Source organism: Clostridium sp. CTA-5, from assembly GCF_054768135.1.
In genome coordinates, this window is sequence record NZ_BAAAAT010000008.1 from 57,672 (window position 1) to 115,342 (window position 57,671).

General features: G+C 27.8%; 50 protein-coding genes, 1 pseudogene, 1 riboswitch and 2 other annotated features (2 of these 54 cut by a window edge). Of the genes and pseudogenes, 41 read left to right on the forward strand and 10 right to left on the reverse strand.

What is annotated here, in order from left to right:
• The 6 genes and pseudogenes from murI to ACYUET_RS14250 all read left to right on the forward strand — a co-directional run.
• On the forward strand, positions 1 to 281 hold the end of the coding sequence (gene murI, locus ACYUET_RS14225) for a glutamate racemase (protein WP_460280676.1). It extends 493 nt beyond the left edge of the window; the window shows 281 of its 774 coding nt (coding positions 494–774); the start codon falls outside the window, past its left edge; the stop codon is at positions 279 to 281.
• A gap of 188 nt (positions 282 to 469) precedes the next feature.
• On the forward strand, positions 470 to 991 hold the full coding sequence (locus ACYUET_RS14230; protein WP_460280677.1) for a peptidylprolyl isomerase: 522 nt from the start codon (positions 470 to 472) through the stop codon (positions 989 to 991).
• Between the two features lie 33 nt (positions 992 to 1,024).
• Positions 1,025 to 1,393 carry a DUF3783 domain-containing protein gene (locus tag ACYUET_RS14235; RefSeq protein ID WP_460280679.1) on the forward strand — a complete coding sequence of 123 codons (369 nt, stop codon included), beginning with the start codon at positions 1,025 to 1,027 and terminating at the stop codon, positions 1,391 to 1,393.
• A gap of 1 nt (position 1,394) precedes the next feature.
• Positions 1,395 to 2,063, forward strand: coding sequence for a helix-turn-helix domain-containing protein (locus tag ACYUET_RS14240; protein WP_460280681.1), 669 nt, complete (start codon positions 1,395 to 1,397; stop codon positions 2,061 to 2,063).
• A 143-nt stretch (positions 2,064 to 2,206) separates the two neighbouring features.
• Positions 2,207 to 3,922 (forward strand): annotated as a pseudogene (locus ACYUET_RS14245) (S8 family peptidase); the annotation flags it as partial.
• 202 nt (positions 3,923 to 4,124) lie between these two features.
• Positions 4,125 to 5,456 (forward strand): peptidoglycan-binding domain-containing protein, encoded by a 1,332-nt coding sequence (locus ACYUET_RS14250; protein ID WP_460280683.1) that lies wholly within the window; start codon positions 4,125 to 4,127, stop codon positions 5,454 to 5,456.
• Positions 5,457 to 5,559: 103 nt separating this feature from the next.
• Here ACYUET_RS14250 and ACYUET_RS14255 read toward each other — a convergent pair whose 3' ends face one another.
• Both ACYUET_RS14255 and ACYUET_RS14260 read right to left on the reverse strand, forming a co-directional pair.
• Positions 5,560 to 6,474 (reverse strand): radical SAM protein, encoded by a 915-nt coding sequence (locus ACYUET_RS14255; protein ID WP_460280685.1) that lies wholly within the window; start codon positions 6,472 to 6,474, stop codon positions 5,560 to 5,562.
• Between the two features lie 226 nt (positions 6,475 to 6,700).
• Positions 6,701 to 7,774 carry a YkvI family membrane protein gene (locus tag ACYUET_RS14260; protein WP_460280687.1) on the reverse strand — a complete coding sequence of 358 codons (1,074 nt, stop codon included), beginning with the start codon at positions 7,772 to 7,774 and terminating at the stop codon, positions 6,701 to 6,703.
• Between the two features lie 135 nt (positions 7,775 to 7,909).
• Here ACYUET_RS14260 and ACYUET_RS14265 point away from each other — a divergent pair, with 135 nt between their 5' ends.
• From ACYUET_RS14265 to ACYUET_RS14285, 5 genes are all read left to right on the forward strand, one after another.
• Positions 7,910 to 8,995 carry a hypothetical protein gene (locus ACYUET_RS14265; RefSeq protein ID WP_460280689.1) on the forward strand — a complete coding sequence of 362 codons (1,086 nt, stop codon included), beginning with the start codon at positions 7,910 to 7,912 and terminating at the stop codon, positions 8,993 to 8,995.
• A 200-nt stretch (positions 8,996 to 9,195) separates the two neighbouring features.
• On the forward strand, positions 9,196 to 10,122 hold the full coding sequence (mnmL, locus tag ACYUET_RS14270; RefSeq protein WP_460280691.1) for a tRNA modification radical SAM protein MnmL/YtqA: 927 nt from the start codon (positions 9,196 to 9,198) through the stop codon (positions 10,120 to 10,122).
• Between the two features lie 62 nt (positions 10,123 to 10,184).
• The gene (locus ACYUET_RS14275; protein ID WP_460280693.1) at positions 10,185 to 10,904 is read left to right on the forward strand and encodes a 2-phosphosulfolactate phosphatase family protein; all 720 of its coding nucleotides are present in this window, start codon (positions 10,185 to 10,187) and stop codon (positions 10,902 to 10,904) included.
• Between the two features lie 133 nt (positions 10,905 to 11,037).
• The gene (locus tag ACYUET_RS14280; protein ID WP_460280695.1) at positions 11,038 to 11,859 is read left to right on the forward strand and encodes a DUF4037 domain-containing protein; all 822 of its coding nucleotides are present in this window, start codon (positions 11,038 to 11,040) and stop codon (positions 11,857 to 11,859) included.
• An 8-nt stretch (positions 11,860 to 11,867) separates the two neighbouring features.
• Positions 11,868 to 12,647 carry a TrmB family transcriptional regulator gene (locus tag ACYUET_RS14285; protein WP_460280697.1) on the forward strand — a complete coding sequence of 260 codons (780 nt, stop codon included), beginning with the start codon at positions 11,868 to 11,870 and terminating at the stop codon, positions 12,645 to 12,647.
• 98 nt (positions 12,648 to 12,745) lie between these two features.
• Here the strand turns inward: ACYUET_RS14285 and ACYUET_RS14290 are convergent, their stop codons facing one another.
• Positions 12,746 to 13,921, reverse strand: coding sequence for a class I SAM-dependent rRNA methyltransferase (locus tag ACYUET_RS14290; RefSeq protein WP_460280699.1), 1,176 nt, complete (start codon positions 13,919 to 13,921; stop codon positions 12,746 to 12,748).
• A gap of 465 nt (positions 13,922 to 14,386) precedes the next feature.
• Positions 14,387 to 14,599 (reverse strand): (2Fe-2S)-binding protein, encoded by a 213-nt coding sequence (locus ACYUET_RS14295; RefSeq protein WP_460280701.1) that lies wholly within the window; start codon positions 14,597 to 14,599, stop codon positions 14,387 to 14,389.
• Between the two features lie 370 nt (positions 14,600 to 14,969).
• Between ACYUET_RS14295 and ACYUET_RS14300 the strand changes: the two genes are divergently transcribed.
• From ACYUET_RS14300 to ACYUET_RS14320, 5 genes are all read left to right on the forward strand, one after another.
• Positions 14,970 to 17,030, forward strand: a complete 2,061-nt coding sequence (locus ACYUET_RS14300) for a 5'-nucleotidase C-terminal domain-containing protein (protein WP_460280702.1) — start codon at positions 14,970 to 14,972, stop codon at positions 17,028 to 17,030.
• Positions 17,031 to 17,410: 380 nt separating this feature from the next.
• Positions 17,411 to 18,580 carry a YibE/F family protein gene (locus tag ACYUET_RS14305; protein ID WP_460280703.1) on the forward strand — a complete coding sequence of 390 codons (1,170 nt, stop codon included), beginning with the start codon at positions 17,411 to 17,413 and terminating at the stop codon, positions 18,578 to 18,580.
• A 52-nt stretch (positions 18,581 to 18,632) separates the two neighbouring features.
• Positions 18,633 to 18,875 (forward strand) — a binding site (T-box leader).
• 48 nt (positions 18,876 to 18,923) lie between these two features.
• A complete protein-coding gene (gene ileS / locus ACYUET_RS14310) occupies positions 18,924 to 22,037 on the forward strand; it encodes an isoleucine--tRNA ligase (protein ID WP_460280705.1) in 3,114 nt (1,037 codons plus the stop codon).
• A gap of 153 nt (positions 22,038 to 22,190) precedes the next feature.
• Positions 22,191 to 23,189: a LacI family DNA-binding transcriptional regulator gene (locus ACYUET_RS14315; RefSeq protein ID WP_460280706.1), complete on the forward strand. Its 999-nt coding sequence runs from the start codon at positions 22,191 to 22,193 to the stop codon at positions 23,187 to 23,189.
• A 368-nt stretch (positions 23,190 to 23,557) separates the two neighbouring features.
• Entirely contained in the window at positions 23,558 to 24,931 is a 1,374-nt protein-coding gene (locus ACYUET_RS14320) for an MATE family efflux transporter (protein WP_460280708.1), read from the forward strand.
• A gap of 42 nt (positions 24,932 to 24,973) precedes the next feature.
• Here the strand turns inward: ACYUET_RS14320 and ACYUET_RS14325 are convergent, their stop codons facing one another.
• The gene (locus tag ACYUET_RS14325; protein ID WP_460280710.1) at positions 24,974 to 25,159 is read right to left on the reverse strand and encodes a hypothetical protein; all 186 of its coding nucleotides are present in this window, start codon (positions 25,157 to 25,159) and stop codon (positions 24,974 to 24,976) included.
• Between the two features lie 110 nt (positions 25,160 to 25,269).
• On the opposite strand from ACYUET_RS14325, the gene ACYUET_RS14330 reads away from it, so the two are divergent.
• The 5 genes from ACYUET_RS14330 to ACYUET_RS14350 all read left to right on the forward strand — a co-directional run bounded on the left by ACYUET_RS14330 (position 25,270) and on the right by ACYUET_RS14350 (position 30,559).
• Positions 25,270 to 25,845: a nucleoside recognition domain-containing protein gene (locus ACYUET_RS14330; RefSeq protein ID WP_460280711.1), complete on the forward strand. Its 576-nt coding sequence runs from the start codon at positions 25,270 to 25,272 to the stop codon at positions 25,843 to 25,845.
• A gap of 14 nt (positions 25,846 to 25,859) precedes the next feature.
• Positions 25,860 to 26,387 carry a nucleoside recognition domain-containing protein gene (locus tag ACYUET_RS14335; protein ID WP_460280713.1) on the forward strand — a complete coding sequence of 176 codons (528 nt, stop codon included), beginning with the start codon at positions 25,860 to 25,862 and terminating at the stop codon, positions 26,385 to 26,387.
• Between the two features lie 194 nt (positions 26,388 to 26,581).
• Positions 26,582 to 26,914: a phasin family protein gene (locus ACYUET_RS14340; RefSeq protein WP_460280715.1), complete on the forward strand. Its 333-nt coding sequence runs from the start codon at positions 26,582 to 26,584 to the stop codon at positions 26,912 to 26,914.
• 101 nt (positions 26,915 to 27,015) lie between these two features.
• Positions 27,016 to 28,626, forward strand: a complete 1,611-nt coding sequence (locus tag ACYUET_RS14345) for an ABC1 kinase family protein (RefSeq protein WP_460280717.1) — start codon at positions 27,016 to 27,018, stop codon at positions 28,624 to 28,626.
• A gap of 166 nt (positions 28,627 to 28,792) precedes the next feature.
• Positions 28,793 to 30,559 (forward strand): aminopeptidase P family protein, encoded by a 1,767-nt coding sequence (locus tag ACYUET_RS14350; protein WP_460280718.1) that lies wholly within the window; start codon positions 28,793 to 28,795, stop codon positions 30,557 to 30,559.
• A gap of 100 nt (positions 30,560 to 30,659) precedes the next feature.
• Here the strand turns inward: ACYUET_RS14350 and ACYUET_RS14355 are convergent, their stop codons facing one another.
• On the reverse strand, positions 30,660 to 31,154 hold the full coding sequence (locus ACYUET_RS14355; protein WP_460280719.1) for an FUSC family protein: 495 nt from the start codon (positions 31,152 to 31,154) through the stop codon (positions 30,660 to 30,662).
• 97 nt (positions 31,155 to 31,251) lie between these two features.
• Here ACYUET_RS14355 and ACYUET_RS14360 point away from each other — a divergent pair, with 97 nt between their 5' ends.
• The 17 genes from ACYUET_RS14360 to ACYUET_RS14440 all read left to right on the forward strand — a co-directional run bounded on the left by ACYUET_RS14360 (position 31,252) and on the right by ACYUET_RS14440 (position 49,642).
• Positions 31,252 to 33,105, forward strand: a complete 1,854-nt coding sequence (locus ACYUET_RS14360; RefSeq protein ID WP_460280721.1) for a sigma-54 interaction domain-containing protein — start codon at positions 31,252 to 31,254, stop codon at positions 33,103 to 33,105.
• A gap of 373 nt (positions 33,106 to 33,478) precedes the next feature.
• Positions 33,479 to 34,183 (forward strand): MIP/aquaporin family protein, encoded by a 705-nt coding sequence (locus ACYUET_RS14365; RefSeq protein ID WP_460280723.1) that lies wholly within the window; start codon positions 33,479 to 33,481, stop codon positions 34,181 to 34,183.
• 96 nt (positions 34,184 to 34,279) lie between these two features.
• Positions 34,280 to 35,275 carry a dihydroxyacetone kinase subunit DhaK gene (gene dhaK, locus ACYUET_RS14370; RefSeq protein ID WP_460280725.1) on the forward strand — a complete coding sequence of 332 codons (996 nt, stop codon included), beginning with the start codon at positions 34,280 to 34,282 and terminating at the stop codon, positions 35,273 to 35,275.
• A gap of 27 nt (positions 35,276 to 35,302) precedes the next feature.
• Positions 35,303 to 35,941 carry a dihydroxyacetone kinase subunit DhaL gene (gene dhaL, locus ACYUET_RS14375; protein WP_460280727.1) on the forward strand — a complete coding sequence of 213 codons (639 nt, stop codon included), beginning with the start codon at positions 35,303 to 35,305 and terminating at the stop codon, positions 35,939 to 35,941.
• A 2-nt stretch (positions 35,942 to 35,943) separates the two neighbouring features.
• Entirely contained in the window at positions 35,944 to 36,333 is a 390-nt protein-coding gene (dhaM, locus tag ACYUET_RS14380) for a dihydroxyacetone kinase phosphoryl donor subunit DhaM (RefSeq protein WP_460280729.1), read from the forward strand.
• Between the two features lie 91 nt (positions 36,334 to 36,424).
• Positions 36,425 to 36,661 (forward strand) — a binding site (T-box leader).
• Between the two features lie 138 nt (positions 36,662 to 36,799).
• Positions 36,800 to 38,737 carry a methionine--tRNA ligase gene (gene metG / locus ACYUET_RS14385; RefSeq protein ID WP_460280731.1) on the forward strand — a complete coding sequence of 646 codons (1,938 nt, stop codon included), beginning with the start codon at positions 36,800 to 36,802 and terminating at the stop codon, positions 38,735 to 38,737.
• Between the two features lie 73 nt (positions 38,738 to 38,810).
• Positions 38,811 to 40,454 (forward strand): methionine--tRNA ligase, encoded by a 1,644-nt coding sequence (gene metG / locus ACYUET_RS14390; RefSeq protein ID WP_460280733.1) that lies wholly within the window; start codon positions 38,811 to 38,813, stop codon positions 40,452 to 40,454.
• Positions 40,455 to 40,687: 233 nt separating this feature from the next.
• Complete coding sequence (locus tag ACYUET_RS14395; protein ID WP_460280734.1) at positions 40,688 to 41,473, forward strand: TatD family hydrolase; 786 nt, start codon at positions 40,688 to 40,690, stop codon at positions 41,471 to 41,473.
• Positions 41,474 to 41,735: 262 nt separating this feature from the next.
• Entirely contained in the window at positions 41,736 to 42,782 is a 1,047-nt protein-coding gene (locus tag ACYUET_RS14400) for a 3D domain-containing protein (RefSeq protein ID WP_460280736.1), read from the forward strand.
• A 120-nt stretch (positions 42,783 to 42,902) separates the two neighbouring features.
• A complete protein-coding gene (gene rnmV / locus ACYUET_RS14405) occupies positions 42,903 to 43,460 on the forward strand; it encodes a ribonuclease M5 (RefSeq protein ID WP_460280738.1) in 558 nt (185 codons plus the stop codon).
• Positions 43,461 to 44,303, forward strand: coding sequence for a 16S rRNA (adenine(1518)-N(6)/adenine(1519)-N(6))-dimethyltransferase RsmA (gene rsmA / locus ACYUET_RS14410; protein WP_460280739.1), 843 nt, complete (start codon positions 43,461 to 43,463; stop codon positions 44,301 to 44,303).
• A gap of 519 nt (positions 44,304 to 44,822) precedes the next feature.
• On the forward strand, positions 44,823 to 46,193 hold the full coding sequence (locus ACYUET_RS14415; protein WP_460280741.1) for a DUF7922 domain-containing protein: 1,371 nt from the start codon (positions 44,823 to 44,825) through the stop codon (positions 46,191 to 46,193).
• 13 nt (positions 46,194 to 46,206) lie between these two features.
• On the forward strand, positions 46,207 to 46,773 hold the full coding sequence (locus ACYUET_RS14420) for a hypothetical protein (protein WP_460280743.1): 567 nt from the start codon (positions 46,207 to 46,209) through the stop codon (positions 46,771 to 46,773).
• Positions 46,774 to 46,866: 93 nt separating this feature from the next.
• Positions 46,867 to 47,634: a prolipoprotein diacylglyceryl transferase gene (locus ACYUET_RS14425; protein ID WP_460280745.1), complete on the forward strand. Its 768-nt coding sequence runs from the start codon at positions 46,867 to 46,869 to the stop codon at positions 47,632 to 47,634.
• Positions 47,627 to 48,460 carry a hypothetical protein gene (locus ACYUET_RS14430; protein ID WP_460280747.1) on the forward strand — a complete coding sequence of 278 codons (834 nt, stop codon included), beginning with the start codon at positions 47,627 to 47,629 and terminating at the stop codon, positions 48,458 to 48,460. The genes ACYUET_RS14425 and ACYUET_RS14430 overlap by 8 nt, the downstream gene beginning before the upstream one ends.
• Positions 48,461 to 48,475: 15 nt before the next feature.
• Entirely contained in the window at positions 48,476 to 49,318 is an 843-nt protein-coding gene (locus ACYUET_RS14435; RefSeq protein WP_460280749.1) for an Mrp/NBP35 family ATP-binding protein, read from the forward strand.
• Positions 49,319 to 49,453: 135 nt separating this feature from the next.
• The gene (locus ACYUET_RS14440; protein WP_460280751.1) at positions 49,454 to 49,642 is read left to right on the forward strand and encodes a ferredoxin; all 189 of its coding nucleotides are present in this window, start codon (positions 49,454 to 49,456) and stop codon (positions 49,640 to 49,642) included.
• A gap of 55 nt (positions 49,643 to 49,697) precedes the next feature.
• On the opposite strand, the gene thiT is transcribed toward ACYUET_RS14440, so the two are convergent.
• The 4 genes from thiT to ACYUET_RS14460 all read right to left on the reverse strand — a co-directional run bounded on the left by thiT (position 49,698) and on the right by ACYUET_RS14460 (position 52,279).
• The gene (gene thiT / locus ACYUET_RS14445) at positions 49,698 to 50,372 is read right to left on the reverse strand and encodes an energy-coupled thiamine transporter ThiT (RefSeq protein WP_460280752.1); all 675 of its coding nucleotides are present in this window, start codon (positions 50,370 to 50,372) and stop codon (positions 49,698 to 49,700) included.
• Between the two features lie 114 nt (positions 50,373 to 50,486).
• Positions 50,487 to 50,586: riboswitch (TPP riboswitch) on the reverse strand.
• 21 nt (positions 50,587 to 50,607) lie between these two features.
• Positions 50,608 to 50,814 carry a hypothetical protein gene (locus ACYUET_RS14450; RefSeq protein ID WP_460280754.1) on the reverse strand — a complete coding sequence of 69 codons (207 nt, stop codon included), beginning with the start codon at positions 50,812 to 50,814 and terminating at the stop codon, positions 50,608 to 50,610.
• Positions 50,815 to 50,976: 162 nt separating this feature from the next.
• Positions 50,977 to 51,429, reverse strand: coding sequence for a PadR family transcriptional regulator (locus ACYUET_RS14455; RefSeq protein ID WP_460280756.1), 453 nt, complete (start codon positions 51,427 to 51,429; stop codon positions 50,977 to 50,979).
• A 1-nt stretch (position 51,430) separates the two neighbouring features.
• Positions 51,431 to 52,279 (reverse strand): DegV family protein, encoded by an 849-nt coding sequence (locus ACYUET_RS14460; protein ID WP_460280757.1) that lies wholly within the window; start codon positions 52,277 to 52,279, stop codon positions 51,431 to 51,433.
• Between the two features lie 328 nt (positions 52,280 to 52,607).
• Between ACYUET_RS14460 and ACYUET_RS14465 the strand changes: the two genes are divergently transcribed.
• The 3 genes from ACYUET_RS14465 to ACYUET_RS14475 all read left to right on the forward strand — a co-directional run.
• Positions 52,608 to 54,716 (forward strand): anaerobic ribonucleoside triphosphate reductase, encoded by a 2,109-nt coding sequence (locus tag ACYUET_RS14465; protein ID WP_460280759.1) that lies wholly within the window; start codon positions 52,608 to 52,610, stop codon positions 54,714 to 54,716.
• A gap of 354 nt (positions 54,717 to 55,070) precedes the next feature.
• Positions 55,071 to 56,225, forward strand: a complete 1,155-nt coding sequence (gene nifV / locus ACYUET_RS14470) for a homocitrate synthase (RefSeq protein ID WP_460280761.1) — start codon at positions 55,071 to 55,073, stop codon at positions 56,223 to 56,225.
• A gap of 75 nt (positions 56,226 to 56,300) precedes the next feature.
• A protein-coding gene (locus ACYUET_RS14475) for an aconitate hydratase (protein ID WP_460280762.1) crosses the window boundary here: on the forward strand, positions 56,301 to 57,671 show its 5' portion. Its footprint extends 552 nt past the window's final position; the window shows 1,371 of its 1,923 coding nt (coding positions 1–1,371); its start codon is at positions 56,301 to 56,303; its stop codon lies off the right edge, out of view.

Sequence of the window (57,671 nt, forward strand, 5' to 3'; positions counted from 1 at the left end):
ACTACCTAAAACAAAAATTGGCACCTTACTTAATTGATGAAATTGGTGTGATAGTTTTAGGATGTACACATTATCCTTTTATAAAAGAAACTTTATACAATATAGTGGATAAGAACGTACCTATTATTGATGGTGGTGTTGGAACTTCTCAGGAATTAAAAAGAAGATTAGAAGAAAAAGGATTACTAACAGATAAAAGCCAAAAAGGAGAGGTAGTTATATTCAATTCTAATGGTAGTAAAGAAACTATTAGTCTATGCGAAAAACTAATAAATATGTAGTATTAATACTAAATAATGAATTATAAAAGTTATTTAGTTAATAATAATATTAAGGCATATTCAAAAAAATAATAGACCAGTATGCTCGTCTATTTGATTTATTATTTTATTTCATGTGCCTAAATTTAAGAAAAAACAGATATTTAATTATTTTAACTTAAATGTTTGAATTTGAAAGGAGAATTTTCATGAAAAACCCGATTGTTACAATAACTATGAAAAATGGAGGGGTTATTAAAGCAGAATTATACCCAGAAATAGCACCTAATACAGTAAATAATTTTATTGATTTAATAAATAGAGGATTTTATGATGAGTTAATATTTCATAGAGTTATCCCAGGTTTTATGATTCAAGGGGGATGCCCAGAAGGTAATGGAATGGGTGGTCCAGGATATAGCATAAAGGGAGAATTCTCAAATAATGGATTTAAAAATGATTTAAAACATACAAAGGGTGTATTATCTATGGCAAGAGCTATGGATCCTAACTCTGCAGGAAGCCAATTCTTTATAATGGTTGCGGATGCTCCACATTTAGATGGTGAATATACTTCATTTGGTAAAGTAATTGAAGGAATGGATGTTGCACAAAAAATAGTTTCTTCAAAAACTGATGTATATGATAGACCTTATGAGGATCAAGTGATTGAAAGTATGAAAGTTGATACTCAAGGGGAAGAATATAAAGAGCCAGAAATAATAGAATAATAATGAGTTATATTTTATAAAGATGGTGGTATAATGAGTCAAAATATTAAATGTATACTAGTGTATGGGATAGAAGAAAGCATAATTACTAAAATAAAGCAGAGATATGGAAAAGTTATTAAATTAACTAATGACATGGGTAACATAAAAATTAAAGACATAATAGAAGGAAATGATATGTCATTAGAAAAGCAGCAAATTCCAGATGAACAGATGATAATTTTTAATGGATTCAGTGAAGGGGAATTGAAAGGTGCAATAAAGTATATAAGAGGCTTTGTTAATGGAGGGGTGTTAGCTGTAACAACACCTACTTCTAGTAATTGGTCATTTAAGTATTTATTAGAACATTTAATTGAAGAGAGAGAATGGTTTAAAACACAACAAAAGGGGAGAGAGTAAGTTGAGTCGTGTAGGAGAAAAGATAAAACAAGCTAGAGAAAAGAATGGTATATCTGCTAAAGTTTTAGCTAAAAAATTAGGTGTAGCTGAAAAATATATAAATGATATTGAACTTGGAAGAAAAGTTGCAAATGAATCGTTTATAGAAAGAGCTGCTAAATTTTTAAAAACAGATTTGAATGATATAAGTATGGTTGTTACCGATGAAGAACTTATGAAGGAAAAGAAAAGTATAAAAGAATTACCAAATAAAAAAATAGAAAAATCAGAGGTGTGGACAGATGCTTTTGCATCAGTAATTAAAAGCGTACCTATATATGATTATTCTCTTTCTAATAAAAAAGGTTCTAAAGAATTACCTATTCATTCAAATAAAGTAGAAGGATACCCACAAGATAAAGTTTTTTATCTAGAGATAGAAGATGACGAAATGACAGGGTTCAGAATGCTGAAGGGTGATTTGGTATTTGCACATATAGTTAAAGAACTTAGTAATAACGGATTATTTTTAATAGAATATAAGGGTAAAAGGAAAATTAGACAGATAAAAAGTCTAGGGAATTCTAAGGTACTTTTAGTTAGTAATTCAGGGTCTTTACTTACTGAAACTATGGAAGTAAAGGAAATAAGCGTAATAGCAAAACTAGAAAGAATAGAAATAACACTTTAAATATAAGAACTTAATATTTTTAATATATAAATAAAAATCTTAGTGGAATATTCTACTAAGATTTTTTTATTTTATTAATGTGAAGATATTATGATTACATGCATAATATAATCTATATAAATATTTATGGAAGTGATTTATTAATGCCAACAGATTTATCTAAAGTAGATGCATCCATAGGCTTATTGACTAATGTACCAAGTGGTATATTGAATAAATTATATAACAAATTTAATTTAAGTAAAGAAGATAATAAAATTGAAATTGTAATTTTATATAGAGATACATCTGAAAAGGTAAAGTTAGAAGTTGAAACTTTAGGTGGGAAATTTATAGATTTAGGTTTTAATTTTGGGATAGTAAATATACCAGTAGATAAATTACAAGAATTAGCTTTAAGTAACAGTATCCAATATATAGAGCTACCTAAAAGTTTATATGAAACAGATATGTATAGTAATCAAGCATCGTGTATACCTCAAGCCGTATCTAATTATAATGTTTCTGGAAAAGGGGTTTTAATTGGATTTATAGATTCGGGAATAGACTATACTCATCCAGCATTTATGGATAAACAAGGGAATACTAGAATAGAATATATTTATGATTTGAGTACTGGAGGAATTATATATAACAAAGAGACTATTAATAAAGCAATAAAATCAGATGATCCATTTTCAATAGTACCATCTAGAGATAATACAGGTCATGGTACACATGTAGTAGGAATTGCATGTGCAGGAGGAAATATTAACCCTATGTATATTGGTGTAGCACCAGAGGCTTCAATAGCAATGGTAAAAGCATCAAGGGGTGTTTCAATTTTAAGTTCACAAATAATGCAAGGGATTAAATTTTTATTAGATAAAAGTAAGGAACTTAATATTCCATTGGTAATAAATATTAGTCTAAGTACTAATAATGGAGCACATGATGGAACTAGTCTTTTAGAACAATACATTAGGACAATAGCTAATTTAGAAAGAATATCAATTGTTATTGCAGCTGGAAATGAAGGCGATGCTGCACATCATACTGGTGGTATGTTAAAGAAAATGCAAAGAATAACATTTAATATAGCAAGCGATGAAACATCAGTTGTTATAAATATATATAAGTCTATTCTTCCAGATACCGTGATAAATATAATTGCTCCCACAGGGCAAAGTAGTGGGGCTATTAATTTAGAAGTAGGGTATTTTCAAGGTAATATAGGAAGAAATAGATATGATATATATGTTGCAGGTCCAAAACCATTTCAATTAAATAATGAGATTCAAATAGTTATTTCACCAATAGGGGAGTATATAGCAGAAGGCGTCTGGACACTAGAAATACAAGTAATAAACCAGTATGAGGGAGAATATTCACTATGGCTTCCTGTATCAGAAGGTTTAAATCCAAGGACAAAATTTTTAGAACCATTAACTTTTAATACTTTAGGAATACCAGCAACTGTTGACAATATAATTGCTGTTGGAAGTTATAATGCTATAACTAGTAATATTTCAACATTTAGTGGAAGAGGGAGAGATGTTTTAGGAGGAACAATAAGGCCAGATATTGTAGCACCTGGAGAAGGAATATTAGGGCCTATACCAAATGGTGGATATGATACAAAAACAGGAACATCTATGGCTACACCACAAGTAGCAGGTATTTGCGCATTACTTATAGAATGGGGAATAGTTAAAGGGAATGACCCTTATTTATTTGGACAAAGATTAAAATATTATTTGGTAAGAGGAGCAAATAGAACTAGAACTGATATAAAATATCCGAATCCAATCTGGGGATATGGAACTGTTTGTACATTTTCTAGTTTTTATTTAGTTGAGAGTACTGTTAATGCTATTTTAGGTGGTAGAAAAAAATATAATTATAGGATAGATCAATCAAATAAATTACAAAATATAAATAATAATAGAAAGAGTTATGAATTCTATATAGGAAAACTATTTATAAGAACCCCTGAAATATGAAGCAAATAAAATCGTAAGTAACAAATACTTAGTTTATTTCATATGATATTTTGGAAGAAAAATATTAAGGAGTAATCATGTGGCTGATATAGGAAGTTTAAAAATACAATGTTTTAGTGGTGATAACTATATTCCAGTAGAAGGAGCTAAAATTTTAGTTAGAGAAGCTCAGAGAATGGAAAATGCACCCTCAGCGGCTCAATTAAATACTAATACAATTGGATTAACAGAACAAATAGATTTAAGTGCACCACCTATAGAATATTCTTTAGATGAGAATAACACTAAATTACCATATAGCTTGTATGATATAACAGTACAAAAAGAGGGATTCCAAACATTGATAATAAGAGGATGTCAAATATTCTCTGAACAAGTTGCTTATCAAAGATGTAATTTAATTAAACGTACTACAAGCGCTAGACAAGAAAGAGTTATAGATATTCAACCCAATAGACTTAATGGAAATTTTCCACCAAAAATCCCAGAAGATGATGAAAAACCATTACCACCACCTACATCAGGAGTAGTTTTAGCCCAACCAGTTGTACCTGAATATATAATAGTTCATCAAGGGGGACCTAATGATACATCAGCACCTAATTATAAGGTGCCATTTAAAGAATATATTAAAAATGTTGCTTCATGTGAAATTTATTCAACTTGGTCAGATAATGCAATAAGGGCAAATATATTTTGTATAATATCATTTACTTTAAATAGAATATATACGGAATGGTATAGAGGAAAAGGAAAAAATTTCGATATTACAAGTTCTACTGCATTTGACCATGCATTCAATTATGGAAGAAATATTTATGATAGCATAAGTGCAGTTGTAGATGAAATATTTTCTACTTATATTAAAAGGATAGGAAAGAAACAGCCACTTTTAACTCAATATTGTGATGGTAAAAGTGTTACCTGTCCACAATGGTTAAGTCAATGGGGAAGTCAGGGTCTAGGATCAAAAGGCATGCCTCCATTTGATATTTTAAAATATTATTATGGAAATGATATTGAATTAGAAACAGCAGAAAAGGTAGAAGGAAGTCCTAAATCATATCCAGGCTATGATTTAACTATAGGGTCATCTGGAGAACCAGTTAAAACAATACAAAATCAATTAAATACAATATCAAAAAATTATCCATTAATTCCTAAGGTTGCAGAAGATGGTGTATATAATCCTAAAACTGCAGAAGCAGTTAAGACATTTCAGGGGATATTTAATTTACCTCAAACGGGAGTTGTTGATTATGCAACATGGTATAAAATATCTGATGTTTATGTAGGAGTAACTAAAATAGCAGAGCTTAGAGGTTCTTTTGAGAAAGAGAGAATTTTTATTCCTCCAATGACTCCGCAATCATATAGTAAAAACATTCCTAATTTCTCTTACTTTGAATAGTGAATAAATAAGGATATCTCAAAAATATATCACATATTTGAGATATCCTTTTATTTATTATATAAAACATACTATAGTTTATTGTAAAAATTCATTATTATATCTAAGATTTTAATACACCTTCAAAATTGAATGAAGGTATAAATTCTGTATTATTAGTCCCATCATCTTGAACAAATCCGTTTTTAAGACCTAGATCTAAAGAATACTGAATTAAACTATCATAATGTTTAGGATTTAATGATCTATTTATTTCAGGATAATTACATGCTTTAAACATAGGGGTATATTGATTCATTAAACTAATATAAACACTATCTCCATACCTATTAAATAATAAATCAATAATTTTTTTTGAATCAAATAAAAGTCCTGGAAGCAATAAATGTCTAATAATAACTCCTTTAACTATGTTACCATTTGAATCAAATTTAATCTTTCCTACTTGTTTAACCATTTCATCTATTATTGATAATGCATTTGAGGCATAATCTTTAGCTTTTGAGTACTTAATAGAATATTTATCATTAAAATATTTAAAGTCAGGAAGATAAACATCTATATATCCATTTAAAGACTTAATGGTTTCAAGAGAATCATAACTATTTGTATTATATAATATTGGAATGATTAATCCTCTTGATTTTGAAATTTCTAGTGCTTCTATTATTTGAGGAACATAATGAGTTGGAGTAACTAAATTTATATTATGAGCTCCTTTTTCTTGAAGCTCTAAAAATATATCAGCAAGCCTTGCAATAGAGATATCTATTCCTTTATGTTGTTGACTTATATCATGATTTTGGCAAAATACACAACCCAAATTGCAGTTTGAAAAGAATACAGTTCCAGATCCATTTTTCCCTGATATGGGTGGCTCTTCCCAAAAGTGTAATGCTGCTCTTGCTACTTTAACTTTATCTGAAGCATTACAAAATCCTATTTCGTTATTCAATCTATTAACTTTGCAATTTTTATGACAAAGTGTACACTGTTTTAACATATATGAATATTTCATACGTATCTCCTTAAGTAATTATCTCAAAAATATATTTATAGTATCATTACTATTTAAAAATATAGTTTATTTATATATAAGTTCTTCACTATATTGGTAAGTCATATCATTTATAAAAATTTTAAGAATTATATTAATGAATAAACTTTATTGGAACTTATATATTTTTATTATATCATGCTGTTATAGACATTGAAAAAATTAACATGTTATTTTTTTTCATCTATTATTCTGAATGTGAATCAACAAATTGTTTTTTATGTTTAAAATAAAATATTATACATTGAGTTATAAAAATCAAACTTAATACTCCAAAAGCTGGATATAATTTTGTGATTAAGTTAGTGAATCCAATTTGAGAGATTGGAAGTGCTACAGCCAAAACGATAAAAATACCTTTTTTAAATTTTATATTAAAAGTTTGTTCTAAAGTTTTACTTATAGAGTATACATCTGAAACTTCTGTTGAAAACATTTCGAGCCAAATTATCACCAATAGAATAGCTTGAATAATATTACCAAACCTATTAGCTACAAGTAATAATGGAATTTCATATTTATATATATGTGGTTGATTAACTGTTAACATAAGATTTATCATTGAACAAAGTATAGTAAGACCTATGGCTCCAAGGGATATTCCTACAATCATAGTTTTTTTCTTTTTCATTTGAGTACTAAGAGGAACAAGTACTCCAGAACAACAAAGTATATTATATCCAGCATACAATATTGTTGAAACGGCTAGACCAGTTTTTCTAGGCTTAAATCTAGTTAAATTTTGAAATGATATGGCATCTTTACAGAATAAAAAATACAAAATAGTAATTAATGTTATAGTACATATTAAAGATGGTACAATAAATGAATTTATTTCAATTAATCCATCAGTATCACGTAGTAGAAAAAATAATGATATACAAATCATTATTAGAGATCCAATTAACTTAGGTATACCAAAAAATTGATTTATTAAAGCACCACTACCAGCTAAAATTATAGATGCACTAGAAATAAGATATAAAGTAGTTATAAAACCAGTAAACTTACCTATAAAATTGGGGCTTATTGTATTAATTAGCTCACCATATGAATTTAATTTATAGAATATGCTTATCCTGGATATAATAAGGCCTATGAATATATAAAATATTCCACAAACCAATATTCCTATAAAACTTTTTATACCAAATGATGTAAAAAACTCTGTAATTTCTTTACCTGATGCTAATCCAGCACCAACAACTGTACCTATAAATACTGCAGCTACCTGAAGTATACTAATAAATTGCTTTTTCAATTCTCATTCTCCTTAACAATATTTTCATTATTAATTATATAAGATAAGTATTTCATTTATTCTTCAATTATTCGCATAACACTACATTTCTTAGGAAAAATAAATACAAGATATTTAAAAGGGAGGTTATTTATTTTGAAAAAAATTATTTCAAAAATAATGATTTTAATTACAATGTTCATCTTAATAGGTTGCAAAAGTAATAGCTTAGGTCAAAGTGAAGTTAATGTATATGATAGTAAAAAAGCAATTGCAATTGCTAATGAATATTTAATAATATTACAAGAAGGGGATTTAGAAAAAGCTAAAGAATTATGTACAGATGAATTTTTTTCAATTCAAAAGCAGAGTAATTTGGGTAATTTTAAAATTCAATCCTTCAAGGTTGATAAAACTGTAGATTCTGGCAATAAACTTTCTATTATATTTGATATAATAAGAGGAAATGATAATGGGTCTAATAGTAGTCTAGATAAATATAATGTAAATGTTATAAAAGAGGGAGATAACTATAAGGTAAATAATTTGAAAACTGAAGAAGTAGCAGAGGTATATAGTATAAATAATCAATTAAGAATGAAAAAATCATCTGAAGGTCAAAGTAAGCTTTTATTAAAACTTTCTGACATTCCTAAAGAGGTATATAATAAAGAAAGTGGAGCATTAGAAGAATTAAAAGTACCAAATAACAACTTCTCATGTGCTGCATTAGGTTATAATCAGGATAAAGTTACATATGTTACAACAGATGGAACAGATGGAACAGATAATTTTATCGGAATATTATATGTAAAAGAAAAAGACTCAGTTGCTACTATTGGAGCCAATAGTAATGATAAATCACAAAATCAAGATAATATCAATGAAACATTAGAAAAAGTACAAACTGAAAAAATGAGTAATTGTGGTGTATTAAGAAACTGCAAAATTGATAGTGTAGTATTTAACTCGTTAGAAGATAAATTATTAGTTTCTTATAGTGAAAATGGTAAGGGGATTGGATTAAAAATATTTGATACTGAGAGTGGTGAACGATCTCCATTAAATGTTGAAGATAAATTTCCTATTGATAAGTATAATATAAAAGTTATGTATACAAGTGAAGAAGAAGTTACAATTAAAGTCACACTGATAGATGGAATAGGAAAAGTAAGTGATGATAAATCAGGAATTTATAAGATTAATCTACAAAAAGCCACTATAAATAAAAAAGAAAGTTAAATAAGGCATATGAATAAAAATAACGAGTCTCAAATACCCTGATTATTTTTCATTAGACAAGAAAGTAGATTTGCTTCATAGCTAGTCTATTAGGCAAATCTACTGACGCAGTATAATGAAAAATAGGCTTGGTAGATGGATTTGTTATTTTTGATTATGCCTAAAGTGAAAGTATATAAATAATATAACTAGGAGGAAAGATGAATAACTTTTGGAATGGTAAAAGGTATCATAGTTTAAATTGTTTTTTAAGAAATAAATTTGGTGAAAAAGTATTTAAAATATCACTAGATGGTGGATTTTCATGTCCTAATAGAGATGGAAAAATAAGCAAAGGTGGTTGTTTATTTTGTAGTGAAAGAGGTTCAGGTGATTATGCAGGAGATAGATGTTTTTCTATTACAAAGCAATTTAATGATGTAAAAACTATGATGGCGAATAAATGGAAAAATGGAAAGTATATAGCATATTTTCAAGCATATACTAACACTTATGCTCCTATTGAAGAACTTAGAAAAAAATATGAAGAAGCTATAAGTCAGGAAGATGTAGTGGCATTAGCAATAGCTACAAGACCCGATTGCTTAGATGATGATGTTTTAGATTTACTTGAAGAAATGAATAAAAAAGTATATGTTTGGGTTGAGCTTGGTTTGCAAACAGTAAGCGATGAAACTGCTAAAAAGATAAATAGAGGATATACATTAAGTGTATTTGAAGATTCTATGATGAAATTAAAAGAAAAAGGCATAGATGTTGTTGTACATACTATATTAGGATTACCTGGAGAGAATCATGATGATATGTTAAAAACAATAGATTATGTTGCTCATTCAGGAGCAAAAGGAATAAAATTTCATCTATTGCACTTAATGAAACAAACTCCTATGGTAAAGTTATATGAAAATGGAGAATTAGAATTTTTATCACAAGAAGAATATATAGATTTAATATGTAAAGGGATATCTATATTACCTGAAGATATGGTGGTTCATAGATTAACTGGTGATGCCCCAAGAGATTTATTAATAGGACCATTATGGAGTTTAAAAAAATGGGAAGTATTAAATGCAATAGATAAATCTTTAGAGGAGAATCATTTATACCAAGGCAAGAATTTTAAATAACAAATAATTTTAATCAAGTATTAAAAGAGATAAATGTCTAACAAATAGGGGGATCAGCATATATGAAAATAGATGTTATAATATCAGCAGATTATATAGAGGAAAGCAGAATTGAAAATAAAATAGTTGTTGTAATTGATATGTTTAGAGCAACATCTGTTATAACAACAGCAATTAGTAATGGATGTAAGGAGGTAATACCATATCTTACAATAGAAGAAACCATAGAAGCTTCAAAGAATTTAAAAAAGGATACATATTTATTAGGTGGTGAAAGAAAAGCTGTAAAGATAGAAGGATTTGATTTGAGCAATTCACCATTAGAATATACAAGTGAAAAAGTAAAAGATAAGACGGTACTTATGACAACAACAAATGGAACCAGAGCTCTTACAAAATGTTTGCCAGCAAAAAGGATTTTTATAGCGGCTATGATTAACGCAGAGGCTGTTGCTAAAAAACTTTTAGAAATTAATGAAGATGTAGTTATAGTTAACGCAGGAACTAATGGAGAATTTTCTATGGACGATTATATATGCGGTGGATATATCATAAATACTATATTGAATGAAAAGAAAAATATAGATCTTACCGATATAGGTAAAACATCAAATATGATATATGAGAGTAATAAGAATACCATAAATTATATTAAAGAGGCCAGACACTATGCAGTTATGAAAACTTTAAATTTAGATAATGATATAGAGTATTGTACAAAGAAAAGCATAATAGATATAGTTCCTGAATATGCTGATGGAAAAATAAAGTCTATATTTTAAAACATAAGTGGATATTTTTGTATAAATAAAAATACTTGTATTGATTTTAAAAAGATAAAATATTAAACTTTAATTAGTAGTATAATATATACTACTTTATTGAAGGGGATTATTGAATTAAGGGGGAGTACTTTTGGATATCAATACAAATTTATTAGAAATAGTTAATGAATTTTCAATGTTATCAGATGTAGAGGGGATTCTACTAGGAGGCTCATACGGAAGTAAAACAAGTGATGAAAATTCTGATTATGATGTTTATGTTTATTTAACTAAAGAGTTAAGTTTAAAAGATAGAAAAAGGATTACTGATAAATGTTGTTCTTATATAGAATTAAATAATACTTTCTGGGAATCAGAAGATGATGGGATATTAAAAGGATGTAATATCCCTATAGAAATAATATATAGAAATATTGAATGGATTGATTCAACATTAAGTAGAACATTAATCAAATGTGAAGCAGATATAGGATATACAACATGTTTTTGGAGTAATATTATAAATTCAGAAATACTTTATGATAAGAATGATAAATTAACAAGTCTAAAAGGAAAGTACAATTTACCTTATCCTTTAAAATTGAAAAGCAATATAATAGAAAAAAATTATCAATTATTAAAATGTAAAAGTCCAGCATATTATTATCAAATAGAGAAGGCATTAAAGAGAGAGGATTTTATTAGTATAAATCATAGAATAGCTGCTTTTTTAGCTAGTTATTTTGATATTATATTTGCAATAAATGAATTTCCTCATCCTGGTGAAAAAAAGATTTTAAAAATTATAAAAGATAATAATTTTATTATTCCTAAAAATATGGAAAGTGATATTGAGAAATTGTTGCAATGCTCAATAGAAAAAGGTAATGCCATTTTATATAAAATGGATGAATTAATAAAAAATTTAGATATATTATTAGAAAATGAAGGGTTCAGTATGAAGAATAGGTGATATAAATTATGGAAAAAATAACAGAGCTGTTAGAAAAGTTAGGTTTTTCAAAGACAGAAGCCTCAGTATATATAGACTTATTAAAAAATTCCACATTAACAGGATATCAGATTGCTAAAAATTTAAATATTTCTAGATCTTCAGTGTATGCTGCATTAGATAAATTATATAAAAAAGGAATAGTATTTTTACTACCAGGAAATACTCAAGTTTATAAAGCAGAGAGTCCATCTATTTTAATAAATAAGATGAAAAATGAATTTATTGAAACAACTGAATTATTAGAAGAAAAGTTAAAAGAATTAGAAACATCAAGTGTTGATGAAAGATATTTTAATATAGAAGGTTATGATAACATAATTATAAAAATAAAGCAGATGTTATTAAGTGCAAAAAAAGAAGTTTATATAAATACAGATTTTAATTTAAATATTTTTGCTAAGGAGCTTAAAGAAATCTATGATAGGGGTATTAGAATAATTGTATTCTCATTTTCTAAATTAGAAAATGATAAATTACCAATTGAAATTTATGCTCATGAACAGACTAGTTGTTTAGGAAAAGAAACAAGGATGATGTTAGTAGTAGATTGCGAAAGAACATTAGTTGCTGATCAAGGAAAACATAGAGAAGAAATGTTGGGTACTTTTACTGATAATATTCTTATGTGTTCAATAATATCTGAACATATTCATAATGATATATATCTTCTAAAATTAAAGAATAAATATAAGGATAATTTGATTACTGAAGATATTAAATTAAATACAATATTAGAAAATAGATAATTAAATATTATATTTTAAATATCAATAATGGATTAAGATATATAGAATAAACAAAGGACTATCTCAAGTTTATAAAACTTATAAGATAGTCCTTCTTTTTAAAATACTTGGAAGATAAGGAATTTTAGATAATAGCTTTCATCTGAATTCCAAAGAATTGGATGATCACATGATTGAGTTCTAAATTCAACTTGTCTTAGCATCTTTCGTGCATCTTGAGCTGCTTCTAAGACTGTTTTTCTTAAAAGTTCTTCGCTCATATAATGAGAACAAGAACAAGTGATAAAGTATCCACCAGATTTAACTAATTTCATACCTCTTAGATTTATTTCCTTATAGCCTCTTTTAGCTGCATTAATTGTATTTTTTGATTTAGTAAATGCAGGCGGATCAAGTATTACTACATCAAATTTTTTCTCTTCTCTTGACCATGCTGGTAATACATCAAATGCATTATGACATTCAAACTTAACTGTATCTTGTAAATTATTAAGTTCAGCATTTCTAGTAGCACAATCAATAGCATGTTGAGAAACATCTATACCAAGTACAGATTTAGCACCTGCAATACCTGCGTTTAATGCGAATGAACCAGTATGCGTGAAACAATCTAAAACATCTTTATCTTTACATATTCTATGTATTGCTGCTCTATTTTCCTTTTGATCTAAGAAAAAGCCTGTTTTTTGACCATTTGCTAAATCAACTATGTATTTAACACCGTTTTCTATAATTTCAACATTAGTATCAAATTCTTCTGTTAAGAAACCTTTAGTTTGTTCTAGACCTTCAATTTCTCTAGTAGCAATATCACTTCTTTCATAAATACCTTTAGCATTATATTCTTCAATTAATAATTTAACTATTAAATCTCTATATTGATCCATACCTAATGTAGAAATTTGGACTACATAATAATTCTCAAATTTATCAATAGTTAATCCGGGCAAAAAGTCTGCTTCACCAAATACAAATCTACAAGATGATGTATCAATAACCCCTTTTCTATAATCGAAGGCAGTTTTAAATCTTCTTTTAAAGAAATCTTCGTCTATAGATTCATTTAAGTCTCTTGTCATTATTCTAATTGTTATTTTACTCTTATCATTTATATAACCTTTTCCAATAAAATAGCCTTTATGATTATATACTTCTACAATATCTCCATTTTGATATTCACCATCATATTCATTAATTTCATCAGTATATATCCAAGGACGACCATGTTCAGCTTTACCACTACGCCCTTTATGTAAATAAAATTTACTTGCCATATTATAAAAGACTCCTTCCAAAATAATTATTATATTTAATAATAGGCATTATTTTCAAATTACACTATGTTTTAAGTGAATGTTGATATTGTAGTATAAAGTTCATGGACAGAAGAATTTACTTTAAGAACTCTAAAATAAAGCTTAGTCCAATTAATGCATGTTCCCAATCATAGATTGTTGACAAGCAATTAATTGTACAAATCTTCATTAAGAGTTCTAAAAAGCAAATTCCAATGCCAGTTCGCCCTTATACTATAATATCAACACTATTTTAAAACAGAGCCTTAAATTACTAAAATAAAATCTTTTCTAAATTAGTATAATAATTTTTTAACTAAAATAAAACCTAAAAAAATTATAAACCAGAATAAAACTGATTTATAATCTTTCTTAAATATCTCATATGATTATAACATAATAATTATCTAATATTTAATTATTTTATTATGTTTAAAAATATAACTAATTATTTAAATTTTTAATTAAATCTTTGATTTTTTCAGCACATCTTTGCCCTTTACAACACCCTAATCCAGCACCAGTATCTTTTTGAACATCCTCATAAGTTTTAGCACCATTTTTTATAGATTGTTTAATTTTAGCTCTAGTTATACTTTTACAAATACAAGTTTTTGTTAATTTATCTAAAATTTCTTCATTTAAATTATTGTTCATAAATTCTCTCCTTAAGATTTAGTTTATTATCATAATTAAAACATAATACTGTATAGTAGTAAATATTAATGAATAATAATTATCAAAAATTAATTATTATTTCAAATAATTAATTTAATATATAATATATTAAAACATAAAAAACTAAATATGTATTTTAATTGGGTTATATAACTAAAATTATATTTTTATTAAATAAAGATGTCTAAAAATATAAAAAATGAAGTGTAAAGTAAAAAATTCATAAATTGTTATATTTATAATATGATTTTTTTATGGTATCTTTTTTTATAAAAATCATTATGTTATAATTAACTATATAATGAAAATTAAGTAAAATAGTAAAATTCAAACAAGGGGGACAGTTTTAATGTTTAGACGACTTAAAAACAAAAAATTTTTATCATCTATAGTAGCATCAATGATGGTATTTACTTTATTTACACCGATAACAGTAAAAGCAGATACTAAAACTGATACTAATAATGAAGTAATCGATTTAACTGGAAATAAAACAGTTAATGGTAACAAAGATGTTCTTTTGGCCAAAGATGGAAACGTTAACTTGCAAATTTTAACAACTACAGATTCTCATGGTAGATTCCTACCATATGACTATGCTGTAAATGTTACTGATAATTCAGGAAGTCTTGCACAAATATCAACTGCAGTTAATGATTTAAGATCTAAAAATCCTAATAATACAATTGTTGTTGATGCAGGAGATATTATTCAAGATAATTCAGAATCATTATTTATAAATGATTCAAATAACCCAATGATAACTGCTATGAATAAAATAGGATATGACACTATTACTTTGGGAAATCATGAATTCAATTATGGTATACCAGCTTTAAAAAATATAATGAAACAATTTAATGGTACTGTATTAGGGGGAAATGTATATGACACTGATGGCAAAACAAGAATTGCAGCACCATATAAAATAGTTGAAAGAAGTGGAGTTAAAGTAGGAATAATAGGTATGGTAACACCTAATATTACTAAATGGGATGCGGCTAATTTAAAAGGATACAAAGTTACTAACCCTGTAGAAGAAACTAAAGCTGCAATTGCAGAACTTAAAAAGCAAAATGTAAATACAATAATAGCTGTTAATCACATTGGTGAGACACAAGAATATGGTACTGAAGGATCAAGTGCTATTGATATATTAGAAGAATGTCCAGAAATAACTGCTTTCGTTGCAGCTCATTATCATGTGAAAATAGCTGGAGACTATTATTATGACCATAAGATATATTCTTTAGATGCTAGTAAAAATAAGGTTACAGCAGTAACAAAGGATGGAACAATTACAGATGTAACTATGGAAGATTACAATAAAGCAAAAGCTAATGGAACAGTAATAATAGAAGCGTATAAATGGGCTAAGACTCTTGGTCAAATTAACGTTAATTTAACTAAAAATTCTAATGGAGAATATGTAGTTGCAAATAAAGGTACAGATATTACAACAAAGCTTTATGATATGGCCCCTAAAAATGGAACTGCTGTTCAAGCTGATAATGAACTTACAAAATCATTAGCAAGCTATAATCAAAGAGCAATTGATGATGCTAACACACCAATTGGTACATTAAAAGATGGAAACTTAACACCTCCAAATGAAATTAAAGGAATAGATCAAGCAAAACTTCAACCTACACCAATGCTTACTTTAATTCATAATGTTCAAATGTATTATGGTGAAAAAGTAGCAAATCATAAAATAGACGTTTCATCTGCAGCAGTATTTAAAGATGGACAAAACATAGCAGCAGGAACTATTAAGAAATGTGATACTGCTAATATATATAAATTTGACAACACATTATATGTTCTTAAAATGACAGGAAGTCAACTTAAGAAATATATGGAATGGTCTTTTGGTTATTACAATAAATATAACCCTGGAGATTTAACTGTTTCATTTAATAAATCTATCCCAGGATACAATTTTGATATGTTTGGTGGTATAAAATATAATGTAGATGTATCAAAGGATGTTGGAAATAGAGTAGTTAATTTAACAAGAAATGATGGAAGTAAAATAAATGATTCAGATGAACTTTATGTAACAGTTAATAACTATAGAGGTGGAACTCAATTATTAACTCCTGGAGTTATATTTAAAGACGGAGAAGCTCTTCCAACTCTTGTAGGAAAATCAGAAGAAACTGCTGGATTAGGTGATGGAAGAATAAGAGATTTAATCGGAAAATATATAAACGAAGTTAAGGGTGGAACTATAACTCCTGAATGTGATAATAATTGGAGCGTTATAGGTAATAATTGGGATAAAGAACAAAGAAAAAAAGCAGTACAATGCATTAATAATGGAAGTGTAACTTTATCTGGAGTTGCAGAAGAACAAACATCTTCTAATTCAAAATCTGTAACTTGGGATGATGTAAAAAATAAATAAAAATTAAGTTTTACCACTAAGTAAATATAAAAATAAATTTTAAAAAAGATTGTAAAGTCATAGGGGTTAAATTTCTGTATCTCTATGACTTTGCTTGGTTTTAAATATAATATTAAAGAAAAGCTATGTTTTAAATGAAAATTGATATTATAGTATAAAGCTCATGGACAGAACTGAAATAGGAAACTTGACTCATATACATTCGTTCAGTAAGTTCCAGGAACAAAATATAAAATTGCACTCTGTGAAAGTTAATGTTGCCAAATATAAAATTTGGACATTCACTTAAGAGTTCTAAAAAGCAAATCCTAATGCCAGTTCGCCCTTATACTATAACATCAATACTATTTTAAAACATTGTATAAACAATAGGAGTAATTATGAAAAAAGTAAACAGAAATACGTATATATGCATAACTTTATTGGCAATAATTGTAATAGGATTATTTACATTTTCAATTGTAGAAAGTAATAAGCAAAAATTTAATATTAATAGTAATTACTTTTTTGCAAAAGCAAGGGTAGATAAAATAGATTATGATGATACTAATAAATTAGAAGATGAAAACAATCAGGTACTACAAACTAAGCAGGAGTTTGAAATTACAATACTTAATGGTAATCATAAAGGAGAAAAATATAAGATTAGAAATACTATAGAAGCTATAGATATACATAGAATAATTGTTAGTGAAAATGATGAAATATTAATAAATTATACTATTTCAGATAATGATGGAACAATAAACTCAATACATTTATATGAGATGGTTAGGGAAAGCTATTTATATATATTAATAGGAATATTTATATTATCTGTTATTTTAATTTGTGGGAAAAAAGGTATTAAATCAATAATAACTTTAATTTTTACAGGTTTTATGATAATAAAAGTATTACTTCCAATATTAATTAGTGGATTTAATCCATTGGTAGCAACAATTATAGTATGTATTGTAACTGTAGCATCTTCATTATTTTTTATAAATGGAATAAATAAAAAAACAATAGTTTCAATACTTGGGACAACTGGAGGCATAATAATTGCAACTATTGCAGCAATTATCATAGGTAACTTGTGCAAAATAACAGGGCTTGCTGAAACTGAATCACAAATGATAGCCTATGCTAATGCAAGTATAGAGCTTAACTTTAAGCAGATAATGTTTTCTGCTATAGTAATTGGTGCTTTAGGAGCTGTTATGGATGTTAGTGTGTCAATTACTTCAGCTATGGACGAAGTATTACAGATTAAAAGCAATATAACAAAAAAAGATTTTATAAAAAGTGGTATGAATATAGGTAAAGATATTATAGGTGCTATGTCTAATACTTTAATTTTGGCTTATGCAGGAGGAGCATTTAGTTTAATATTTTTACTTGCAGCTCAAAAAATGACTTATGCAACTATTGTTAATATGGAAATAATAACAACAGAAATAATAACAGCTTTTGCAGGTAGTCTTGGAATTGTTTGGACTGTGCCTATTACAGTGTTTGCAATGGCCACTTTAGTTTTTAGAAATAAGTTTAAAACTATAAAAAAATAAATTTAAAACCATCAATTGACATTTAAATAACGTTAATATATAATGATTACAATAAAAGACTGTGATTAGGAAAAGTATCTTAAATTCAACTTTTAGAGAGTAGCTGTTTGGTGCAAAGTTATAGGAGAATTAAGAGAAAATCACCTAGGAGTTAGAGGCTGAAAGGTTTTACCGATTAAGTTTTCTCGTTAGCCAGCGTTAAAGGATAGAGTATGTTTGTACTTGAAATGAGACATTTAATAATTATATTGAATGTTTACCTTAGGTGGTTTGCGAATTCAACTTCGTCCTGTGGGATGGAGTTTTTTTTATAGTCAATTTACATTGAAAGGGGAAAAAGATAATGTACAATAAAGTAGATTCTACAAAGAGTAATGTAAGTATGGAAAAAGATATTGCAAAACTTTGGAGAGAAAAAAACATTATACAAAAGAATTTTGATTCTAATCAAGATGGAGAATATTTTACTTTTTATGATGGTCCTCCAACAGCAAATGGAAAGCCACACGTTGGTCATATATTAACAAGAGTTATGAAAGATATAATCCCAAGATACAAAGTTATGAAGGGATATCAAGTTTTAAGAAAAGCTGGTTGGGATACTCATGGTCTTCCAGTAGAGTTAGAAATAGAAAAGAAACTTGGGATTTCAGGTAAAGAACAAATTGAAGATTTCGGAGTAGAAAAATTTATTAAAGAATGTAAAGATAGTGTATTCTCATATGTAAGCCTATGGGAAAAAATGTCTGAACAAATCGGTTATTGGGTTGATATGGATGATCCATATGTAACTTATCATGACAACTATATTGAATCTGAATGGTGGGCTTTAAAGCAATTATGGAATAAAAAGTTATTATACAAAGGTCATAAAGTAATGCCTTACTGTCCAAGATGTGGAACTGCTTTATCATCTCATGAAGTTGCTCAAGGATATAAAGATGTTAAAGACTTAACTGCAACTGCTAAATTTAAAGTTGTAGGAGAAGAAAATAAATATATATTAGCATGGACAACAACCCCTTGGACATTACCATCTAACTTAGCTTTATGTATAAACAAAGCATATACATATTGTGAAGTTCAAGTTGGAGAAGAAGTTTATATTTTAGCTAAAGATTTACTAGGAAAAGTTTTAGGCGATACAGAATATGAATTAATTAAAGAGTTTAAAGGTGAAGAACTATTAGGAGTTAAATACGAACAACTATTACCTTTTGCAAAGGTTGAAGGTAAAGCATTTGAAGTAATCCATGGAGATTATGTAACATTAACAGATGGTACTGGTATAGTACATATCGCTCCAGCTTATGGTGAAGATGATAGTCTTGTTGCTAAGAAAAATGGAATTACATTTATAAATTTAGTAGATACAAATGGTAACTTTGTTGAAGAAGTAACTCCATGGGCAGGAAAGTTTGTTAAGAAATGTGATGATAGTATTGTTAAATATCTAGAAGAACATAATAAATTATTTAATGCTCACAGACATATGCATTCATACCCACACTGTTGGAGATGTGATACACCATTATTATACTATCCAAAAGATAGCTGGTTTGTTGCAATGACTGAAATGAGAGATAAATTATTAGCAAATAATAATAAGATAAATTGGTATCCTGATAATATTAGAACAGGAAGATTTGGTAAATTCCTTGAAAATGTTATTGACTGGGGTATTTCAAGAGATAGATATTGGGGAACACCTCTGCCAATATGGAATTGTGAATGTGGTCATAAAGAATGTATTGGAAGTAGAGAAGAATTAGAAGCTAAATCAACTACAGATTGTAAGGGTATAGAATTACATAAACCTTATGTTGATGCAATTAAATTAAAATGCCCAGAGTGTGGAAAAGAAATGACTAGAACTCATGAAGTAATTGATTGTTGGTTTGATTCTGGTTCAATGCCTTTTGCACAATGGCATTATCCATTTGAAAATAAAGAAACTTTTGAAAAGAATTTTCCAGCTCAATTTATATCAGAAGCTGTTGACCAAACGAGAGGATGGTTCTATACATTACTTGCAATATCAACATGTTTATTTGATACAAACCCATTTGAAAATTGTATAGTGTTAGGTCACGTTTTAGATAAAAAAGGACTTAAGATGTCTAAGTCTAAGGGAAATGTTGTAGATCCATTTGAAGTATTAGGTAGTCAAGGCGCAGATGCTACAAGATGGCATTTCTATACTGCAAGTGCACCATGGCTTCCAACAAGATTCTCAACTGATGATGTTGCAGAAACTCAAAGAAAGTTCTTAGGTACATTATGGAATGTATATTCATTCTATGTTTTATATGCAGATATAGATAAATTTGATCCAACTAAATATGCTGATTTTGTATCAGATAATGTAATGGATAAATGGATTATATCTAAATTAAATACATTAATTGCAACTGTTGATGAAGGATTAAGTTCTTATAAAATAACTCAATCAGCATTAGCAATTGAAGAATTTACAGATGAATTATCAAATTGGTATGTAAGAAGAAATAGATCTAGATACTGGTCTCAAGAATTAACAGATGATAAGATTGGTGCATATGTAACTTTATATAAAGTATTAACTAATTTAGTTAAGGTAGCATCACCATTTGTTCCATTTATGACAGAAGAAATTTATCAAAACTTAGTTGTAAATCTTGATAAAAATGCACCAGAAAGTATTCATTTATGTAAATGGCCTGAAGTAGATAGTAATGCTGTAAATAGAGAATTAGAAGAGGAAATGGATTTAGCTTATACACTTGTTAAGCTTGGAAGAAGTGCTAGAAATGCTGCTAATATTAAGAATAGACAGCCACTTTCAGAAATTCTTATTTCAACAAATTCTTTACCAGAATACTATGGTGATATTGTTAAAGAAGAATTAAATATTAAGATGGTTGAACTTGGAGCAGATTTATCAAAATATGTTAACTTTGAAATTAAACCTAACTTACCTGTATTAGGTAAGGCTTATGGTAAACTAATACCACAAATCAGAAAAGCAATTTCAGAAAAGAATCAAATGGAATTAGCTCAAAAGATTCAAAACGGTGATAGTGAAACTATTGAAGTTAATGGAACAGAAATAGTTCTTACAAATGAAAATCTTTTAATTACAATGCAAGGATTAGAAGGATATGCATTTGCAGGTGAAGGACATATAGGTGTTGTATTAGATACAACAATTACACCAGAACTTCAAGAAGAAGGTCATGTAAGAGAAATTATTTCAAAGATTCAAAATATGAGAAAAGATAAAGGCTTTGAAGTATCTGACAAAATAAAACTTTATGTTGCTAATAATGATTTATTATTAAATATAATTGAAAAATTTGCAGAAACTATAAAGAAAGAAACATTAACTTGTGATGTTATTTATAATGAAGAAAAAGAGTATACAGAAACTATTATAAATGGTGAAAAGTTGGAAATGACAGTTGAAGTAATTAAGTAGATATATAGTTAAGGGCTAGAATCTAAAGGACTCCTTTTGATATCTAGCCTTTAAATTTGCAGAAAAATCACTATTTATCAACAAGTTTCTTGATTTTTATAAGATAATATTAGTATAATTAATTATCTAGAATAATATAAAGGAGGAATTAGTATGGCTACTTCTATTAAAGATGTTGCTAAAGAAGCAGGTGTTTCAATTGCAACAGTTTCTAGAGTGTTAAACGATATAGATGTCGTTAATGAGGATACTAAGAAAAAAGTATTAGATGCAATAAAGTTATTAGGATATAGACCAAACATAATTGCTAGAAGTCTAAAAACGCAAAAGACCAAAACAATAGGTATATTATTACCAGATGTATCAAATCAGTTTTATCCTGAAATTGTTAGAGGTGCAGAAGATGTTTCTAACATATATGACTATAATGTGATTTTATGTAATTCTGATCTTGATATAGAAAAAGAAAAAGAATATTTAAGAGTTCTTAAAGAAAAAATGGTTGATGGAGTACTTTATATGAGTAGTTCACTTCAAGAAGAAATATTAGAGCTTATTAATGAATTAGATTTAAAGACAGTACTTGTTGAAACAAAAGATAAAGAAGGAAAACTTCCAAGTGTTACAATAGATAACATTAAAGGAAGTTACGATAGTACTAAGTATTTAATTTCTAAGGGATTAAAAAATATTGCTTTTGTTGGTACTAAGAAAAACAATATGAATGCTTGGGGTGACAGATATCTAGGTTACGAAAAAGCATTAAAAGAAGCAGGCATTCAAGTAAATGATGATTTAATCTATCTTGATACAATAAAAGTAAAATCAGGATATGAAGCTGTAGACGAATTCATAAAAAAAGGAATTAAAGTTGACGGTGTTGTATGTGCTTCTGATGAAATAGCAATGGGAGTTATAAATAGATTTAGAGAAAAAGGGATTAATACACCTAACGATGTTAGCGTTATTGGTTTTAATGATAATTATGCTGCATCAATTTTCTATCCTAAAATAACAACTATTTCTCAACCAACATATGATATGGGATCAGTTGCTATGAGAATGCTTATAAAACTTTTAAATCAAAATGAATTAGAAGAAGCACATTATGTTTTAGAACATGAGTTAATAGAAAGAGAAAGTACAATTTAATTATAAAAAACAATTAATAAAATAATGCCTTAAAAATAAGGCATTATTTTATTTTGGAAATATTTTTAAACGTACTCTATATTTTAAGTGAATACTGATTTTTTATATAAGGCACATGAAATAAAATAATAGATCAAAGAGGCGTTGTATATTTTGTGTCAGACAAGGAAGCAAATTTAGTTAATAGCAAGCTATTAGCTAAATTTGATGACGCAGTATCATGCAAAATAGACGAGCATACTGGTCTGTTATTTTTTTGAATGTGCCTAAAATCAATGAATCAAGAAATTTACTCCTACAATTGTAACTAAAAATAAAAAATGATAAAATAATTAGTATTGCAATTATATATCAGAAGGAGGAGTTTAATGAATAATCAAAAGAGATTAGGTGAGCTAGGAATAGGCAAATTACTATTAGAATTTTCAATTCCAGCTATCATAGGGATGTTAGTAAACACTTTATATAATATTATTGATAGAATATATATAGGTCATATTCCTGAGGTAGGTAATTTAGCAATAACAGGAGTAGGTATTACACTTCCTTTAATGACTATAATTTTAGCATTTGGAATGTTAGTTGGTATAGGAACGGCTACTAGAATTTCAATAAAATTAGGGGAACATGATAAAGAAAGTGCGGAGCATCATTTAGGAAATGCTTTTACACTATTACTAATAATAAGTGTGCTTTTAACAATTATAGGATTAAGTTTTATGGAACCCCTTTTAAATATGTTTGGGGCAAGCCCTAATACTATAGGATATGCTGTTGATTATATAAGAATAATTTTTATAGGAACTATATTTAGTCTTATGAGTTTTGGATTAAACCATTCAATAAGAAGTGATGGAAGTCCTAAAATAGCAATGTTTTCAATGCTAATAGGTGCTATAACAAATATTATTCTTGATCCTATATTCATATTTACATTTGGACTTGGAGTACAAGGTGGCGCAATTGCTACTGTAATTTCTCAAATTGTATCAACAATATGGATTTTATATTACTTTACTAAAGGAAAGAGTGTACTTAAGATTAAGAAAAAGTATTTAAAACTTAATAAATCAGTAGTTATAAGCATATTTTTAATAGGAATGAGTCCTTTTAGTATGCAGATTGCTCAGTGTGCGGTACAAATAGTTTCTAATAATTCTCTTCAAAGATATGGAGGGGATGCTGCTATTGGTGCTATGACTATAATAAATAGTTTAGTATTAATATTTTTAATGCCTATATTTGGATTAAATCAAGGGATGCAACCAATAGTAGGATATAATTATGGTGCTAAAAAGTATGATAGAGCTAAGAAAGCTTTAAAATACTCAGCACTTGTAGCAACTATAATAGTAACTGTAGGATTTTTAGTAGTTGAAACAGTACCAGAACTTTTAATTTCTATATTTAATAGAGATTCTGAAATTTTAACAATAGGAATTCCAGGTATGAGAATATTTTTAGTGATGTTACCTATAATAGGTGCACAAATAGTAACAACGAATTTCTTCCAGTCAATAGGGAAAGTTAAGGTTTCAATGTTTTTAAGTTTATTAAGACAAGTAATAATATTAATACCTTCATTATTAATAATACCAAGAATTCTAGGCTTAAATGGAATATGGATAGCAGGTTGTGTATCAGATTTTTTATCAGCAATAATAACATTAATAGTATTCTTAAAATTTAATAGAGAATTTAAAAAAGAATTTGTTAAAGTAAAAGAACAATCTGTTATATAAAACTAAACCCCTTATCTTTAGTTTAAAGATAAGGGGTTATTTTTATATTATTCCTTCAATTTTTAAAGTATCTTCTAATTTTTGAACCGTTTCAGATAAAGAGATAAATTTTTCTTTTATTTGTTCTTTTGATGGAGTATTTGTATTAAGAGATTTTTCTATATCTTGTATAGTTTTAATAGCATCATCTATGTCTTGTTGAGCTATTTTTAAAGTTGATTCTTTCATAAAGTTTCTCCTTTTTGTCAAATTAAGTTTAATCATTTCTATCCTATCACTACTAAAAAATAAGTGCAAGGCATATAAATGTAATGAACAATTATGTTTTGGAGGAGAAGATGATAAATTATATTTGGTTTTTAATGATTTTTCTTGGAGTTCTAGTTGGATTGATAACTGGAAATGGAGAAACAATTTCTAAAGCCATAGTTAACTCATCAGGAAGTACAGTTACATTTATTATTGAACTTACAGGAATTATGTGCTTCTGGTGTGGAGTTATGAAGGTTGCAGAAAATAGTGGACTTACAGATAAATTAGCTAAAATTTTAAAACCTTTATTAAAAATTATATTTAAAGAAGCAGCTAGAGATGAAAAAGCACTTGGGGCTATAGTTATGAACCTTACAGCTAATATGATGGGATTATCAAATGCAGCAACGCCATTTGGAATTAAGGCTATGGAGGAAATGGATAGACTTAATAAAGAAAAAGGAAAGGCATCAAATGATATGGCACTTTTCTTAGTATTAAATGCAGCTTGTATACAATTAGTACCTTCAACAATTATATCAATAAGAGCTGCTTGTAATTCGGCTAATCCTGGAATAATAATAGTTCCAGCCTTAATATCTACTGCAACAGCAGCTACTGTTGGTATACTTTGTTGTAAATTACTACAAAGGTATTTTTAGAAGGGGGTGCTTATATGCTTAATTATTTAAGTAGAAGTATAATTCCTATAATATTTTTAGTAATTATAACTTATGGGATGATTTCAGGAAAAAAAGTATACGAATGGTTTGTAGAAGGTGCTAAGGAAGGATTAAGTGTTTGTTTAAGAATATTTCCATATCTATTAGCAATGATAATTGCAGTACAAATATTTAAAGAAGCTAAATTATTAGATATTATAAATAATTTAATAGCACCGGTTGGAAATTTAATAGGTTTACCTAAGGAGATAATTCCCTTAATAATTATTAAACCCCTTTCAGGAAGTGGAGCAATTGGTGTGTTTACAGATATTATAAAAAGTTTCGGTGCTGATACTAAAATAGGGTTAATATCTTCTGTTATTATGGGAACAACCGAAACAATTTTCTATACAATTACAGTTTACTTTGGTGCAGTAAAAGTAAAAAAGATAAGACATACATTATGGGCAGCTATTTTTGCAGATTTAACCGCTATAATTATGGCAGCTTTTATAGTTAACTTATTTATTCTTAAATAATTTAAACATATACTAATATTTAACTAAATTTAATATATAAATAAAATATAAGGACATGTTTTAAAACATATCTCAAAAGGATTTCTCAAAATTAATATAATATATAAATGCTCGTTTAAATATAGTAAGGTTATATAGATATTTTTTTGAGATAGCTCTTTAGTCAAATTATAAAGTATAGGAGAGGATCTTTAATGGTTAATGAAGCTAAAAAATTATTTATTGCTATGGTAGGAGCAACTACAATGACTTATGAAAAAGCTAACGAAGTTATAAATTCCTTAGTTGAAAAGGGGAAAGTAACTATAGAAGAAGGAAAAGAATTGTCAGAAGAATTAAAGAGAGAATTAAAAGAGAAAACAGATAATGTAAAAATCAAAACAAGTGAAAAAATTAAGGATATAAAACCAATTACTAAGGATGAGATGTATGAAATGTTAGAAGACTTTGATTTTGTAACTAAGGAAGAATTAATAGAACTTAAAAATAGAATTGCATCATTAGAAGAAAAATTAAAAGAAAATTAATGTACATCTTTGAATTATCATTTTATTTGCCGAAGTAAATAAAGAACTGTCTTAATATTAATAGAAATTTTTAAGGCAGTTTTTTTAAGGAGGAATGTTTTATGAATAAACAGTCTTCAAAAAGATTTAAAGAAATAATAAAAATTTTTGCTAAATATGGATTTGGATATATTTTTGACAACAAACATGATGTAGAAAAAAAATCTCCTAAAAATTTAAGAAAAGCATTTGAGGAACTAGGACCAACATTTATTAAATTAGGGCAAATATTGAGTACAAGACCGGATATTATATCTAAAGAATATCTTGAAGAATTAGCTAGATTGCAAGATTCAGCTCCTAAAGAGGATTTTCAAATAATAAAGTATGTTTTAGAAGATTCATTAAATATTTCTATAGAGGGACACTTTAAATATATTAATCCACTACCTATAGCATCTGCATCTATAGCTCAAGTTCATGAAGGAATTTTAAAGGATGGTAGACGAGTAGTTATAAAAGTACAAAGGCCAGATATAAGTGAAAAAATTAATTTAGATATTGCTATATTAATAAGAATATTTAAATTTACAAAAGTTAATTCAGTTATACCAATTGATGCTATAGAAGCATTGCAGGAAATAAAATCTATGGCGGAAGAAGAGTTAAATTTTATTCTAGAAGCAAAAAATATTGAAAAGTTTAGGGAATATAATATTGGGTTAGCTTCAGTGTATGTCCCTTATATAGTTAACGAGTTATTAAGTGAAAAAGTAATAATATTAGAAAAAATAGATGGATTTAAAATAAATGATTTAGATATGCTTTATAAAAATGGATATGATAACAAAGAAATTGCAAAAAAATTAGCTCTATCATATTGTAAACAAATATTTAAAGATGGTTTTTTTCATGGTGATCCTCATCCGGGAAATTTATTAATAAATTGCGGGAAAATATGTTTTATAGACTTTGGAATAGTAGGGCGATTAAATGATTGGATGAAGAAAATTCTAAATACAGCTATACTTGCTATAGCAACAAAAGATAAAGAAAAATTAGTAGATTGTATATTATCAATTTCAATAAAGAAAGGTAAAGTAAATAAAATACATTTATATGATGGAGTATCATACATATTTGATACATATTTATCTACATCTATAAAGAATATAAAAATATCTATATTGCTTCAGGAAATATTTGATTTAGCTAATAAAAATAATATACAATTGCCACGAGAGTTAATAGCTTTAACGAAGACTATAATAATATTAGAGGGTGTTATTGCTGAAATTGACCCAGAATTAGAAATTATAGATGTTGTAATAATATTTATTAAAAATGAAAATAAAGCAATAATTTTAGATTTTTTACAAGATGAAGAATTGTTGATTTCGTTATATTCATTTGGAAGAGATACAATAAAAATACCATCTAAAACTGTAGAATTATTAAATAAGCTATGTGGAGGAGAAGGAAAATTGCAATTAACAATTAGAGATAAAAATATTATTTTTAAAGAAATAAATAGAATGATAAATAGAATTATTATAGGAATATTAGTATCTTCATTAATAATTGGATCCTCCATGATAATAAGTAATAACGTTGAGCCAATATATAATGGGATATCATTAATTGGAGCTATAGGATATTTAATATCAGCAGCACTTATATTATGGATTTTGATAAGCATTATTAAGGAAAGAAAATATTATTATAAAAAATAATATTAGTATATTTTATTAGAAAACCAATAGAAGTTTATGATGAAAACAATAATATTTAGAAGTAAGATTAGACTTAAATTGTGATATAATGAAGAGGATACCATTAGTGGTATCCTCTTTTTTAAGAGTTGGGTAAATTATTTTATTAAGAAAGGTAATGAAATATATGAGAGTATTAGAACGGATAGAAAATTTAAGAAAAATAATGAAAAGAGAAAATATAGATTATTATATAGTTCCTAGTGCAGATTTTCATCAAAGTGAATATGTTGCAGAACATTTTAAATCAAGAGCATATATAACAGGATTTACAGGGTCTGCTGGAACTGCATTAATAGGTTTGGAAAAAGCAATTCTTTGGACAGATGGAAGATACTTTATTCAAGCAGAACAACAATTAAAAGATTCTGGTATAGAGCTTTATAAAATGAAGATACCAGGTTGGCCAACTTTAGAAGAATGGTTAATGGAGAATATGAATAAGGGAGAAACTTTAGGTTTTGATGGAAGATTATTTTCTATTAATCAATATGATGAATTTAAAAAAATAGAAGATACAAAAAATATAAAAATAATAATGGATAAAGACTTAATTGAAGAAATATGGACTGAAAAACCAGAGTTACCTAAAGAAAAAGTATTTCTACATGATGTAAAATATTGTGGTAAATCTGCAAAAGAAAAGATTGAGGAAATACGTAGTGAAATGGGAACCGAGTCTTATATTATATCTTCACTTGATGATATCGCTTGGACATTTAACATAAGAGGAAATGATGTAAAGAATACACCAGTAGCGTTAGCTTATGCAATTATAAATAAACAAGAAGCGATTTTATACATTGATAAGTGTAAACTTTCAAAAGATGATGAATCTAAATTAGAATTAAATGGTATCAGAGTAGAGGACTATAATAAAATATTTGAGGATGTTAAAAAAATAGATAATAGTGTTACTGTAGATCCTAATAAAATTAGTGCATATATATATACATTAATAAAAGAGAATGTAAAAATTATAAAACAACCAAATATAACTACAAAGTTAAAAGCTATAAAGAATGAAACAGAAATTCAAAATCTTAAAGAGTGTCAAATAAAAGACGGTGTAGCAATGGTTAGATTTTTAAAATGGCTTAAAGAGAATGTTGGAAAGATAGAAATATCAGAAATTACTGTTGCTGATAAATTATTAGAATTTAGAAAAATGGGAGAACTTTTTATTGAAGAAAGTTTTGGTACAATTGCAGGATATAAAGATCATGCAGCTATGATGCACTATTCTGCAACAGAAGAAAGTGCATATAAATTAAAGCCAGAAGGTATATTATTAGTTGATTCAGGTGGACAATATTTAGATGGTACTACAGATATAACAAGAAGTTTCATCTTAGGTAAATTAACAGAAGAAGAAAAGAGAGACTTTACATTAGTATTAAAATCTCATATTAATCTTATGAAAGCAAAAATTTTAAAAGGTACATCAGGATCAAATTTAGATGTATTAGCCAGAACAGTTTTATGGAATGAAGGCATAGATTATAAATGTGGTACTGGTCATGGTGTCGGATTCTTTTTAAGTGTACATGAAGGACCACAAACAATAAGTCCACTTCCTAATAAAGTATCATTAGAGCTAGGAATGATATTAACTAATGAACCAGGAGTTTATAGACAAGGAAAACATGGTATAAGAACTGAAAATGTAATGCTTGTTGTCAAGGACTGTATAAATGATGAATTTGGTGAGTTTTATAAGTTTGAGGTAATGTCATATTGTCCTATAGATATAGATGGAATAGAAAAATCTTTATTAAGTAATGAAGAAAAGGTATGGTTAAATAATTATCATAGTGAAACTTATAAAAAATTAAGTCCATATTTAAATGAAGATGAAAAAATATTCCTTAGAGAAGTTACTAAGGAAATATAACATGCATTAAAAGAAACTAATAGATCGAATATTATAAAACATTAAGGCTTATTAGTTTCTTTAATAAAATGCTATTTAAGTTAACACTAATAGATACTAATTAAAATATTTTTTCTTTTGGTGGATGTATAAATTTATTTATAAATACTGCTATAATTATACCAATAGCGGTATCAATACATCTACCAAGAGCATATAGATAAGAAGCTTTTCCTGGATGATTTACCATTATACTAATAAAGACTATGCAACAAATAGCAACAGAAGCAGGTTTATTTAATAATGTACATATATATATTGCTATAATTATTCCTAAACCTGTAATAATAGAAGTTATGTTAAATAAGAATGGAATTAATGTACTTAAATATATAACTATAATTCCAAGTAATCCACCAAGGAAAGTACCAATTAGTCTATTTTTACCCATATCAAAAGAATTATAGACTGTATCTTTCATACAAACAACACAAGCAATACAAGCATAAAAGGAATCAGTGCGATGAAAAGCTTTAAAAGTTATCATGCATAATGAAACTGCAAGAGCAGTTTTTAAATTTCTTAGCCCTATTTTGGGAAGTTTAAAATTCTTCAAAATATTATTCCTCCTATTTTGAAAACATTATAACATAATAATATTTTTGTTTTCAAAAGTTATATATTGGGAGGGTAGTAGATTTAGAGGTGTATATATGAGAATGGTTAGGGAGATAAATATTAATCCAAAAAATATTAATGAAATCGATTATATTAATGAGGGTTCAATTACAAATAAAAATCTAAATATAATGAAATATATTTTTAACAATATATTAAATGGAGTATTAGTCATTGATGAGAATAATACAATAAATTTATTAAATAAACAGGCAGAAAATATATTTGGAGTTTTAAGTGAAAACGTAGTAGGTAAATCTCCTGAAAAATGTATTTCTAATTCAAGATTACATTTAATAAATGGGGAATCTTTAGTATATATTTTTAAAAAAGATAGTAAAGAATTAGTACTTTTAAGAAGGAAAAGTCCAATATATTTAGAAGGAATTTTTAAAGGAAATGTAATTGTATTTGAAGATATATCTAAAATAGAGCAAATAAATAAAGAGTTAATAGCTACCAAAAAGATAAGAGATAAATTTGAAATAATATTAAATTCTATTAAAGAAGGTATATGTGTTTTGGACAAGTATGGATATATATCATATGCCAATCCAGAATACTTTACCCTATCTGAAGAGGATGAAAATATATTAGGGAAACATATTGATGAAGTTTCTCCAAATGGAATAAGAAAACAAGTGCTTTTGACTGGAAAAAGTGAAATAGGGAAAATAAGAAACAAACAAAGCAAGATTATTACATCAGCATATCCAATTACTAAAGATAATAATATTATTGGAATATTGTCAACTATTAATAAACTAGGTGGTATGTCAATATTACCAGAAAATTTAGGAGATATATCCGAAAATGAAGAGGTTTTAGAAGATGATTTAAATGCAATAAATAAACCTCATAAGGCATTTGATAAATTTATAGGACATAGTCAAAAAATTATAGAAGTATTATTATTAGCTACAAAGGCAGCTAAAAGTTCTGCAACTGTGCTCATTAGAGGGGAGAGTGGAACTGGTAAAGAACTTATAGCAGAGGGCATACATTATGCAAGTGAGAGGAATAAAGGACCATTTATAAGAGTAAATTGTGCTGCTATACCAGAAAATCTAATAGAAAGTGAATTATTTGGACATGAAAAAGGTTCCTTCACAGGAGCAATAAAAAGAAAGCTTGGCAAATTTGAGTTAGCTCAAAATGGGACAATATTTTTAGATGAAATAGGAGAAATGGATAAAAATACTCAAGCAAAGATTTTAAGAGTATTACAATATAAAGAATTTCAAAGAGTTGGTGGAGAAGAAACTATAAAAGTTGATGTTAGAGTTATAGCAGCAACTCATAGGAATTTAGAAGAAATGATAAAGAAAGGAGAATTTAGAGAGGATTTATATTATAGATTAAATGTAATTCCTATATTTATTCCTGAGTTAAAAGATAGAGTAGAAGATATACCAATATTAGTTGAACATTTTATCAATAAATTTCAAAAAGATAATAAACATAAGCAAGTCTCAAAAGATGTAATGAATACTTTTATAAATTACTCATGGAATGGGAATGTAAGAGAACTTGAAAATGTGATAGAAAGAATATTAGCATTAAATGAAAGCAATATTATTACATTAAAAGATATACCATTATACGTAAAGGAAAAAACTTTAAAATCAAACAAAAGTAATATTAAAATATTTAAAGATGAGGACATTATAAGTTATCAAAGAGGGGAAATACTAAATGTTATAGAAAATGTAGAAGAAGTATTACCTATGAAAGTATATGAAAGAATGATAATAGAGAAAGCTTTGAAAAAGTATGGGAGTTTTAATGCAGCAGGAAAAGCATTAGGACTTAATCATAAAACTATTGCAGCTAAAGCGAAAGAATTTGGAATAGAAAAGACAACTTCCTGGAAAAAAATAAAAATATAAGAATAAAATGACACAATAATATGTATTAAGGTTATTGTGTCATTTTTAGTATATAATTTGTATTTATAGGCAAGTTAAATACAAAAATATCCAAAAAAAACAAAATTAGTTACAAAAAAGTATAGAATATATACATATTTGATAAAGACTAATATATTTAATAAACAGTAATAGTTGGGAAAAAAGAACAATACAAACGTTTTCAATTGGTATTTTTGACCAAGACAATACAATATAACCAAAACAATATAGTAGAGATAATATGTAGACACTACTGTTTGTCTTAAATTTAACAATTAATTCAAGTTGGCACGGCAATTGCTATTAGTAATAAGTGTAAATAAAATAATTTATAATATGGGAGGTATTATTTATGTCAATTTTTATGTCTGAATTAATTGGGTCAATGTTACTTATCCTTCTAGGAGATGGCGTTGTTGCTAACGTTGTTCTAAAAGATTCAAAGGGTACAGGATCAGGATGGATAGTTATAACAACAGGTTGGGCTTTAGCAGTTGCAATTCCTGCACTTATTTTTGGTGGATATAGTGGAGCACACTTTAATCCAGCATTAACTGTTGCACTTGCTGCAATAGGAAGTATTTCTTGGTCAGTAGTACCAGAATATTTTGCAGGTGAGTTTTTAGGTGGCTTCTTAGGTGCTATCTTAGTATTTGTTATGTACTATGATCAATTTAAAGCAACTGAAGATCAAGCATCTAAATTAGGCGTATTCTGTACAGCACCAGCTATAAGAAATACTGGAATTAACTTTATAGGTGAGGTTATTGGAACATTCATGTTAGTATTCGGTATTTTAGGATTAGGAGCTGTTCAAATGGCACCAGGACTTAATACTTTAGCAGTTGGTGGATTAATATTCGTTATAGGTTTATGTTTAGGTGGACCTACTGGATATGCAATCAACCCTTGCAGAGACTTATCACCAAGAATAGCACATGCTATTTTACCTATACCAGGAAAGGGAGGTTCAGATTGGGGATATTCTTGGATCCCAGTTGTAGCTCCGATTGTTGGTGGTTTAATAGGTGCATTCTTATATCAAGCAATTGTATAGTATAAAAAATTAATATAAAAATAAATTAAATAACAGGTCTTGTTAGAGCAAAGTCTAACAAGGCCTAAAACTATATTATTTAGGAGGTGCTTAATAATGAAGAAGTTAATAAATAATCCAAACAATGTTTTATCAGATATGTTAGAAGGAATTGTGGCAGCACACCCAGAGTATTTGAAGAAATTAGAAAATGCTAATGTTTTGGTAAGAAGTAAAAAATCTGAAGGAAAAGTAGCATTAGTCAGCGGTGGTGGAAGTGGACATGAACCAGCACATGGAGGATATGTTGGCTTCGGAATGTTAGATGGTGCAGTATGTGGAGAAGTTTTTACATCACCTACTCCTGATCAAGTATATGAAGCAATTAAAGCTACAGATAATGGAAATGGAGTTCTTCTTGTTATAAAAAATTATACCGGAGATGTCATGAATTTTGAAATGGCAAAAGAAATGGCAGAAATGGAAGGGATAAATGTAGAACAAGTAATTGTAAATGATGATGTAGCTGTAGAAAATAGTTTATATACAGCAGGAAGAAGAGGAATTGCTGGAACTGTATTCGTTCATAAAATAGCTGGAGCAAAAGCTGAATCTGGTGGAAATTTAGAAGAAGTAAAGGCTGTTGCTGAAAAAGTAATAAATAATGTTAGAAGTATGGGAATGTCTTTATCATCTTGTATAGTACCAGCAGCAGGAAAAGCTAACTTTTCATTAGGTGAAGATGAAATAGAAATAGGAATGGGTATACATGGGGAACCTGGAACTCACAGAGAAAAAATCTCTACTGCTGATGGAGTTGCAGAACATTTATTAAGTAAAATTTTAGATGATATTAGTATAACTAAAGGTGATGAGGTAGCTGTAATGATAAACGGTCTGGGATCAACACCATATATGGAGTTATATATTATAAATAAAAAGGTAAATGAAATATTAAAAGATAAAGGCATAAGTACACATAAAACTTTTGTTGGTGAATTTATGACTTCATTAGAAATGGCAGGATGTTCTATTTCAATATTAAAACTCGATAATGAGCTTAAAGGATTACTTGATGCAAAAGCTGATACTCCAGGACTTAAGGTTATATAATAGCATCATATTAGAGGAGGGTTAATTATGGTAACAGTAAAAGAAGTAAAAGATATTCTAGTAGAGATAGAAAAAGTTATAGAAGAAAATAAATTATATTTAAGTGAATTAGATGCAGCAATAGGAGATGGAGATCATGGCTTAAATATGAGTAAGGGATTTAAAGCACTTGTTGAAAAGGTAAAAGGTTTACCAGATGATGACCTAGGAAATATATTTAAAAACGCAGGTATGGCTTTAGTTTCTAATGTAGGAGGAGCATCAGGTCCTTTATATGGAACTGCTTTTATGAAAGCAGCTATGGTAGTTAATAAAAAAAGTGAAATGGATATAAATGATTTTGTTAAAGTTTTAGAAGAAGCTTTAGGTGGAATAAAAATGAGAGGTAAAGGTCAAGAGGGTGAAAAAACAATGATTGATACTTTATCACCATCAATAGAAGCCGCTAAAAAGTCTATTAAAGAAAATAAATCTGCTAAAGAAGTCTTACTTGAAATAAAAGAAGCAGCTAAAAGAGGTATGGAACATACAAAAGATATAATTGCAACTAAGGGAAGAGCAAGTTATGTTGGAGAAAGAAGTATAGGACATATTGATGCAGGAGCTACTTCAATGTACTTGATTTTAAATACTATAATAGAAAATTTGACTAAAGAGGAGAATTAATTATGGTTGGTATAGTAATAGTATCACATAGTAATTTTATAGCTAAAGGTGTTAAAGAAGTTGCGCTTCAAATGGCACCAGAAGTTTCAATTGTAGATGCAGGTGGAACAAGTGATGGAAGAATAGGTACAGATATTTCTAAAATAACTAGTTCAATAGAAGAAGTTTATAGTGAGAGTGGTGTACTTGTATTATTTGATTTAGGGAGTGCATTTATGAATACAGAAATGGCTATAGAATTTTTAGATGATAATATTAGAGAAAAAGTGGAAATCGTAGATGCACCTTTAGTAGAAGGAGCAATTACAGCAGCAGTAGAATCTAGTATGAATAAATCTTTAGCAGAAATAAAAGATGTTCTTAAGCCTATGTCTTTAAATAAAATTTCTTAATATTTAATATAAAAAGAAGGTTGTTATTCAATCTTCTTTTTATATTAAATTATTTGACATGAAAATGTATTTATTCTATTATAATAAGTGTATAAATGCTATGAAGAGAAGAGTAATGAAAAGGAATTTTTAAAGAGAGCTAATGTTTGGTGAAAATTAGTAAAGGAAATTTTCATGAAGATGGACTTGGAGCATATTTCCCGAGCAATATTTGTTAAGGATTTACGGAAGCACCCGTTATAGTGCATGGTGATGATGGTCACCTAGTGAGTTATTTATTGTAAAATGAATAGGAAGTAGAGTGGTAACACGTATATACGTCTCTATATAGGTTAAATATACCTATATGGAGACTTTTTTAGTTAAATTATAAATTCTAAAAAATATAGGATTTATTTAATAAATATTAAGAGGTAAAGAAATAGTATTTAAGATTACTGTTTAAAATAAGGAGGAATATTTAAAAATGTGTAAAGAATGTAAAAAAACATATTATATAACTACACCAATTTATTACCCATCAACAAAACTTCATATAGGTAACACTTATACTACAGTAGCTGCTGATGCTTTAGCAAGATTTAAAAGATTAACAGGATATGATGTAATGTTCTTAACAGGTACAGATGAACACGGTCAAAAAATCCAAAGAATAGCAGAAGAAAAAGGAATTACTCCAATAGAACATGTAGATGAAATTGTAGCTGGTATTAAAGATCTTTGGAAGATGATGAATGTAAGTTATGATAAATTTATAAGAACTACAGATGATTACCATGTAAAAGCAGTTCAAGATATATTTAAAAAATTATATGATCAAGGAGATATTTATAAGAGTTCTTATGAAGGCTGGTACTGTACTCCATGTGAATCATTCTGGACAGATACTCAATTAGTAGATGGAAACTGTCCTGATTGTGGAAGACCAGTTGAAAAATCAAAAGAAGAAGCTTATTTCTTTAAGATGAGTAAATATGCTGATAGATTAATCAAATATATAGAAGAAAATCCAAATTTCATTCAACCTGAATCAAGAAAGAATGAGATGTTAAATAATTTCTTAAAACCAGGTCTTCAAGATTTATGCGTTTCAAGAACTAGTTTTGATTGGGGAGTTCCAGTAACTTTTGATGAAAAACATGTTGTTTATGTATGGATAGATGCATTATCAAACTATATTACCGCACTTGGATATGGTCAAGATAACAAAGAATTATATAATAAATTCTGGCCAGCAGATGTACATTTAATAGGAAAAGATATCCTAAGATTCCATACAATATATTGGCCAATAATGTTAATGGCTTTAGATTTACCACTTCCAAAGCAAGTATTTGGTCATGGATGGTTACTTGTTGATGGTGGAAAAATGTCAAAATCTAAAGGAAATGTTGTAGATCCAGTTGTTTTAGTTAACGAATTTGGTGTAGATCCCGTAAGATACTACTTATTAAGAGAAATTCCGTTTGGAGCAGATGGTCTATTTAATAATGAAATATTCATAAAAAAGATAAATTCAGATCTTTGTAACGATTTAGGTAATCTTTTATCAAGAAGTGTCGCAATGATAGAAAAATACTTTGAAGGGGAAATTCAACCACAAGCTGAAAAAGGTGAATTTGATGAGGAATTAATAAATTTAGCATTAGCTACTCCTAAAAAAGTTGAGGAAGCTATTGATGAATTAAATATCCCTTTAGCATTAGAACATGTATTTGAATTAATAGGTAGAGCTAATAAGTATATAGATGAAACAACTCCTTGGATTTTAGCTAAAGATGAAAGTAAGAAAGCTAGATTAGGAACAGTATTATATAACTTAATTGAAAGTTTAAGATTTGCTTCAGTTATGATTTCATCATTCTTACCAGATACAGCTAAGAAAATTAATGAACAAATCAATACTAATGAAATATCATGGGAATCATTAAAAGCATTTAACGGAACAAAAGCTGGAACTAAGGTAGTTAAGGGTGAAAATTTATTCCCAAGAATAGATGTAGAAAAGAAACTTGAAGAGTTAGAAGCTTTAAAGGCAGCACAAGCACCAGCTAAAAGAGAAATAACTCCTATAAAAGAAGAAATAACAATAGATGATTTTGAAAAAATCGACTTAAGAGTAGTTAAAGTGTTAGCTTGTGAACCAATAAAAGGAGCTAAAAAATTACTTAAATTAAAGGTAGATTTAGCTGGAGAAGAAAGACAAGTGGTTTCTGGAATAGCTAAATATTATAAGCCTGAAGAATTAGTAGGAAAAAATGTAGTTTTAGTGGCTAATTTAAAACCGGTAAAGCTTAGAGGAGAATTATCACAAGGTATGATTTTATGTTCAGCATCTGATGATGATAGTGAATTAAAAGTTGTAGATCCAGGTGAAATTTTAAGTGGAAATATAGTTAGATAATTTTTAATTAAAAGCAATCTTTTTAAATTTATAAAAGATTGCTTTTATAAAAACTTTTGAAGGAGTGAAAAGTATGAATATAATAATTGGAAATGCTTGGCCTTATCCTAATGGAGAGCTTCATTTAGGAAGAATAGCTGTATTATTACCAGGCGATATATTAGCTAGGTATCACAGATTAATGGGAGATGATGTGGTTTTTGTATCTGGAAGTGACTCTCATGGAACTCAAGTAACTATTAAAGCTAAAGAGGAAGGGCTTACTCCAGAAAAAGTAGAAGAGAAATATCATGAGAAGATTCAAAAGTGTTTTAAAGATTTAGGATTTTCTTTTGATATCTTTACAAAAACTCATACAGAATATCATTCAAACAAGGTAAAAGAATTTATACTAAATTTATATAATAAGGGGTATATCTATGAGAAAAATATTGAGCAAATATATTGTGAAACTTGTGAAGAATATCTTTCTGATAGATATATAGAAGGGATTTGTCCCTATTGTGGTTCTCATGCAATTGGAGATCAATGTGATGAGTGTTCAGAAATATTAGAAAGTGAAAATTTATTAAATAAACAATGTACTTTTTGTAAATCTGAACCAATAATAAAAGAAACCAAACATTTATTTTTTGCGTTATCCAAACTAGAAAAATATGTAAAAAGAGTTTATATAAGACAGAATGGTTGGAGAGAAAATGCACAAAAAATTGCAAAGAGATATTTAGATGAAGGTCTTAGAGACCGTGCAGTAACTAAAGATTTTAATTGGGGAATTGATGTCCCATTAGAAGGATATAAGGATAAGAAAATTTATGTTTGGATAGAAGCTTTAATGGGATATTTGACTGCAAGTATGAAATGTATAGATGAAAGAGAAGAAGATTATAGAGAATATTGGTCTGGAGAAGATAGCAGAGTATATTTTGTACATGGAAAAGATAATATACCGTTTCATACAATAATATTTCCAGCTATTTTGGCAGGATTAGGGATAAAGAATCCTAATATGAGAGAAATTTCAAGTGAATATTTAACGCTAGAAGGGAAGAAATTTTCAACTATAAAAAATTGGGCAATTTGGCCTGATGAAATGTTAGAAAAATATAATCCTGATTTAATTAGATATTATTTAATATTAAACGGACCAGAAACTAAAGATTCTGAGTTTATGTGGAAAGACTTTATAAAAACAAATAATAACGATTTGGTAGGATTATTTGGAAATTTAGTAAGTAGAGTTTTAATGTTTTTAAATAAGAACTTTGATGGAAAAATACCTGATTGTAGAATAGATAAAGATTTAAAAGAGAACTTATTTAATATATATTGTAAAGTTGGAGATAAAATAGAAGAGGGACGATTTAAAGAGGCTTTAAAGGATGTTTTAAGCTTAGTTAAAACAACCAATAAATATTTTGATGATGAAAAGCCTTGGATAAACATACATGATAATAAAAAAAGATGTGAACAGGTAATTTATAATTGTGTACAAATAATTGCAAATTTATCTAATTTAATGGAACCATTTATGCCATTTTCATCACAAAAAATAAGAGGTTTCTTAGGAATAAAGAATTCTACATGGATGCCTATAGAAGTAAGAAAAATGAATATAGGTGAAATTGGGATTTTATTTGAAAAAATAGATAAAAAAAATATCTCCGAAGAGATTACAAAATTAAAAAATAACTGGAACATCTCATTTAGGGGGTGAGATGTTCCAAAAACCATTAATAAATTAATGGTTAAAAGGGGTAAATAATAATGCTTTAACTACTTTACAACTTAAATATTACCAGTGTAATATGTCAAATATGTGTCAAATTTAAATTGTTTTTAAATTTAACAATTATATAGTAAATAATAAATAGATTTAAATAAAAAAGTATATTTTTAAGGTAGAGAAAATTATAAAATATAAATTAGTATTTGAAAGGATATGTTTTTATGGAAAAATTATTTAGGATAATTGATAGTCATGCGCATTATGATGATGAGGCATTTATAGAGGATCAAAAAGAGGTGTTTAATGAAATTAAAGAAAATGGAGTTATAGGGGTCTTGAATTGTGCAGCCTCTTATTCAAGCTTAAAAACTACAAATAGATTAACCAAAGAATATGATTTTATATATGGTGCATTAGGAATACATCCTGAAAATGCAAATGAATTTGCTGATAGTGTTTTAGAAGAAATTAAAGAGTATATAAAGTCTAATAATAAAATAGTTGCAATAGGAGAGATTGGTTTAGACTATTATTGGGATGAAAATCCTGAAAAAAGTATTCAAAAAGAAGTTTTTAGAAAGCAAATGCAATTAGCACAAGATTTAAATTTGCCAGTAATAATTCATGATAGAGAGGCACATAAAGATACATTAGAAATAATGAAAGAATTTAAAGATGTAACTGGAGTTGTACATTGTTTTTCAGGAAGTGTAGAATTTGCAAAAGAATGTATAAAGTTAGGATATTATATAGGATTTACGGGAGTTATTACATTTAAAAATGCAAAAAAATTGGTTGAAGTTGCAAATGTAGTCCCAATTGATAGAATGTTGGTTGAAACAGACTGTCCATATATGGCTCCAGAACCTAATAGAGGGAAAAGAAATAAATCAGATTACATAGAGCATATAATAAATAAACTAGCAAGTATCAAGGAAATTGATCCATTTCAATTAAATTTAAAGCTTAATGGTAATTTTTGTAGGTTGATAAGAAAAGAAATTTAATGTAAAATATTTACTATAGAATTTATACTTAATTTTAATTAAAGATTCCGCTTAATATAATTTTAAAATTTAATAACATTGATATAATACCTTTGAAAAGAACCTATTTTTATATAGCTATCATAATTTTTTATATTTTTATATTTTATGCACAGAGTGCATTATAACTAGGGTTCAAGTATTGCAAGAGTCTATCAATTTGACAAGATTACATGTTTTAGGATATAATTCAGTAGACGCTCTTGCCAAAGGAGGGAAATCAATGGTAGAAAAATTAAAAGATTATTTCAAAAAAAGTTTTTCTAACGGTCCGAAGGCAAAAATTATTTTAGGAGCAGTTGTTATAGCAATTGTTTCTACAGCGACAGTAATGAGTATGAGAAAAACGCTCACAATAAGTATAGACGGTAAAGAGGAAACTTTTGTCACGTATAAAGGGACTGTTAAGGATGTGTTGCAAGATAAATCAATAGAATTATCTGAAAAAGACAAAGTGCAACCATCATTAGAATCCAAAGTATCTGAAAAAGAGGCCATTAAGATTAAGAAAGCTATTCCAGTAGATATTGTTAGTAATGATAAAACGATAACACTACAAACAGCAGAAGATACTGTTGGGGATATGCTAAAAGCAGAGTCAGACACGCTAAAGGAACAAGGCGTCGAATTTAACGAAGAGGTTGATGAAGCATTACCGAACTTGGAATCAGAAATACAAAACGATTTAAAAGTTCAACTCGTTAAAGTAGAAACTAAAGAGGTTGTAGAAAATCAAACAATAAATTTTGATACAGTAGTAGAAAAGAATGCAGATCTTGATAGTAGTGTGCAAAAGGTTAAAACTGAAGGAACTAATGGACAAAAACAAATCACATATCAAGTGATGTATAAAGATGGTGTAGAAGTTTCTAGGGAAGTAAAGAGTACTAAAACTCTTGTTGAACCACAAAATAAAGTTGTCTTAAAAGGCACAGGTCAAGTATATGCAAGCAGAGGTTCAGGAGATATAAAATATAGAAAAAAAGTGTCTTGTATGGCAACAGCATATAGTGGACATAACACTACAGCTACAGGTAGACAACCTGTTAGAAATCCAGGTGGATTGAGTACTATTGCAGTAGATCCATCGGTAATTCCATTAGGAAGTAAAGTATATATAGAGGGTTATGGATATGCAATTGCAGCCGATACAGGTGGTGCAATACAAGGAAATAAGGTTGATTTATATCTTAATTCATCAAGTGAATGTTCTAGCTGGGGAAGAAGATCAGTGAATGTAATCGTGGTAGCGTACCCTGGAGAGTGGTAATGTATTGTAAGAGGTAACAGTAAGGTTATCTCTTTTTTTTTATTATTTAAATAAAATCAAGTTTGATATACTATTAATATATTAATGGATATTCAACAACAAAGGAAAGGGAGTATAAGAGTGATAAAAGAAGTTATTGTAGTGGAAGGACGAGATGATGTTGATGCTGTTAAAAAGGCATTAGATGCTGAAATAATAGCAGTTGGTGGATTTGGAATAAATGCAAAAGTTATAGAAAGAATAAAGGAAGCTCAAAAGAGAAAAGGAGTAATAGTTCTTACTGATCCAGATTTTGCAGGTGAAAAAATTAGAAGAATAATTTCTAAAAGAGTAAATGGAATAAAACATGCATATATTGCTAAGGAAGATGGATTAAAAAATGGAGATATAGGAGTAGAAAATGCTTCGCCAGAAGTGATTTTAAAGGCTCTTGAAATGGCTAAAATTACAACAGAAGAAAAAAGAAGCTTCTTTACAATGCAAGATATGTTTTATTTTAAGTTAACAGGAGATATAACATCAAAAGAAAGAAGACGTATGCTTGGTAAAATACTTGGAATAGGTTATGGAAATGCAGCTCAAATGATATCTAGATTGAATAATTATGGAATAACAAAAGAAGAATTTGTTAAAGGTATAGAAGAAATAGAAAAACAATTGGAAGTAGGTAAAAAGTAAATGGATTTAATGGATATAAAAACGAGAGATTTAGTAAAAAAGTATAATTTCAAATTTTCTAAGAGTTTAGGACAGAACTTTTTATTAGATGATAAAGTTCTTGACGATATAGTAGAAGGTGCAGACGTAAATGAAAAAGATTTTATTATAGAAATAGGTCCTGGTGTAGGTGTATTAACAGCTAAATTGCTACAAAAAGCTAAAAAGGTTACATGTATAGAGTTAGATAATGATCTTATTCCAATTTTAGAACAAGAATTAGGTGAATATGAAAAATTTCAATTAATACATAATGATGCTTTAAAGGTAGATTTTGATGCTATCATAGGTGATGAGGAAAGTGTTAAACTTGTGGCTAATTTACCTTATTATGTTACAACTCCAATAATAATAAAGTTATTAAAGGGAGGATATAATTTTAAATCTTTAACGATAATGATACAAAAAGAAGTTGCAGAAAGAATAAATGCTGAACCAAATTCTAAAGAATATGGAGCATTATCTGTTTTAGTTCAATATTACTGTAATACTAAAATAATTAGAAAAGTGTCACCAGAAAGTTTTATGCCAAGACCGAAAGTTGATTCTATTGTTATTAGATTAGACAGATTAGAAGAACCTAGGGTAAACGCTAAAGATGAAAAATTGTTTTTTGATATAGTAAGAAATGGGTTTAATATGAGAAGAAAAACTTTATGGAATTCAGCAAAACAGATAGGTTTATCTAAAGAAAAATTAGAAGAAGCTTTTAATGATGCTGGAATAGATCCTAAAAGAAGGGCTGAAACTTTAACTTTAGAAGAATTTGCAGCTTTATCAGATAGTATATATAAATTTAAATAAGGCTATGTTTTAAGTGAAGGTTGATATTGTAGTATAAAGCTCATGGACAGGGGAATTTACTTTAAGAACACTAAAATAAAGCTTAGTCCAATTAATGCATGCTCCCAATCAAAGATCGTTGACAAGCAATTAATTGTACAAATCTTTATTAAGAGTTCTAAGAAGCAAATTCCAATGCCAGTTCGCCCTTATACTACAATATCAACACTATTTTAAAACATAGACTAAAATAAAAATTAGCCACATAAAAATAATAGATTAAAGATGTACAATATATTTTATTTCAGAAAAGTAGATAAAATGGATTAATAATTAGTTGTTAAGCCATTTTAAAAAATGTATGAGCTAAAATATATAAGTATGTTAATCTATTATTTTTTTATGTATTTTATATAGTATTAGTAACTTAGGCACATTCAAAAAAATAACAAGTCAATGTGCCTTAAACATTTATAGTATTTAATCATAATCCACTAATAAAAGCATATACTGTATTGAATAAATATATGTGGAGGGATTATGGGGGTGTCACACAACAAATTATATAGAAATTTTATAATTTTACAGGAAGATGAAAAGGCAAATTCAACATCTAGCAATAAAGCATTATCTGGATACGCTAAGGTAGAAACAAAGGGTGACAAATGCAAAATATCTTTTTATGCTCAAAACTTAAAACAAGAATCAAAATATTCCATGGTACTTATCTGTTGTAAAAAAGATTCTAAACACTTAGTAAATTTGGGTCTTTTAACAATAAATGAAGTTGGAAAGGGAGATACCAGCAAAGAATACTATATTAATAACATAGCTGGTTTAGGTATATCCTATGACAAGATAGTAGGAGCTGCTATTTGCAAACCTAATAATGGAGAAATTATCTTCCTTATGTATGGTTTCATGAATGGAGAAGAACCAAAAGAAAATTGGAAAAATTTTAAAATGATTAAGGAAGACATTCAAAATAAAGAAAAACTAGAAAATGAAATGTCAAAAAATCAATCTATGAAACCTAAATCTGAAAATAAAGAAAGCATGAAAGATAAAAAAGAAGAACCTAAATCTAAAAATAAATTGAAAATTGATATGGAATTAGATAATTCATACGATAAGAAAGACAAAAAAGATAACAAGAAATGTAAAGATGAAGAAAAGAAAGAAATGAAGCAAAAAGAACAAAAGGAAGCAAAAGAAGAAAAGAAAGAAAAAAATATATCAAAACAAGGTTGCTCAAAGATTATTGAAGATGTAAAAAATGATTCTAATTGTATTGGGCAAGAAAATCATAAAAGAATTGAAGAAAATACTATAATGGATGCAGCAGATTCTGAACAATACGAAAAAAATTCATATGATTATTCAATACAAAGTAATCGTAGAAGAATTGAAGAAAACAGCATAATCGATGGTGCAGATTTTGAACAATACGAAAAGGATATTCAAAAAATAAAAGATACATCCTCAAATAACTTTAATATACAAGGAAAGATTGGAGAATATTTTGAGCAAATTGCTGATGGCTTTGATAAATATTCACAAGGGTTAGATGGGATTAAGTATTGTAAATGGTATAGTATACCAGTAGAAGGAATTGATGATTTATGTAATGTGTCTAACTATAATAAATATACATTAGCATATTATCCAATGCTAAATTATTATCCTTATATAAATAAGAGCAAACACTTTTTATTAGGTTATAAATGTGATTCAGTCGGAGAATTAAAATATATTGTCTATGGAATACAAGGTAGCAAAGATATTTCAGATCAGCCTTATGAAGGAAAAACAGGTTTTGTAACATGGACACATAATGAAATGAGGAATGAAGGTTACTGGCTCATGTTCTATGATTTCAAGAATTCTACTATCGTAGTTCCAATGCAGTAAATGAGAAATTGTTATGAATAAAAAACAGATAATAGTTATGTCAATTTTAGTTTCGTTAATGATTATATTGGGCATAACACAATCATTTTTTAAAGAATCATTCACACAAGTAGTTCTTGTAGAGAACGGAATAAATGAGTTTAAAGAATATAGTTTTGAGGACGGGAAATATACTTTTTCATTACCAAATCAATGGGAAGTATCTGAAAAACAAAGTATAGGACAATATATTAGTTATAAAGCAGATTTTAAAGATAAAGAAAATAAAATTACAGGATATTTACAAGTGATAGATACACAAAGTGATTTAGGGGCTTTTGCAGAAAATGATTTGAATAATCTACCATTAACCTATACAAATGAGCAAATAACTCCATTTAAACTTCAAAATGTGTCTGGTGTATTATCTCAATATAAAACTAAAGTAAAAAAAGGATATACATTTGAAAATATTTGTTATTATTTAACTAGTGATAATGGAAAGACTATGAAAATATTATTTAATGTAAAAGAAGATTATTATAAAGAAAACATAAAAACAGTTTTAAATACTATCGTTTCTAAAATCAAGGTTAAATAAGGTTTGCCATTAATAAACATTAGTATTATAATTTAAATATCAAGGAGAAGCTTAATGCTTCTCCTTGATATTTAATACTATAAGGAGATATTTATGAAGATATTTTTATTTGAATTTTTGGGAATACAAGTAAAAAGCTATGGATTAATGATTGCTATAGGGATATTAGTATCAGTTTCTTTACTTTTAAAAAAAGCAAAAAGTAAAGGATATAATGAAGATTCATTATTAAATCTAATAATTCTAGCTATAATATCAGGCGTATTAGGTGGAAAATTACTATTTATTTTAACCGAATTTAGAAGTATCTTAGATAATCCTAGTATTCTTATGAATTTTGGTTATGGATTTGTTATTTATGGAGCAATAATACTAGGCGCTCTAAGTATTATTTTATATTGTAGAAGAAAAAGATGGAGTGTTTTAGATATTATGGATTTAACAGTGCCAGGACTTGCGATTGCACAAGGATTTGGACGTATTGGATGCTTTTTAGCAGGATGTTGTTATGGTGCAGAAACCAATCTTCCTATAGGTGTTGAGTTTCCAGTAAATTCACTTGCGCCAAGTGGAGTACATTTACATCCTACTCAACTTTATTCTTCAGCCTTTGACTTTTTATTAGGTTTTTTTCTTTTATATTATTCAAGCAAAGAAAGAAAATCTGGTAAAATACTTTCAGTATACTTGATAATTTATAGTATAGGAAGATTTATGATAGAATTTTTAAGAAATGATCCAAGAGGAAATGTTGGAATGTTATCAACATCACAGTTTATAGCTATTTTTACTTTAGTTTTAGGAGTTTATTTCTTTAATTTTCATAAGTTTTTTAAGGGAGAGAAGAAAAGTTTTGAATAAAAATAGAATTTTAATAATTTTAATATTAAGTTTAACCATTACGTGTTTATCTGGATGTGCAACTTATGATAAAGTGGCAGTTAAAATGGGATTAAAAAATAATTATTTTGAATATATAAATCAAAATAAGGTAGATAAAATTATAATACAAAGTGCTAGAGATACTGGTTTTAGATTCATAATTACTGACACTAATGCTATAAATGATATGTATAAGTTATTATCAAATGGTAAACAAGTATCTGAAAGAAGTTCACTTGATCCAGATTATTATTTTGAAATATGTATTGGTGATGAAGTTAAAAAATATGAATATATAGTTGCAGCAAATGAAAAAGGAAAAGGTAACTTTTTTAATGATGATGTATGTTTTTCAATATCTAAGCGTTTAGATGATATAATAACTCAAAATCTTTCTTTTGTAAGAAAACCTAGAGATTTTCAATATGTATATTATGAATCTATTTTAGCAGTACTTAAATCAAATAAAGATGAATTAAATCAATCTAATAATAAGATAGGAATAGATACATCAGGAGATATAGACTGTTTAAAGTATATGTTTTCAACAGATTTACAGAGCTTTGAAAAAAATATTAATAAGGTTTTGTCTAGTACTAGTTTAGTTAAAAATAATAGTGAAGATTTTGATACAATAATTAAAGTTAAGAACAGAGGATATAATAGTACAATTTTTAAAACTATGATAACTGTTGATAACAAAAAAGATAAATCTTTTAATACATATTATGTATCAGCAGAATACAACTTTAAAAATTGGGATATCAATATAGGAGAACCAAACAAAATGCCAGAAGATTGGTAAAAGGAGGATGAATCAATGGGGAGTTGTGATACTTGTCCAAGTAAAGGTACATGTGGATCTAGCGGAAGTGAATGTAATAGCACTTGCTCAAAGACATTACCTAGATATGGGAAAATTAAAAACATAATTGGAGTAATTAGTGGTAAAGGTGGAGTAGGTAAATCTACTGTTACAGGTATAATGGCGACTACTTTAGCGAAAAAAGGATATAAAGTTGGAGTGTTGGATGCTGATATTACAGGACCATCTATGCCAAGATTTTTTGGAATAAATGATAAAAGAGCAATGATAATACCATTAGAAAATGATATGGTTAGATTTGATCCAGTAGAAACAAATACTGGAATAAAGGTTATTTCTATGAATCTTTTAACAGCTGTTGAGGATCAACCAGTTATATGGAGAGGACCAGTTATAACAGGAGTATTAAACCAAATGTTTGTGGAAACTAACTGGGGAGAGTTGGATTATTTACTTATAGATATGCCACCTGGTACAGGTGATATAGCATTAACAGTAATGCAAGAATTCCCTGTCAGTGAAGTTGTAGTTGTTTCAACACCTCAAGACATGGTATCAATGATTGTAAAGAAATTAGTTATAATGGCTGAAAAGATTGGTATTAAGATTAAAGGTGTAGTTGAAAATATGGCATACATTAATTGTCCAGATTGTGATAAGAAAATAAGAGTATTTAGTAAGAAATCATCAGAGGAACATGCTGAATATTTAGGATTGCCATTAATAGGAGAATTACCTATTAATACTGATTTAACAGAAGCATTAGAAAATGGAAAAGCAGAAGAATATGTAAAAGATAATGATTTATATTCTTTAATATTTGAAGGACTATATTAAGTATATTCTAGACCAGTATTCGCATTTATTTTGCATTATACTGGTCTATTATTTTATTTCATGTATCATAATATACATAATTCAATCTCCTTAGGAAATACTATTAATGTAATTTTTAATGGAAGGGTGAGTTTATTGAAAGTTAAAGTGGATAAAGATACTTGCATAGGATGTGGATTATGTCCATCAATATGTCCTGAATGTTTTGATATGGAGGATGATGGAAAAGCTGGAACAATAGTTAATGATGTACCAAAAGATGCTGAAGATAGTGCAAAGGAAGCAGAAGTTAGTTGTCCAGTTAATGCTATTTTAGCAGAATAATATCTAAAAAAATTAGAACTATCATCATATTGATAGCTCTAATTTTTTAGCCATTTTATGTTGTTAAATGCTCATTGGAAACAGATATTATTCTACTTATAGGTAGTATGCTTATAATAACTAAACATATTAAACCCTCTATACCTATTATTGGGCCATTTATAGATAAAGAATATAAAGCTGGAGACACTCCTTCTGGAGCATAAGAACCGAAGAATGCAACACCAGAAATAAAATGACACATAAATCTAGTTAAAATAGCAAGAGTTACTCCAATGTATTTTTTATTTTTGAAAAATCCAGCTAGTCCTAAAGATAAAAAAGGTAATGGGAAATCAAATAAAACTTGTACAGGATGGAGTATATATGGATCCATTAAGAAAGTTATTATGCCATAAAGAAATCCAGTTAAAAACCCAATTTCAGGACCATACATAAAAGCAATTAGCAATATTGGAATCATACTACCGAATGTTATGCTTCCTCCTTGAGGAAAGTGATATATTCTAAGCATTTTTAATATAGTAGCTAGTGCTAATGCTATACCTATTCTAGCAATTAATTGAGGGGTAAAATTTATTTTTTTCACTTTGGCTAATACTATAAGAATGATAACGAATCCTATTAATGTAGCAATAGATAATGGATTTGAAAGAATGGTGTGTACATTTTTAGGCAAATTTTGATATAGATTAATGAATTGATTTGCCCAATCATTAAAAATTTTCATAAAAAAAACCTCCTTAATAGTGCTTAGGAGATTATTAACCAATTAAGTATAAAATCTATCGTTATTTATAAAATTTTAAATAACGTACCTTACTATTTAAAAAAGTAAGATTAATATATAAAGATTACACTTCCCTACGCCAGAATTAACTGGATCAGGTTTTAAGGGTTTATGAAATATCAAATCTCAGCACAAGGCTCCCCTAGCACATTCTAAATATATTCTAAAGATTGTCTTATAAATAGTCAACTAAGTTATATATGTTATATTTGTTGCTTTTATTAGCATGCGAGATATAGTTTGATGAAACCGTACTTAATTGAATTTTTTGTCCATTTTTTGTATTATCTGATATATTATTACATGGGACTATTGTATTAAAATCATTTAATCCAACTATAACATCTTCTTTAAATGTTGAATCTATAATAAAACCTTTCATTTTTAACACCATCCTTATAAATGTATTTTTTACTTTGATGTAAATAAATATACATAATTAAAAATGATTTTTATTTTATGAAAGAGTTATAATATAATTCAAATAAAAAAATAATAGACTAGTATATTTGCATACTTGAACTATTATTTTTTATTTATTAAATTAATAAATATCATTATATATTATTTTAAATACTTCTAATGATTCTTCAATTTTTGGTTTTAAAAGTTTTTTCTTATTTTCATATTCGACTTTACCTTTTGGAGTCAAATGATATATCTTTTGAAATTTTTTTTCAGGATCATCCCAGACACCTAATATTAATTGTTCTTTTTCTAATTTTTTAAGTAGAGGATATATACCTCCAGTACTTGGTATCCATTTACCATTAGTTCTTATACCTATTTGAGTTGATATTTCATTACCGTTAGTAGGCTTTAATGATAAAATATATAAAACATATATAGGCAATAAACCTTTAGTAAATACTTGACCGACAGCATCTTTTTCCTTTTTAACTTTTTTTAATTCAGAAACTTTATTTTTATATTCTTCATAAAGCCGCTTTTCTTCAGCACGTATATCTTTTATATTATAAAAGTCAAAATTAGACATTTTAATCTACCTTTTCAACAATAAATCCGAAAAGTCCTGGACCAGTATGTACTCCAAGGGCAGGGCCTATACTATAACCTAGTTGGCAGTCTACTACATTGTCTAAGCTTTTAATAGTTTCAAATAGAGATTTCGCATCTTCAATTGCATTTCCATCCATAATCCAAAATTTACACTTGTTATTTTCAGTATAAGATTTAGCTATTTTTAACAGTTTAGATAAAGCTTGTTTTTTGCCTCTAGCTTTAGAATAAGTTTGAAAACAGCCTTCTTTGTCTATTGTTATAACAGGTTTTAAATTTAAAACCTCTGCAATAGTTCCAGCAACTCTACCTATTCTACCACCTTTTTTTAGGTATTCTAATGTATCTATAGTAAAGAAAATATCTGTATTATCAGAAATGGTTGGAATTATGTTTATTATTTCATCGAAAGATTTGCCTTGTTCAATAAGTTTTGCAGTTTCAAGAACCACAACTCCTTCGGCCATACTTAATGATTTCGAATCATACACAAATGTAGTAATTTCATCAAAATTTTCACATGCTAATCTTATGGAATTATAAGTGCCAGAAAACTCACTTGATAAAGTTATTATAATAGCATGAGTATAACCATCTCTAACAGCTTCATCAAGAATGTTAGTAAGTCTTTCGATACTTGGTAATGATGTCTTTGGAATTTCTGTAGGAAGTTTTTCATAAAGAAATTCTGGAGTTATTTCTAATTTATCATCATACTCCTTATCAGAGAAAATAATTCTAAATGGTAATAATTTTATATTATATTTTTCTAAAATCTCATCGCTTAAATCACAAGCACTATCAGTAATTAATGCTATTTTATTCATTAAATAAATCCTCCTAAAATCATTGTATAATTAATTATATCATTATTGATAACTATATCAATAGTGATATAGTTATCAATAATGATAATATGTTTTTCTATAATATATATTATTAAATAAATTTTAAATAATATTACTTATAATAAGTCAAATTGCCTATGGCTATAAAAATTAACTAAATATAGAGATAATAAGATATATTAGTTAATAATTAAAATATATTACTAATAAAATAAAAAATTAAAGGCATTGCTAAGGCATATTTAATAAAGTATAATAATACAGGATTAATAAAGATACTATATATTGTGTTATGGAGGTAAGCAAAATGCTATATGTTGTAAAAAGAGATGGAAGAAAGGTAAAGTTTAATGGTGGTAAGATATCTCAAGCCATTAAAGGTGCTGCACTTGAAATAGGTGTGACATTAAAGGAAAGTCAAGTTTTGGATACTGTACAAAAGGTTATTGAATATGTTGAGGATGAAAAAAGTGAAAGAATTACAGTGGAAGAAATTCAAAATTTGGTTGAAAAAGCTTTAAAGGATGAAAATCATAAAGATATAGCGATTGCTTATTCAGCATACAGAAAAGAAAGAACAAGAGTAAGAGATATAAAATCAGATTTAATGAAAGCAATTGAGAAGATAGGAATAGAAACAGATAGAGATAATGCTAATGTAGGTAATAATTTTAGTTCTAAATTGCTAAGAATAGCATCTGAATCTAATAAATGGCATAACTTATCTAGTATGCCTAAATATTTATCAAAGGCTCATGAAACAGGAGACTTATATTATCATGATTTAGATAGTTACAATTTAACAACTAATTGTCTTCATATACCAACAAGAGAAATTTTAGAAAATGGATTTAATACTGGATATGGAACTATAAATGCGCCTAAGAGAATAGAGACTGCCGCAGAATTATCATGTATTTTATTACAATCAACTCAAAATGATATGTTTGGAGGACAATCTCATCCAGATTTTGATAATGATCTAGGGATTTTTATTGAACCAACTAGACAAGAAATAAAGGAAGAACTACAAGAATTAGAGGTACCTGAGGATAAGGTAGAAATTCTTTTAGAGAAAAGATTAAGAACTAGGATTCATCAAGCAATGCAAGGGGTAGTTTATAACCTTAATACAATGCATTCAAGAGCAGGATCACAAGTTCCGTTTAGTTCAGTTAATATAGGAATACCAAATAATAAAGATGCTGCATTAGTATGTGAAATATTCCTTCTAGAATATGAAAAAGGATTAGGAAAAGGAGAACAACCAATATTTCCTAACATAATTTTCAGAGTAAAAGAAGGGGTTAATAGAGAAGAATGTGACCCTTATTATTATTTATATAAACTAGCATGTAGAGTTGCAGCAAAGAGAATGAATCCAACATTTATGAATATAGATGCAGATTTTAATAAAGAGTACTATGATAAAGGATATGTTCCAGCTACAATGGGATGTAGAACTTATCTTATGAAAAATGTAAATGGAGAACCAGGGTGTAAGGGTAGAGGAAATATCGCGCCAACTACAATTAATTTACCAAGAATAGCATTACAATCTAAAGGTGATATAGATAAATTTTATAAAATATTAGATAGTAGATTATCTCTAGCAAAGGATTCTTTAATGCATAGATATAACGTATTAAAGAATTTAAAGGTTAAGGATTTACCATTTGTAGCAGGACAACACCTTATGGTTGGAGCAGAAGGTTTAACTGATGATGATTTTATTGAACCAATATTAAAGCAAGGTACATGGGGAATTGGATTTATAGGACTTGCTGAAACCCTAATCTCGTTAGTTGGAAAGCATCATGGCGAAGATGAAAAGGCTAGAAAGTTAGGGTTAGATATCATAGGATACATTAGAGAATATTGTGATAGATTAACTGAGGAATATGAATTAAATTGGAGTTGTTATGCAACACCAGCAGAAGGATTATCAGGAAAATTTATAAAACAGGATAAAAAGATTTTTGGAATAATAAAAGGCGTAACAGATAAAGAATATTATACTAATAGTTATCATGTACCAGTTGGTTATAGCATATCTATTAAAGATAAAATTGATATAGAGGCACCATATCATAAAGTTTGTAATGGTGGACATATAAGTTATATAGAGGTTGATGATTTACCAAATGAAGAAACAATTATGGATATATTAAATTATGCATATAAGAATACTAATATCAGTTATATGGGTGTAAATTTCCATATAAGATATTGTAAAGAATGTGGAACTTATCTTCATAATAATGAAATGAAATGTCCAACATGCAGTAGCACAAATATTCAAGGGATATCAAGAGTTACAGGATATTTAAGCTTAGATGAAAGATTTGGTCCAGGTAAATATGAAGAGAGACATGATAGAATATCTCATACTGAAAAACATAAGAATAATTACTAAAAAAGCTAGGCATCATATTATATGATGCCTATTTTTTATGTCTAAAAATTTGTTGTCGATTAGATTTTATAATAGATATTATGTTTAATGTAAATTTATTCTTTTGTTGTAAATATAATACTTATAATGCAATTCTACAAAAAAAACTTGCAAATATTGATGCTATTTTGAATAAAAAGCCTTAAATAACAAAAAACATTGAAGGAGAAACTGAAAGTTATTGCAAAAATAATAAAATTATTATTCCATTATTAATATATATCGTGTATAATATAATAAATTATAGCTAGCAGGGCAGAATTAATATAAAACAGCAATAAGTAATTAAGAATATATAAATAAGGGGGATTAAAAATGTCAGTTGAGGATTTAAATACTGGGAAAAAGATTACCATAGTAGATACAACTCTTAGAGATGGAGAACAAACAGCAGGAGTAGTTTTTGCAAATGCTGAAAAAGTTGCAATAGCTGAAATGTTAAGTGAATTAGGTGTCGATCAATTAGAAGTTGGAATACCTACAATGGGCGGAGATGAAAAAAAGTCAATAAAAGAGATTGTAAAAAGGAATCTTAAATCTAGTATAATGGCTTGGAACAGAGCTGTTGTTAGTGATATAGAAGAATCTATTGATTGTGGAGTTGATTCTGTAGCAATATCAATATCAGTATCAGATATACACATTGAACATAAACTTAAAACTTCTAGAGAATGGGTTCTAGAAAATATGGTTAAATCTGTGGAATTTGCTAAAAAGAATGGATTATATGTATCAGTTAACGGGGAAGATGCATCAAGAGCAGATCAGGATTTCTTAGTAGAATTTATTAGTGCTGCAAAACAAGCTGGAGCAGACAGATTTAGGTATTGTGATACAGTAGGAATAATGGAGCCTTTTAAAGTTAGAGATAGAATTAAATATATTCATGATAAAACAAATTTTAATATAGAGATGCATACTCATAACGACTTTGGTATGGCTACAGCTAATGCAATAGCTGGTATTGAGGGTGGAGCAACTCATGTAGGGGTAACTGTTAATGGCCTTGGGGAAAGAGCTGGTAATGCTGCATTAGAGGAAGTATTGATGGCGTTGATGCTTGTATATGGATATAAAGGAGATATTAATACTAAAATGTTTAGAGAAGTATCTGAATATGTATCAAGAGCATCAGGTAGAGAATTACCAAAATGGAAAGCTATAGTTGGAAGTAATATGTTTGCACATGAATCAGGAATACATGCTGATGGTGCAATTAAGGATCCTAAAAATTATGAAGCTTTTGATCCAGCGATAGTAGGTTTAGAAAGACAAATAGTTATTGGAAAGCACTCAGGTAGAGCTGCTGTTGTAAATAAATTTAAAGAATATGGAATAGAACTTACAGATAAAGAAGCTTCAGGTATATTAGAATTAGTAAGGTCTACATCTGTTACATTAAAAAGAAGTCTTTTTGATAAGGAGGTAGTTCAATTATATAAAGAGTATAAGAGACTACTTAAAGACTAACTATTTGATATTATAAAAAAAGAAGAAACTAATCTTTATAAAAATAATAAGCAATAGATTTAGGGGGAAAAACAAGTGAGAGATAACTTAGTTTATAAAATTTTAAAAAATCATATTGTAGAGGGAGAATTAAAATCTGGTGAACCAATTTCTTTAAAGATTGATAAAACCCTAACTCAAGATTCAACAGGAACAATGGCATATCTTCAATTAGAAGCTATGGGGATTGACAGAGTTAAAACAAAAAAGTCAGTAGCATTTATAGATCACAATATGTTACAACAAGGATTTGAAAATGCAGATGATCATAAATTTATTCAAACTGTTGCATCAAAATATGGAGTATATTTTTCAAAACCAGGTAATGGGATATGTCATCAAATTTTCTTGGAGAGATTTTCAACTCCTGGAGATACTTTAATAGGATCAGATAGCCATACACCTACAGCAGGTGGTGTCGGTATGCTTGCAATGGGAGCTGGTGGTCTTGATGTTGCGCTTGCAATGGGTGGCGGAGCTTACAATATTAATACTCCAGAGGTAGTAAAGATTAATCTTACAGGTAAGTTAAATAGAATGGTTTCAGCAAAAGATATTATTCTTGAAGTTTTAAGAGTATTAACTGTTAAAGGTGGAGTAGGAAAAGTATTTGAGTATGCTGGAGAAGGAGTAAAAACATTATCAGTTCCTGAAAGAGCTACTATAACAAATATGGGAGCAGAACTTGGGGCTACAACTTCAATTTTCCCTAGTGATGAAAGAACATTAGAATTTTTTAAAGCTCAAGAAAGAGAAGAAGATTGGATAGAGCTTAAACCAGATGAAGATGCAATTTATGATGAAGTAATAACAATTAATTTAAGTGAATTAACACCTCTTACAGCTAAGCCACATAGTCCTGATAATGTAGCAAAGGTTAGTGATGTTAAAGGTATTAATGTAGATCAAGTATTTATTGGAAGCTGTACTAATTCTTCTTATGAAGATTTAATGAAAGTTGCTAAAATATTAAAAGGAAATAAAGTTCATCCAAATATTAGTTTAGTAATTGGGCCAGGATCAAGACAAGTTATGGAAATGATAGCTAGAAATGGTGCTTTGGCAGATATTATAAGCTCAGGGGCTAGAATACTTGAAAATTCTTGTGGACCATGTATTGGAATGGGGCAAGCGCCAGGAACTAATGGTATTTCGCTTAGAACTGTAAATAGAAATTTCTATGGTAGAAGTGGGACATTATCAGGTCAAATATATATAGTAAGTCCAGAAACAGCAGCTGTTTCAGCTATTAAAGGAGTATTATCTGATCCAAGAGAAATGGAAGTAGATATAAAAATAGATATGCTTGATAAATTTTTAATAGATGATTCTATGATTTTACCACCAGCACCAACAAATGAAGAGGTAGAGGTTGTAAGAGGACCTAATATTAAACCATTTCCAATA

Excerpts from the sequence above, each read along its gene's own strand:
- ACYUET_RS14230 (WP_460280677.1), top strand. The coding sequence starts at position 470 with ATGAAAAACCCGATTGTTACAATAACTATGAAAAATGGAGGGGTTATT.
- ACYUET_RS14235 (WP_460280679.1), top strand. The coding sequence starts at position 1,025 with ATGAGTCAAAATATTAAATGTATACTAGTGTATGGGATAGAAGAAAGC.
- ACYUET_RS14255 (WP_460280685.1), bottom strand. The coding sequence starts at position 6,474 with ATGAAATATTCATATATGTTAAAACAGTGTACACTTTGTCATAAAAAT.
- mnmL (WP_460280691.1), top strand. The coding sequence starts at position 9,196 with ATGAATAACTTTTGGAATGGTAAAAGGTATCATAGTTTAAATTGTTTT.
- ACYUET_RS14275 (WP_460280693.1), top strand. The coding sequence starts at position 10,185 with ATGAAAATAGATGTTATAATATCAGCAGATTATATAGAGGAAAGCAGA.
- ACYUET_RS14285 (WP_460280697.1), top strand. The coding sequence starts at position 11,868 with ATGGAAAAAATAACAGAGCTGTTAGAAAAGTTAGGTTTTTCAAAGACA.
- ACYUET_RS14290 (WP_460280699.1), bottom strand. The coding sequence starts at position 13,921 with ATGGCAAGTAAATTTTATTTACATAAAGGGCGTAGTGGTAAAGCTGAA.
- ACYUET_RS14295 (WP_460280701.1), bottom strand. The coding sequence starts at position 14,599 with ATGAACAATAATTTAAATGAAGAAATTTTAGATAAATTAACAAAAACT.
- ACYUET_RS14300 (WP_460280702.1), top strand. The coding sequence starts at position 14,970 with ATGTTTAGACGACTTAAAAACAAAAAATTTTTATCATCTATAGTAGCA.
- ACYUET_RS14305 (WP_460280703.1), top strand. The coding sequence starts at position 17,411 with ATGAAAAAAGTAAACAGAAATACGTATATATGCATAACTTTATTGGCA.
- ileS (WP_460280705.1), top strand. The coding sequence starts at position 18,924 with ATGTACAATAAAGTAGATTCTACAAAGAGTAATGTAAGTATGGAAAAA.
- ACYUET_RS14315 (WP_460280706.1), top strand. The coding sequence starts at position 22,191 with ATGGCTACTTCTATTAAAGATGTTGCTAAAGAAGCAGGTGTTTCAATT.
- ACYUET_RS14320 (WP_460280708.1), top strand. The coding sequence starts at position 23,558 with ATGAATAATCAAAAGAGATTAGGTGAGCTAGGAATAGGCAAATTACTA.
- ACYUET_RS14325 (WP_460280710.1), bottom strand. The coding sequence starts at position 25,159 with ATGAAAGAATCAACTTTAAAAATAGCTCAACAAGACATAGATGATGCT.
- ACYUET_RS14330 (WP_460280711.1), top strand. The coding sequence starts at position 25,270 with ATGATAAATTATATTTGGTTTTTAATGATTTTTCTTGGAGTTCTAGTT.
- ACYUET_RS14335 (WP_460280713.1), top strand. The coding sequence starts at position 25,860 with ATGCTTAATTATTTAAGTAGAAGTATAATTCCTATAATATTTTTAGTA.
- ACYUET_RS14340 (WP_460280715.1), top strand. The coding sequence starts at position 26,582 with ATGGTTAATGAAGCTAAAAAATTATTTATTGCTATGGTAGGAGCAACT.
- ACYUET_RS14345 (WP_460280717.1), top strand. The coding sequence starts at position 27,016 with ATGAATAAACAGTCTTCAAAAAGATTTAAAGAAATAATAAAAATTTTT.
- ACYUET_RS14350 (WP_460280718.1), top strand. The coding sequence starts at position 28,793 with ATGAGAGTATTAGAACGGATAGAAAATTTAAGAAAAATAATGAAAAGA.
- ACYUET_RS14360 (WP_460280721.1), top strand. The coding sequence starts at position 31,252 with ATGAGAATGGTTAGGGAGATAAATATTAATCCAAAAAATATTAATGAA.
- ACYUET_RS14365 (WP_460280723.1), top strand. The coding sequence starts at position 33,479 with ATGTCAATTTTTATGTCTGAATTAATTGGGTCAATGTTACTTATCCTT.
- dhaK (WP_460280725.1), top strand. The coding sequence starts at position 34,280 with ATGAAGAAGTTAATAAATAATCCAAACAATGTTTTATCAGATATGTTA.
- dhaL (WP_460280727.1), top strand. The coding sequence starts at position 35,303 with ATGGTAACAGTAAAAGAAGTAAAAGATATTCTAGTAGAGATAGAAAAA.
- dhaM (WP_460280729.1), top strand. The coding sequence starts at position 35,944 with ATGGTTGGTATAGTAATAGTATCACATAGTAATTTTATAGCTAAAGGT.
- metG (WP_460280731.1), top strand. The coding sequence starts at position 36,800 with ATGTGTAAAGAATGTAAAAAAACATATTATATAACTACACCAATTTAT.
- metG (WP_460280733.1), top strand. The coding sequence starts at position 38,811 with ATGAATATAATAATTGGAAATGCTTGGCCTTATCCTAATGGAGAGCTT.
- ACYUET_RS14395 (WP_460280734.1), top strand. The coding sequence starts at position 40,688 with ATGGAAAAATTATTTAGGATAATTGATAGTCATGCGCATTATGATGAT.
- ACYUET_RS14400 (WP_460280736.1), top strand. The coding sequence starts at position 41,736 with ATGGTAGAAAAATTAAAAGATTATTTCAAAAAAAGTTTTTCTAACGGT.
- rsmA (WP_460280739.1), top strand. The coding sequence starts at position 43,461 with ATGGATTTAATGGATATAAAAACGAGAGATTTAGTAAAAAAGTATAAT.
- ACYUET_RS14415 (WP_460280741.1), top strand. The coding sequence starts at position 44,823 with ATGGGGGTGTCACACAACAAATTATATAGAAATTTTATAATTTTACAG.
- ACYUET_RS14420 (WP_460280743.1), top strand. The coding sequence starts at position 46,207 with ATGAATAAAAAACAGATAATAGTTATGTCAATTTTAGTTTCGTTAATG.
- ACYUET_RS14425 (WP_460280745.1), top strand. The coding sequence starts at position 46,867 with ATGAAGATATTTTTATTTGAATTTTTGGGAATACAAGTAAAAAGCTAT.
- ACYUET_RS14435 (WP_460280749.1), top strand. The coding sequence starts at position 48,476 with ATGGGGAGTTGTGATACTTGTCCAAGTAAAGGTACATGTGGATCTAGC.
- thiT (WP_460280752.1), bottom strand. The coding sequence starts at position 50,372 with ATGAAAATTTTTAATGATTGGGCAAATCAATTCATTAATCTATATCAA.
- ACYUET_RS14450 (WP_460280754.1), bottom strand. The coding sequence starts at position 50,814 with ATGAAAGGTTTTATTATAGATTCAACATTTAAAGAAGATGTTATAGTT.
- ACYUET_RS14455 (WP_460280756.1), bottom strand. The coding sequence starts at position 51,429 with ATGTCTAATTTTGACTTTTATAATATAAAAGATATACGTGCTGAAGAA.
- ACYUET_RS14460 (WP_460280757.1), bottom strand. The coding sequence starts at position 52,279 with ATGAATAAAATAGCATTAATTACTGATAGTGCTTGTGATTTAAGCGAT.
- ACYUET_RS14465 (WP_460280759.1), top strand. The coding sequence starts at position 52,608 with ATGCTATATGTTGTAAAAAGAGATGGAAGAAAGGTAAAGTTTAATGGT.
- nifV (WP_460280761.1), top strand. The coding sequence starts at position 55,071 with ATGTCAGTTGAGGATTTAAATACTGGGAAAAAGATTACCATAGTAGAT.